Origin of the sequence: Sphingomonas sp. (assembly GCF_013816785.1) — a bacterium.
GTDB lineage: Bacteria > Pseudomonadota > Alphaproteobacteria > Sphingomonadales > Sphingomonadaceae > Sphingomicrobium.
The window spans coordinates 18,020-74,310 of the sequence record NZ_JACDDV010000006.1 but is presented as its reverse complement, the minus strand read 5'-3'; the positions used below and the strand labels follow the sequence as shown (position 1 = coordinate 74,310).

General features: G+C 63.1%; 61 protein-coding genes, 1 tRNA gene and 1 pseudogene (1 of these 63 cut by a window edge). 37 read left to right on the top strand and 26 right to left on the bottom strand.

Annotated elements, in window-relative coordinates; genetic code table 11:
• Positions 1–372, bottom strand: partial view of a phosphoenolpyruvate--protein phosphotransferase gene (gene ptsP / locus H0W65_RS02950; protein ID WP_294003641.1) — the start only. It extends 1,896 nt beyond the left edge of the window; only the first 372 of its 2,268 coding nucleotides appear in the window; its start codon is at positions 370–372; the stop codon falls past the left edge of the window.
• Positions 373–500: 128 nt separating this feature from the next.
• On the opposite strand from ptsP, the gene H0W65_RS02945 reads away from it, so the two are divergent.
• Entirely contained in the window at positions 501–941 is a 441-nt protein-coding gene (locus tag H0W65_RS02945; protein ID WP_294003640.1) for a hemerythrin domain-containing protein, read from the top strand.
• On the opposite strand, the gene H0W65_RS02940 is transcribed toward H0W65_RS02945, so the two are convergent.
• A complete protein-coding gene (locus tag H0W65_RS02940) occupies positions 938–1,942 on the bottom strand; it encodes a nitronate monooxygenase (RefSeq protein WP_294003639.1) in 1,005 nt (334 codons plus the stop codon). The genes H0W65_RS02945 and H0W65_RS02940 overlap by 4 nt on opposite strands.
• Before the next feature lie 50 nt (positions 1,943–1,992).
• Entirely contained in the window at positions 1,993–3,225 is a 1,233-nt protein-coding gene (locus tag H0W65_RS02935; RefSeq protein WP_294003638.1) for an aspartate kinase, read from the bottom strand.
• A 44-nt stretch (positions 3,226–3,269) separates the two neighbouring features.
• Here H0W65_RS02935 and ubiG point away from each other — a divergent pair, with 44 nt between their 5' ends.
• On the top strand, positions 3,270–3,989 hold the full coding sequence (ubiG, locus tag H0W65_RS02930; RefSeq protein ID WP_294003637.1) for a bifunctional 2-polyprenyl-6-hydroxyphenol methylase/3-demethylubiquinol 3-O-methyltransferase UbiG: 720 nt from the start codon (positions 3,270–3,272) through the stop codon (positions 3,987–3,989).
• Between the two features lie 531 nt (positions 3,990–4,520).
• Here the strand turns inward: ubiG and H0W65_RS02925 are convergent.
• The 4 genes from H0W65_RS02925 to H0W65_RS02910 form a co-directional block, all read right to left on the bottom strand.
• Positions 4,521–5,192: a glutathione S-transferase family protein gene (locus H0W65_RS02925; protein WP_294003636.1), complete on the bottom strand. Its 672-nt coding sequence runs from the start codon at positions 5,190–5,192 to the stop codon at positions 4,521–4,523.
• Positions 5,193–5,322: 130 nt separating this feature from the next.
• Positions 5,323–5,769, bottom strand: a complete 447-nt coding sequence (locus tag H0W65_RS02920) for a hypothetical protein (RefSeq protein ID WP_294003634.1) — start codon at positions 5,767–5,769, stop codon at positions 5,323–5,325.
• 69 nt (positions 5,770–5,838) lie between these two features.
• On the bottom strand, positions 5,839–6,660 hold the full coding sequence (locus H0W65_RS02915; protein WP_294003632.1) for an undecaprenyl-diphosphate phosphatase: 822 nt from the start codon (positions 6,658–6,660) through the stop codon (positions 5,839–5,841).
• Positions 6,660–7,607 (bottom strand): complex I NDUFA9 subunit family protein, encoded by a 948-nt coding sequence (locus H0W65_RS02910; RefSeq protein WP_294003630.1) that lies wholly within the window; start codon positions 7,605–7,607, stop codon positions 6,660–6,662. Before H0W65_RS02910 ends, H0W65_RS02915 begins: the two co-directional genes overlap by 1 nt.
• Before the next feature lie 92 nt (positions 7,608–7,699).
• Between H0W65_RS02910 and H0W65_RS02905 the strand changes: the two genes are divergently transcribed.
• A tRNA-Leu gene (locus tag H0W65_RS02905) sits at positions 7,700–7,786 on the top strand.
• A 172-nt stretch (positions 7,787–7,958) separates the two neighbouring features.
• Here H0W65_RS02905 and H0W65_RS02900 read toward each other — a convergent pair.
• The 3 genes from H0W65_RS02900 to H0W65_RS02890 all read right to left on the bottom strand — a co-directional run bounded on the left by H0W65_RS02900 (position 7,959) and on the right by H0W65_RS02890 (position 9,685).
• The gene (locus tag H0W65_RS02900; RefSeq protein WP_294003628.1) at positions 7,959–8,501 is read right to left on the bottom strand and encodes a DinB family protein; all 543 of its coding nucleotides are present in this window, start codon (positions 8,499–8,501) and stop codon (positions 7,959–7,961) included.
• Between the two features lie 253 nt (positions 8,502–8,754).
• Complete coding sequence (locus tag H0W65_RS02895) at positions 8,755–9,150, bottom strand: nuclear transport factor 2 family protein (protein WP_294003626.1); 396 nt, start codon at positions 9,148–9,150, stop codon at positions 8,755–8,757.
• Positions 9,151–9,307: 157 nt separating this feature from the next.
• Complete coding sequence (locus tag H0W65_RS02890) at positions 9,308–9,685, bottom strand: hypothetical protein (protein ID WP_294003624.1); 378 nt, start codon at positions 9,683–9,685, stop codon at positions 9,308–9,310.
• A gap of 56 nt (positions 9,686–9,741) precedes the next feature.
• On the opposite strand from H0W65_RS02890, the gene H0W65_RS12170 reads away from it, so the two are divergent.
• From H0W65_RS12170 to H0W65_RS02830, 13 genes are all read left to right on the top strand, one after another.
• Positions 9,742–10,422, top strand: a complete 681-nt coding sequence (locus H0W65_RS12170; protein ID WP_367120113.1) for a CGNR zinc finger domain-containing protein — start codon at positions 9,742–9,744, stop codon at positions 10,420–10,422.
• 16 nt (positions 10,423–10,438) lie between these two features.
• On the top strand, positions 10,439–10,630 hold the full coding sequence (locus H0W65_RS02885) for a hypothetical protein (RefSeq protein ID WP_294003622.1): 192 nt from the start codon (positions 10,439–10,441) through the stop codon (positions 10,628–10,630).
• Positions 10,631–10,694: 64 nt separating this feature from the next.
• Positions 10,695–11,243: a DUF1579 domain-containing protein gene (locus H0W65_RS02880; RefSeq protein ID WP_294003620.1), complete on the top strand. Its 549-nt coding sequence runs from the start codon at positions 10,695–10,697 to the stop codon at positions 11,241–11,243.
• Positions 11,244–11,323: 80 nt separating this feature from the next.
• Positions 11,324–11,734 carry a DUF1579 domain-containing protein gene (locus H0W65_RS02875; RefSeq protein WP_294003618.1) on the top strand — a complete coding sequence of 137 codons (411 nt, stop codon included), beginning with the start codon at positions 11,324–11,326 and terminating at the stop codon, positions 11,732–11,734.
• Positions 11,701–12,558: an NIPSNAP family protein gene (locus H0W65_RS02870; RefSeq protein WP_294003616.1), complete on the top strand. Its 858-nt coding sequence runs from the start codon at positions 11,701–11,703 to the stop codon at positions 12,556–12,558. Before H0W65_RS02875 ends, H0W65_RS02870 begins: the two co-directional genes overlap by 34 nt.
• Before the next feature lie 150 nt (positions 12,559–12,708).
• Positions 12,709–13,419, top strand: coding sequence for a dienelactone hydrolase family protein (locus H0W65_RS02865; RefSeq protein ID WP_294003645.1), 711 nt, complete (start codon positions 12,709–12,711; stop codon positions 13,417–13,419).
• A 20-nt stretch (positions 13,420–13,439) separates the two neighbouring features.
• A complete protein-coding gene (locus tag H0W65_RS02860; RefSeq protein ID WP_294003614.1) occupies positions 13,440–14,615 on the top strand; it encodes a heparan-alpha-glucosaminide N-acetyltransferase domain-containing protein in 1,176 nt (391 codons plus the stop codon).
• Positions 14,616–14,762: 147 nt separating this feature from the next.
• The gene (locus tag H0W65_RS02855) at positions 14,763–15,653 is read left to right on the top strand and encodes a PhzF family phenazine biosynthesis protein (protein WP_294003612.1); all 891 of its coding nucleotides are present in this window, start codon (positions 14,763–14,765) and stop codon (positions 15,651–15,653) included.
• A 28-nt stretch (positions 15,654–15,681) separates the two neighbouring features.
• Positions 15,682–16,083, top strand: coding sequence for a RidA family protein (locus tag H0W65_RS02850; RefSeq protein ID WP_294003610.1), 402 nt, complete (start codon positions 15,682–15,684; stop codon positions 16,081–16,083).
• Between the two features lie 19 nt (positions 16,084–16,102).
• On the top strand, positions 16,103–16,696 hold the full coding sequence (locus H0W65_RS02845; RefSeq protein WP_294003608.1) for a DJ-1/PfpI family protein: 594 nt from the start codon (positions 16,103–16,105) through the stop codon (positions 16,694–16,696).
• A 185-nt stretch (positions 16,697–16,881) separates the two neighbouring features.
• A complete protein-coding gene (locus H0W65_RS02840) occupies positions 16,882–17,223 on the top strand; it encodes a helix-turn-helix transcriptional regulator (protein ID WP_294003606.1) in 342 nt (113 codons plus the stop codon).
• Positions 17,224–17,727: an SRPBCC domain-containing protein gene (locus H0W65_RS02835; protein ID WP_294003604.1), complete on the top strand. Its 504-nt coding sequence runs from the start codon at positions 17,224–17,226 to the stop codon at positions 17,725–17,727.
• Between the two features lie 103 nt (positions 17,728–17,830).
• Entirely contained in the window at positions 17,831–18,511 is a 681-nt protein-coding gene (locus H0W65_RS02830) for a glutathione S-transferase family protein (RefSeq protein ID WP_294003602.1), read from the top strand.
• Between the two features lie 84 nt (positions 18,512–18,595).
• Here the strand turns inward: H0W65_RS02830 and H0W65_RS02825 are convergent, their stop codons facing one another.
• Positions 18,596–20,050 carry a PLP-dependent aminotransferase family protein gene (locus tag H0W65_RS02825; protein ID WP_294003600.1) on the bottom strand — a complete coding sequence of 485 codons (1,455 nt, stop codon included), beginning with the start codon at positions 20,048–20,050 and terminating at the stop codon, positions 18,596–18,598.
• 103 nt (positions 20,051–20,153) lie between these two features.
• On the opposite strand from H0W65_RS02825, the gene H0W65_RS02820 reads away from it, so the two are divergent.
• From H0W65_RS02820 to H0W65_RS02805, 4 genes are all read left to right on the top strand, one after another.
• Positions 20,154–20,762, top strand: a complete 609-nt coding sequence (locus H0W65_RS02820; RefSeq protein WP_294003598.1) for a hypothetical protein — start codon at positions 20,154–20,156, stop codon at positions 20,760–20,762.
• Between the two features lie 39 nt (positions 20,763–20,801).
• Positions 20,802–21,656, top strand: a complete 855-nt coding sequence (locus H0W65_RS02815; protein WP_294003596.1) for a LytTR family DNA-binding domain-containing protein — start codon at positions 20,802–20,804, stop codon at positions 21,654–21,656.
• Between the two features lie 157 nt (positions 21,657–21,813).
• On the top strand, positions 21,814–22,224 hold the full coding sequence (locus H0W65_RS02810; protein ID WP_294003594.1) for a VOC family protein: 411 nt from the start codon (positions 21,814–21,816) through the stop codon (positions 22,222–22,224).
• A gap of 576 nt (positions 22,225–22,800) precedes the next feature.
• Positions 22,801–23,442, top strand: a complete 642-nt coding sequence (locus H0W65_RS02805) for an FMN-binding negative transcriptional regulator (RefSeq protein WP_294003592.1) — start codon at positions 22,801–22,803, stop codon at positions 23,440–23,442.
• Between the two features lie 137 nt (positions 23,443–23,579).
• Here H0W65_RS02805 and cueR read toward each other — a convergent pair whose 3' ends face one another.
• The 4 genes from cueR to copC all read right to left on the bottom strand — a co-directional run bounded on the left by cueR (position 23,580) and on the right by copC (position 27,725).
• A complete protein-coding gene (cueR, locus tag H0W65_RS02800) occupies positions 23,580–23,978 on the bottom strand; it encodes a Cu(I)-responsive transcriptional regulator (protein ID WP_294003590.1) in 399 nt (132 codons plus the stop codon).
• Positions 23,975–26,338 (bottom strand): heavy metal translocating P-type ATPase, encoded by a 2,364-nt coding sequence (locus H0W65_RS02795; protein ID WP_367120112.1) that lies wholly within the window; start codon positions 26,336–26,338, stop codon positions 23,975–23,977. Before H0W65_RS02795 ends, cueR begins: the two co-directional genes overlap by 4 nt.
• Positions 26,339–26,422: 84 nt before the next feature.
• A complete protein-coding gene (gene copD / locus H0W65_RS02790; protein ID WP_294003586.1) occupies positions 26,423–27,325 on the bottom strand; it encodes a copper homeostasis membrane protein CopD in 903 nt (300 codons plus the stop codon).
• A gap of 4 nt (positions 27,326–27,329) precedes the next feature.
• Positions 27,330–27,725 (bottom strand): copper homeostasis periplasmic binding protein CopC, encoded by a 396-nt coding sequence (copC, locus tag H0W65_RS02785; protein WP_294003584.1) that lies wholly within the window; start codon positions 27,723–27,725, stop codon positions 27,330–27,332.
• Positions 27,726–27,848: 123 nt separating this feature from the next.
• On the opposite strand from copC, the gene H0W65_RS02780 reads away from it, so the two are divergent.
• The 14 genes from H0W65_RS02780 to H0W65_RS02715 all read left to right on the top strand — a co-directional run bounded on the left by H0W65_RS02780 (position 27,849) and on the right by H0W65_RS02715 (position 43,629).
• On the top strand, positions 27,849–28,133 hold the full coding sequence (locus H0W65_RS02780) for a hypothetical protein (protein ID WP_294003582.1): 285 nt from the start codon (positions 27,849–27,851) through the stop codon (positions 28,131–28,133).
• 3 nt (positions 28,134–28,136) lie between these two features.
• The gene (locus H0W65_RS02775) at positions 28,137–28,568 is read left to right on the top strand and encodes a periplasmic heavy metal sensor (RefSeq protein ID WP_294003580.1); all 432 of its coding nucleotides are present in this window, start codon (positions 28,137–28,139) and stop codon (positions 28,566–28,568) included.
• Positions 28,565–29,131 carry an RNA polymerase sigma factor gene (locus H0W65_RS02770; RefSeq protein ID WP_294003578.1) on the top strand — a complete coding sequence of 189 codons (567 nt, stop codon included), beginning with the start codon at positions 28,565–28,567 and terminating at the stop codon, positions 29,129–29,131. The genes H0W65_RS02775 and H0W65_RS02770 overlap by 4 nt, the downstream gene beginning before the upstream one ends.
• Positions 29,132–29,272: 141 nt before the next feature.
• The gene (locus H0W65_RS02765) at positions 29,273–31,372 is read left to right on the top strand and encodes a copper resistance system multicopper oxidase (protein WP_294003576.1); all 2,100 of its coding nucleotides are present in this window, start codon (positions 29,273–29,275) and stop codon (positions 31,370–31,372) included.
• On the top strand, positions 31,359–32,558 hold the full coding sequence (locus H0W65_RS02760; protein WP_294003574.1) for a copper resistance protein B: 1,200 nt from the start codon (positions 31,359–31,361) through the stop codon (positions 32,556–32,558). Before H0W65_RS02765 ends, H0W65_RS02760 begins: the two co-directional genes overlap by 14 nt.
• 24 nt (positions 32,559–32,582) lie before the next feature.
• The gene (locus H0W65_RS02755) at positions 32,583–33,089 is read left to right on the top strand and encodes a nuclear transport factor 2 family protein (protein ID WP_294003572.1); all 507 of its coding nucleotides are present in this window, start codon (positions 32,583–32,585) and stop codon (positions 33,087–33,089) included.
• A gap of 78 nt (positions 33,090–33,167) precedes the next feature.
• The gene (locus tag H0W65_RS02750) at positions 33,168–33,569 is read left to right on the top strand and encodes a hypothetical protein (RefSeq protein WP_294003570.1); all 402 of its coding nucleotides are present in this window, start codon (positions 33,168–33,170) and stop codon (positions 33,567–33,569) included.
• Positions 33,570–33,825: 256 nt separating this feature from the next.
• Positions 33,826–35,268 (top strand): efflux transporter outer membrane subunit, encoded by a 1,443-nt coding sequence (locus H0W65_RS02745; protein ID WP_294003568.1) that lies wholly within the window; start codon positions 33,826–33,828, stop codon positions 35,266–35,268.
• Positions 35,265–36,278, top strand: coding sequence for an HlyD family efflux transporter periplasmic adaptor subunit (locus H0W65_RS02740; protein ID WP_294003566.1), 1,014 nt, complete (start codon positions 35,265–35,267; stop codon positions 36,276–36,278). Before H0W65_RS02745 ends, H0W65_RS02740 begins: the two co-directional genes overlap by 4 nt.
• Position 36,279: 1 nt before the next feature.
• Complete coding sequence (locus H0W65_RS02735; protein WP_294003564.1) at positions 36,280–37,203, top strand: ABC transporter ATP-binding protein; 924 nt, start codon at positions 36,280–36,282, stop codon at positions 37,201–37,203.
• Positions 37,200–38,339 (top strand): ABC transporter permease, encoded by a 1,140-nt coding sequence (locus H0W65_RS02730; protein WP_294003562.1) that lies wholly within the window; start codon positions 37,200–37,202, stop codon positions 38,337–38,339. The genes H0W65_RS02735 and H0W65_RS02730 overlap by 4 nt, the downstream gene beginning before the upstream one ends.
• A gap of 14 nt (positions 38,340–38,353) precedes the next feature.
• The gene (locus H0W65_RS02725) at positions 38,354–38,977 is read left to right on the top strand and encodes a TetR/AcrR family transcriptional regulator (RefSeq protein ID WP_294003560.1); all 624 of its coding nucleotides are present in this window, start codon (positions 38,354–38,356) and stop codon (positions 38,975–38,977) included.
• A 318-nt stretch (positions 38,978–39,295) separates the two neighbouring features.
• Positions 39,296–42,304: an AAA family ATPase gene (locus H0W65_RS02720; protein WP_294003558.1), complete on the top strand. Its 3,009-nt coding sequence runs from the start codon at positions 39,296–39,298 to the stop codon at positions 42,302–42,304.
• Positions 42,305–42,336: 32 nt separating this feature from the next.
• Entirely contained in the window at positions 42,337–43,629 is a 1,293-nt protein-coding gene (locus tag H0W65_RS02715) for a cytochrome P450 (RefSeq protein WP_294003556.1), read from the top strand.
• Between the two features lie 6 nt (positions 43,630–43,635).
• Here H0W65_RS02715 and H0W65_RS02710 read toward each other — a convergent pair whose 3' ends face one another.
• The 4 genes from H0W65_RS02710 to H0W65_RS02695 all read right to left on the bottom strand — a co-directional run bounded on the left by H0W65_RS02710 (position 43,636) and on the right by H0W65_RS02695 (position 47,342).
• On the bottom strand, positions 43,636–45,267 hold the full coding sequence (locus tag H0W65_RS02710) for a Dyp-type peroxidase domain-containing protein (protein WP_294003554.1): 1,632 nt from the start codon (positions 45,265–45,267) through the stop codon (positions 43,636–43,638).
• Positions 45,264–46,226 carry a hypothetical protein gene (locus H0W65_RS02705; RefSeq protein ID WP_294003552.1) on the bottom strand — a complete coding sequence of 321 codons (963 nt, stop codon included), beginning with the start codon at positions 46,224–46,226 and terminating at the stop codon, positions 45,264–45,266. Before H0W65_RS02705 ends, H0W65_RS02710 begins: the two co-directional genes overlap by 4 nt.
• A 28-nt stretch (positions 46,227–46,254) precedes the next feature.
• Positions 46,255–46,914: a hypothetical protein gene (locus tag H0W65_RS02700; protein ID WP_294003550.1), complete on the bottom strand. Its 660-nt coding sequence runs from the start codon at positions 46,912–46,914 to the stop codon at positions 46,255–46,257.
• 98 nt (positions 46,915–47,012) lie between these two features.
• Positions 47,013–47,342: a PilZ domain-containing protein gene (locus H0W65_RS02695; RefSeq protein WP_294003548.1), complete on the bottom strand. Its 330-nt coding sequence runs from the start codon at positions 47,340–47,342 to the stop codon at positions 47,013–47,015.
• A 73-nt stretch (positions 47,343–47,415) separates the two neighbouring features.
• Between H0W65_RS02695 and H0W65_RS02690 the strand changes: the two genes are divergently transcribed.
• From H0W65_RS02690 to H0W65_RS02680, 3 genes and pseudogenes are all read left to right on the top strand, one after another.
• Entirely contained in the window at positions 47,416–47,940 is a 525-nt protein-coding gene (locus H0W65_RS02690) for a gamma carbonic anhydrase family protein (protein ID WP_294003546.1), read from the top strand.
• Positions 47,941–47,977: 37 nt separating this feature from the next.
• Positions 47,978–48,669 (top strand): annotated as a pseudogene (locus H0W65_RS02685) (pirin family protein).
• A 117-nt stretch (positions 48,670–48,786) separates the two neighbouring features.
• Entirely contained in the window at positions 48,787–50,040 is a 1,254-nt protein-coding gene (locus tag H0W65_RS02680) for a hypothetical protein (protein WP_294003544.1), read from the top strand.
• Between the two features lies 1 nt (position 50,041).
• On the opposite strand, the gene H0W65_RS02675 is transcribed toward H0W65_RS02680, so the two are convergent.
• The 7 genes from H0W65_RS02675 to pstC all read right to left on the bottom strand — a co-directional run bounded on the left by H0W65_RS02675 (position 50,042) and on the right by pstC (position 56,288).
• Entirely contained in the window at positions 50,042–50,665 is a 624-nt protein-coding gene (locus tag H0W65_RS02675) for a DNA-3-methyladenine glycosylase 2 family protein (RefSeq protein ID WP_294003542.1), read from the bottom strand.
• Positions 50,665–51,405, bottom strand: a complete 741-nt coding sequence (gene rlmB, locus H0W65_RS02670; RefSeq protein ID WP_294003540.1) for a 23S rRNA (guanosine(2251)-2'-O)-methyltransferase RlmB — start codon at positions 51,403–51,405, stop codon at positions 50,665–50,667. The genes H0W65_RS02675 and rlmB overlap by 1 nt, the downstream gene beginning before the upstream one ends.
• A gap of 30 nt (positions 51,406–51,435) precedes the next feature.
• Positions 51,436–52,125, bottom strand: coding sequence for a phosphate regulon transcriptional regulator PhoB (phoB, locus tag H0W65_RS02665; protein WP_294003538.1), 690 nt, complete (start codon positions 52,123–52,125; stop codon positions 51,436–51,438).
• Between the two features lie 4 nt (positions 52,126–52,129).
• Entirely contained in the window at positions 52,130–52,828 is a 699-nt protein-coding gene (gene phoU, locus H0W65_RS02660; RefSeq protein ID WP_294003536.1) for a phosphate signaling complex protein PhoU, read from the bottom strand.
• A gap of 14 nt (positions 52,829–52,842) precedes the next feature.
• On the bottom strand, positions 52,843–53,589 hold the full coding sequence (gene pstB, locus H0W65_RS02655; protein WP_294003644.1) for a phosphate ABC transporter ATP-binding protein PstB: 747 nt from the start codon (positions 53,587–53,589) through the stop codon (positions 52,843–52,845).
• An 82-nt stretch (positions 53,590–53,671) separates the two neighbouring features.
• The gene (pstA, locus tag H0W65_RS02650; protein WP_294003534.1) at positions 53,672–54,913 is read right to left on the bottom strand and encodes a phosphate ABC transporter permease PstA; all 1,242 of its coding nucleotides are present in this window, start codon (positions 54,911–54,913) and stop codon (positions 53,672–53,674) included.
• Positions 54,906–56,288, bottom strand: coding sequence for a phosphate ABC transporter permease subunit PstC (gene pstC, locus H0W65_RS02645; protein ID WP_294003643.1), 1,383 nt, complete (start codon positions 56,286–56,288; stop codon positions 54,906–54,908). The genes pstA and pstC overlap by 8 nt, the downstream gene beginning before the upstream one ends.
• Between the last annotated feature and the right edge of the window lie 3 nt (positions 56,289–56,291).

Sequence of the window (56,291 nt, the reverse complement as noted above, 5' to 3'; positions counted from 1 at the left end):
GCGGCGAATGATCGGCACGCCGGCGAAACTGTGGAAATGCTCCTCGCCGGTTTCCGGACGATAGACGAATTCGGGATGGTTCGAAGCCTCGGCGAGATTAAGAATGCGGCCCTCCTCGGCGATCGTCCCGACGAGTCCCTCGCCCATCGCCAACCGGGTGACGTGAACCGCTTCCTTGCGCAGACCATGGGTTGCGAACAATTCGAGTGACTGGTCCCGCAGCAGGTAGATCGAGCAGACCTCGCTGGCCATCGCCGCGGCGATCAGGTCGACAACCCGGTCGAGCTTGGCCTGCGCCGAACCGCGCCGCGCCATCACGTCGTGAAGGCCGGTCAATATCTCGCGGGCGGAGGCTACGGCGCTCATGGGCATCGCCGATAGCGCTAGCAGGGAAAGCGGCGGCTTTCCAAGCGCGGTCAATCACGCCGATATGGAGGAGTGCGAAAGAGCGTGGCAAGCAGTCGGGGTTTAAATCGGTCGCCCAACAGGGACTTTGCCGCATGGCCCGTACCGACCCGCTCCGTCATCAACACGGCCTTGCCGCCCAGATCGTGTCGCGCATAATCGATAAGATCGACCATTATTCGGGCCCCGACGATGCTTATCGGATCAGCCTCGATCTTTCCAAGTTGCTCGGCCTGCTACGGACTCATCTGGCCCAGGAGGACGTGCATTTCTATCCGGCAATGATCCAGTCCGGCGATCCGCAAGCAGGAGCGGCGGCGCTCAGCATCGCCATGGAAATGGGCGATCTTGCCGAGCGCTTCGAGCGGTTCGCGGCGCGCTGGTCGTCCTCGGCGGTGATCGCCGCGCGGTTCGACCGGTTCAGATATGACGCGTTGACCATTTTTGCAAAGCTCGAGGCGCGCATCCGGCGCGAGAACGAGGAGCTTTATCCGCTCGCCGACCGATTGGCCGACGCGTTGCGCACCGCAGCCTAGCCGCGCGATCCCAACGCGGTGGCGGCTTCGTCGACCAGTTCGGCCAGAATGTCAGCGACCGGTTCCTCGCGCTTGACCATCCCGACCGATTGCCCGGCCATCATCGACCCGCTTTCAACGTCCCCGTCGATGACCGCACGGCGCAGCGCGCCCGCCCAATAATGCTCGATCTGCAGCTGGGCCTCGGCCATCTCGATCCCGCCCTCGTCGAGCCGCTGCGCAACCTCGCGCTGCTTAGCGGCGAACGCCTCCATCTCGCGGTTCTTGAGCGCGCGCACGGGGATCACCGGCAGGCGCGGGTCGATCTGGACCGAGGGGATCGCGTCGCGCGCCGAGGCGCGGATGAACGCCTTCTTGAAATTGGCGTGAGCAATGCATTCGGTCGCGCAAACGAAGCGGGTCCCGAGTTGGACCCCGACCGCGCCCATTTCGAGATAGGCGGCAATCGCTTCGCCGCGCCCGATCCCGCCGGCCACGAACACCGGGATGTCGTGGGAGACGTGGGGCAGGATTTCCTGCGCAAGCACGCTGGTCGACACCGGGCCGATATGGCCGCCGGCCTCCATCCCCTCGATCACCAGCGCGTCGGCGCCCGATCGCATAAGCTTCATGGCCAGCGCCAGCGCGGGAGTGAAGGCGATTAGCTTGGCGCCATTGCCCTTGATCCGGTCGATCGCCCCGCCCGGCGGAAGGCCGCCCGCAAGCACGACATGGGTAACGCGATGGTTGGCGCAGACATCGATCAGCTCGCTCAACTGCGGGTGCATGGTGATCAGATTGACGCCGAACGTTTTGGTTGTCCGCTTCTTGGTCTCGGCAATTTCGGTGTCGAGCAGTTCCGGTCCCATCGCGCCGCAGGCGATCACGCCGAATCCGCCGGCATTGCTGATCGCCGAGACCAGGTGGCGCTCGGAAATCCAGCTCATCGCCCCGCCGAGGATCGCCCATTCGGCGCCGAGGAATTCGGTGCCGCGATGCATCAATTGCTTGAGGCGCAGCATGCCGGCGTCACCGTGAATCTGCCGCGGCTCCGCAATCATTCCCTCGCCGCTCATACGTCATTCTCCCGTGGTGCATCGAGGCCGAAAGCGGTGTGGAGCACCCGCACGGCGAGCTCCATCTGCTCCTCGGCCACCAACACGCTGACCTTGATCTCGCTCGCGCTGACCGCGAGCAAGTTGATGCCGCGCTCCGCCAGGGTGGCGAACATGGTCGCAGCAAGCTCGGGGTTTGAGCGGATGCCGACCCCGACGATCGAAACCTTGGCGACCGCCGCATCGGTCAGGATCGCGCCGTCGCCCTTCGCTCCGCTGGATTCGATCGCTCTCACCGCCTGGCTCAGGCTGGCGCGCGGGACAGTGAAAGTGAGGTCGCTCGCCCCCGCGTCCGGGGTTGCGGCGTGGACGATCATGTCGACCTGGATGCCCGCCTTGGCGAGCGGCCCCATCACCGCCGCGACCGTGCCCGGAGCGTCGGCGATGCCGGTCAGCGTGATCCGCGCCTCGTTGCGGTCGGCGGCGATGCCGGCAATCGCGTTTCTTTCCATATCATCTCCAAGGTCGGGGACGATCTTGGTCCCCGGCAGGTCTTCGAATGCGCTTAGCACGCGCAACGGCATCTTCTCGCGCATCGCGAGGCCGACCGAGCGGACATTGAGCACTTTCGCGCCGACCCCCGCCAGCTCGAGCATTTCCTCGAAGGTGATTTTTGTCAGCTTGCGGGCGCGCGGGACGATCCGTGGGTCGGTCGTATAGACCCCGTCGACGTCGGTGTAGATGTCGCAGCGGTCGGCCTTGATCCCAGCGGCGATGGCGACGGCGGAAGTGTCCGACCCGCCGCGTCCAAGGGTCGCGACCCGGCCGTCCTCGCTGACTCCTTGAAACCCGGGAATCACCGCGACCGTGCCGCCGCTGAGCGCCTCGCCGAGAAGGGCGCCTTCGACCGCTTCGACCCGGGCGTTGCCGTGAACGCCGGTAGCCCGAAGCAATTGCCAACCCATGAAGCTGCGCGCCTTCACCCCCATATTCTGGAGGGTCATTGCCAGCAGCCCGGCGGTGACCTGCTCGCCCGAGGCGACGACGACGTCATATTCTTGGCGGTCGTGGAGCGCGGCTGCTTCGCGGCATAGCTGGACCAGCCGGTCGGTCTCGCCGGCCATCGCCGATACGACCACCAGCACTTCGTTTCCCGCCTCGGCCTCGCGCTTCACCCGGCTTGCGACCGAGCGAATGCGCTCGATCCCGGCCATCGATGTGCCGCCAAATTTCATCACGATACGGGACAAAGACGATCCTTGGCTGTTGAGGCGCGTCCTGTTAGGGTTGACGCATGGCCAAGACAAGCATCGTAGAGTCCGAGGCCGCTCACTTCGGCGGACTGGCACGCGACTGGTGGGATCCCGACGGCGCATCGGCGATGCTGCACAAGCTGAACCCGGTGCGGCTTGGCTATATCCGCGACATGGTCGACCAGCATTTCGGTCTCGACGAGTGCAGCTTCAGCCCGCTTCAGGGCAAGCGTGCGCTCGACGTCGGCTGCGGCGCCGGGCTGCTCGCCGAGCCGCTGGCGCGGATGGGCGCGGAGGTCACCGCGGTCGACGCGGCGCCGGAACTGATCGCGGCGGCCAAGGCACATGCCGAAGGGCAGGGGATCGCCATCGACTATCGCGCGATCGGCGTCGAGGAATTGGGCGGCGCCTTCGACCTAGTCACCGCAATGGAAGTGATCGAACATGTCGCCGACCCGCAAGCGTTCGTCACCAGCCTCGCCGCCCGCCTCGCACCCGGCGGTCTGTTGATTTTGTCGACGCCGAACCGCACCGCCTGGTCGAAGCTGCTGACCATCACGCTCGCCGAGGGGTTCGGGAAAATCCCCAAGGGCACCCACGATTATGCCAAATTCATCGATCCCGACACGATGCGCGGGCTGCTCACCAAGACGGGGTTGGAAGTGATCGACTTCGAAGGCATCGCGATGAGCCCGACGCGCGGGCTGCATCTAAGCGAGGATGTGCGGCTCAACTATCTTGTCGCGGCGAAGTGGCCGTGACGCACGCTCCTTCTCGGAGGATAATCCTTAGCCTGGTTACGCTGTCAGGAGCGATCATGGGTGGTCTATTGGGACTTGTCGGTTCGACGTGGGGCGGAATCGAAATGATCTTGCCGGTCACAACTGTCTTTTTCGGATGTGGGACATATATTGCGGGACTCATGGCGTTCTTTCTGATCGACACGTACCGACAATAGGAGTTGTTCCGGCGCGATTGAGCCGGGTGCAGCTAACCAGCGGCGCAGGGAAGCCGCGCCAGCGATCCGGTCGCTTTGCGCCGATCGGCTTGCGTCCGCGAAGAAACGGCTGGCAATGTAGGATTTCGTTTGCCAGGCTCGACTCGGCTCCTTCTCAATCATCGATCGCTTCACCCTGACTGCGGCAATGGGGCCGGATCGCCGGACTATCGTTTCAACTTTGCGTCATATCGCTGAGAAAGCTCGGAAAAAGGGGTCTAAAGCCTCGAAGTTGATACGAATAGGATTTCAACGCATCAGCGCATCAACTTCGACGCAAAACTGCGAAATTCGCTCAGAAGTCCACCTTGTCATAATGGGCGGGAGGATTGATCACCTCCATCCGCTCGCCGAGCAAAGGCCTAAAGCACGGCCGCGACTTCATCACCGCGTACCAGTCCTTGGTCTGCTTGTGCCCGCGCCAGTCGAGCGCGCCCAGATAGTCGACCACCGACAAATGCGCCGCGGCGGTGAAGTCGGCGAGGCTTAGGCCCGCGCCGGCGACCCAGCGGCGGTGGTCGAGCAAATAGTCGAGGTAGTCGAGGTGGCCGTTGGCGATGCGCATCGCCTCGCGCAGCACGCGGGTGTCGGGCGATTCCTGCGACACCAGCCGCTTGCGCATTCGTTCGTGCATCAGCGGCTCGACCACTTCGCGGAACAGTTTTTCGTCGAACCAGGCGGTCAGGCGGCGGATTTCGGCGCGAGCAACGGCGTTACCGTGGATCATCGGCATCTTGTCGACCGTTTCGTCGAAATATTCGACGATCGGCTGGCTGCCGATCAGGACGATGCTGGCGGCGGTATCGACCAGCACCGGGGTTTCGCCGGCCGGATTAAGGTCGATAAACTCGTCGCGTCGCTCCCACGGATTTTCACGCACCAGCTCATGGGCGATGCCCTTCTCGCCGAGCACCAGCCGGACTTTCCGCGAGAAAGGACAAAGGGGAAATTGGAACAGCTGCCACATGAAGCGGCAGCTTTAACGCGGTAGGCGAAGGCCACAACCCGTCATTGCGAGCGTAGCGAAGCAATCTACCCGCAAGTCAGAGACGCGACCGTGTAGATTGCCGCGTCGCCTTCAGCTCCTCGCAATGACGTTAGCGGCGTGGGTAGGTAGGACTGGGCATATTGGCGACGGCACGTTCGATCGCGTCCTGCGCCTGTCCGAGGGCGCCCATGATCGCCGGGAGCGACGACATCATCGCCCGGCCGGCGGCCTGCATCGTCCGGCCCGACTGGGCGGCCTCGGCAGCGACTCGTTGCTCGAGATAGGGGTCGCCAACCTCGTCGCGCACCGTGCGGGCGCGGTCGTAGGGGGTCGGCGGCCGTCCTTCGATTGCCGCTTCGATCTCGCCGACTGGCAAGTTCATCAGCGATTTGGTCAGCACGCCGGCGACGCGGCCGATCTGGTCGGCCATCGCTGGATCGTTGAGCGCGCGCTCCATGTCCGGCCCCGGCATCGGCGGCGGCGGCGCATAGCGCGGCGCGGCCAGCGCCGGGGTGGCGGCGGTGAAAACCGACAAAGCGATGATCAGGTGGCGCATAGCTTCGCTCCTCGAATCAGGTATTTAGCTGATCCTATCATGCCAAACTTGCGTGCCGGTGAACAGGGGTCAGCGCATCGCCAGCCACACCAGCGCCGCCGCGCCGGCGATGATGCGGTACCAACCGAACGGGGTGAAGCCGTGGCGCTGGATGAAGGCAACGAACGCTTTCACCACGACGATCGCGACTACGAACGACACTGCCGCACCGATCAATATGTGCCCAGTCATCCCCGCTTCGAGCTGATCGTAATGCTTGGCCAGCTGCAGCGCGGTCGCCCCGGCGAGCGTCGGCACGGCGAGGAAGAAGCTGAAGTCGGCGGCGGTCTTGCGGTCGATGCCGAGCGCCACCGCGCCCATGATCGTCGCGCCCGAGCGGCTGACCCCGGGGACCATCGCGAGGCACTGGGCCAGGCCGATCAGGATCGATTGTTTGAGGCTGACCGCGGCGACCATCTGGTCGGGCCGTTCGACTTTAGGCGAGGGCTTGGGGTGGCCGACGCGCTCGATCAGAATGATCGCGATCCCGCCGACGATCAGCGCCCAGGCGACCACCGTGGCATTTTCGAGCAAGGCATCGATCTGATCGCCGAGCGCGACGCCGAGCACAACCGCGGGGAAAAAGGCGATCAACAGGTTGCGGGTGAAGGTCCACGCGGTGCGGTCACGCCGCCAAAGGCCGACGAGCACGTCGCGGAAGGTGCGCCAATAAAGCACGACGATCGCCAGGATCGCGCCCGGCTGGATCGCCACGTTGAACAGTGCCCAGCGCTCGGCGTCGAAGCCGAGCAGCTCGGTCGCCAGGATCAAATGCCCGGTCGACGACACCGGCAGATATTCGGTCAGGCCCTCGACGATGCCGAGGATGACGATCAGCAGGAGGATTGGCATCAGGCGTTGAGGTCGCGTGACGGGGCGAAGCGGCCCCCACGGCGGAAACGGCCCAGCCATTCGGGCGCGACCGCCGACATCGGCGCCGGGACGATGCCGAAGGCGTCGAAGCCGGGCAGGTCGCCGCTCGCGACATTGTCGCGCTGGAGCATCAGCCACTGATCCTTGCTGAGCGGAGCGCCCGGCAGGAAACCGAGGCTGGCCATTCCGGCAGCAGCGAAATCGGGGACATCGACGAGCGCCGGCGACTGGTCGGCCAACCCGGCGATCTGGGCGTTCATTTCGCGCATCTTCAGCGTTTCGGGTCCGCCCAGCTCGTAGGTCTTGCCGCCGTAGCGATTGGGATCGATCGCCGCTGCGGCGATCGCCCGGGCCAGGTCGCGGACATAAACGGGCTGGAAGCGGGTGCGGGGCGCGATCACCGGCAGGATCGGCAGCCGCGCCATCGAGGCGAAGCGATTGGTCAGCTCGTCTTCCGGCCCGAATACCACGCTTGGGCGGACGATGGTCGCGCCCGGGAAGGCCTTGCGGACGGCTTCCTCGCCGAGCCCTTTGGTACGGCCATACGTCGACGCGGCGTCGGGATCGGCGCCAATCGCGCTGACCTGGACGAAGGCCGATGCGCCCGCCGCCCTGGCTGCCGCCGCTGCCTTGCCCGCACCTTCGACGTGGATTTTGTGGAGGTCGCCCTTGAAGATGCCGACCAGGTTGATGACCGCATCGGCCCCCTCGACCGCGCGCTCGATCGTCGCCGGGCGACCCAGGTCGGCAGCGATCGTCGCGACCTGGCCGATCCCGCCGAGCGGCTGGAGGAAGAAGGCGCGGCGCGGGTCACGCTCGGCGATGCGCACCCGCGCGCCGGTCTTAAGCAGCGCCTCGCAGACGTAGCGGCCGATAAAGCCGCTGCCGCCGAAGATGGTCACGAGCGAGGAATTGCGGTCGATCATGGGGCCGGTCCCTAGCGCCTCGCCAAGCGCATTGACAAGCGGCCAAGCCCCCCTCTAAGCGCGCCGCCTACCCAAGCAGACGATGCACCTGTGCCCAGGTGGCGGAATTGGTAGACGCACCAGCTTCAGGTGCTGGCGCTCGCAAGGGCGTGGAGGTTCGAGTCCTCTCCTGGGCACCACTGGGCTTTCCGGCAATGTCCGGAAACGACATGGGTTATATCTGCCGGATCAATCGCGGCCGTTGATCGAGCCGGCCCTTCGAGCCTCGCCGCCTGCCGACCTATTCTCGATGGTACCCGACCAGCTTGTCTCAAGCGCTGCTGCGGACCAACTGGAGAGGGGCGCGAGAACTCAACCGAACCTCAACGATTCGATCGATGGTAACCCACGCTGAACAAAAACCGTGAAGTCTGTCGGCGGGACATTGAAAGGAATCTGCTGCAACATGTCGCTGACGAAACCCCTGTGATAGGTAGCGTGGTTGACCAGATGCAGGAGAATTTCCGTACGTCGCATCGCACCCCTACCTCCATTCAGGAACTCGAAATTGACCATTTCATCCATGTCGGCCGCCGACAAATCGTCGGTCAGACGGACATAGTAGCGATCGAGATCAGCGATTTTGGCTCGAATTTCCTCGAATGAAGGGCACTCATCGCTGTTTCGGATCAGATATTGATGTTTTCGGCCTTCGAGATGGGCACGAAAGATGTCTTCGACAGCCATGATATGATCGAACGTCCGCGCGATGTTTCCGAATAACGCTTGCCGCGGGCGATATATCTCCTCGTCCGGCAACTCCGCGACCGAAGCCAGCATCGTCTGGTTAGCCCAAGCCATATATTGAACCATGAGCCGCAACTGGTTTGGGGCACCGTTGTTCGGGCTTGTCATCGACTCTGCGCCTCCAACGAGGGGAAAGCGCCCGCAGTAACTGGATTACGGCGGACTCTGGACTTGGCTTGGCTTGGCATTCGGATCATCGCTCCTATGGATGGAGGTACGCGAGGTTGCAATTCCCCGATTGTCGCACCCCAAGGTTCATCGCCTGGCCGCCCGCATCGCACAGCGAATCTCGTCGATCTCGCCGCTGGATCCAGACCGGTCCAGTTGCCACCTGCTCGCAACGATTCATCGCTCAAGTCTGTCAGGGTGCAATCAAGTCGCGCCCGACCGCGGTGTCCGCATAGATCCTCGCGTGAGTGATCATTCCGCCGACGGTGGTGAACAAGATGCAATTCTCCATTTCACCTTGCCTCCCCGATTTCGAACTTGCTTTCGCCCGAACCGGAACGATCACATGGCTTCCGGCATCGAGAATGAAGTGAGCGTCGTAAGTAAAGCTATCGAAGTAGTTTTCAAACAAATTGGTCCAATATTGTTGAAACTCATCCAGTCCTCGATAAGTGCCCCCGTACGGCAATGACGTCGGAAAATCAAAAACTATGTCGGGAGACAGATAGGGTGCGAGTGCTCCGCGATCGTTATTGTCGAAGTCGCTGTAGGCCCGGCGGCACGCTTCCAAGATTTTTTGATTGGTCAAGCGCTTGTTCCTCACTGTTACGACAGTATGCGGCAGGTCGGTTTCCTAGTCGAATTTGCATCAACCGGGATCGTTCGGCGCCCCGCTTCATTCGGAGCAGGCCAGAATTGATCAAAGTTCGGTCGCGAGCTGCATCCGCCGATCGCCGACTTAGGCATCAAGTTCCTATTTCGTGGCCAAGTCGCGTGCGCTGGCCAACCCCCACGGCATCGATGGCTACTTTGTGATGCTCGACCCGCTCGGGCTTTTCGAGCAAGAATTTGTCGTCCTGCGGATAGTAGCGTGCGCGATCGACGTCATCTCCGGCGAATGCACGGATCGACTCCATCGACTCCCACCAACTCAGCGTCGTGACCTCGGTCGAGCCATCTTCCATATCGCGGGTAAGCATCTGACATCCGAGATTGCCCGGTGTGTTCAGGTAATCGACCACGCCGGTGCGCGCGATGTACCGGACATATTCAGCCCGATCGCTGGATCTAATGGTCGATTTCCACCGGCGCTGAATCATGGTGGGATGCAAGAGTATAGTCATGGTTCACATCCTTCGTCACTTGCCTAACCGATTCGACTGGCCTAATAGGTTAGATAATGAATGACAAGCCTAACGCTCGTTTCGGCGGCATCGTATCGGAGGGAGAATTTTTCTTCGAGCTCAGCGGTGGCGCGCTGGCGTTGGATTTCGTGAACACGCGTGACGAACGGCCCGCCGGCGGCATCGAGCGCCTGGTCAGCTACCTGAGGTTGCTGGATTTCTTGCGACAGTCAGGCGCGCTGGAGGCCGAGGCCTTTAGCCGGTTAGGTAGCCTTGCAACGGAACAGCCCGAAGAAGCCGGCAATGTCCTCGCGTCAGCAATCTCATTGCGAGAAGCGATGTTTACAGTGCTGCAGTCAAGCTGCGCGGCCCGGCGGCCCGCCCAGCGACCGTTAAGTGTCCTCAATCGTTGGATACCGTCCGAAACCAAGTTCTTGACTGGGCGAAAGGGCGGGCTATCATGGTCCTCCGTGGCGCCGGGCAACACGCTTTGCTCGGTCCTTCGGCCCCTCGTCGCATCGTTGGCGGACCTGCTGACGACCGACGCGAAACGGCAGCGAGTCAAGCTATGCTCGTCCGCGACGTGCGACTGGTATTTCCTCGATCGGTCGCCCCGAGCCAATAGGCGTTGGTGCGACATGACTGTGTGCGGCAATCGGGCGAAAGCGCGCCGTCACTATGCGCGAATTCGCTCGTCTCTAGGCGCGTCTACGGGCCAAGAGCTTGCGGGAGGGTGAAGCCCCCGCGCCAGAAATGGCAACGTCGGTCAATCGAGTTAGTCGTTCCGCGCCGATGATGACGATGCGCGAACTCCGTATGGCTGATGCGGCGTCGATCTGGGTGATCAGCGGTCCGTCGACTTCGTATTCCCAAGCAGCTGGTATTGGTCTGAGCAGACGTTTTGCCATCATGGCGAACGCCCGCAATCCATCATTCCCCGATTGACACGATTGATCAAACAGGACAACCGGCCTGTTTAACGAATGCGGGCGGAAAAGAGTCGGAATCGATGATTGAACGCGACGAACAGGAGTTCGGAGGGAATATAGAGGTCGGGAAAAAGGCGCGCAGCGAACTCAGCGCGCCGGCCGCCGGGAACTTCGATTTCTTATTTGGCCGCTGGAGCGTGCAGCATCGCAAGCTTCGCGAGCGACTGGCCGGGTGCGCTGAATGGTTTGCCTTTCCCGGAACTCTGGAAGTTGGGCCGATCCTCGGAGGGCTGGGGAACTTCGATTATAACGGCCTTGCCGACCCGGAGGGCTCCTACTCGGCCCATTCGCTAAGACTCTATTCTTCAGCTTCGCGGGAGTGGTCCATCTGGTGGCTCGACTCCAGAGACACCTCTGCGGGGTTGGGACCTGCGGTCGTGGGGCGCTTCGAAGGTCTCAAGATTACGCTCTTTGGTGAGGATATGTTCAGGGGGAAGCCGATCAGGGTGCGAACCAGCTACGAACCTTTGGGCGCGAACGACGCTCAATGGACGCAGGCGTTCTGGCGCGACGAGGAAAGCAATTGGGAGGTGAACTGGATCATGGACTTCTCAAGACGCCCCCAATGACAGCTTTGGCAGTAAGTCCCCCTAGTGGTTCACGCGACTTCGACTTTATCCACGGGTCTTGGACAGTCCACCACCGCAAGTTGCGCAAGCGCCTCGTTGGCGACGATGTTTGGGACGAGTTCGACGGCACTATGAACGCCCGCGCCATCCTCGCCGGTGGCGGTAACTTCGACGAAAACGTCCTGAACGACCCTCAAGGCACCTATCGCGCTTGCACGGTAAGAATGTTCGATCCTTCGTCGGCACTTTGGATGATTTATTGGATCGACGGGCGCCATCCGCGACCTGACCCTCCTGTGGTCGGAAGCTTCATGAGCGGACGTGGTGTTTTCGTCGGCAACGACGTGATCGACGAGCGCAAGATCCTAATTCGATTTATCTGGTCTGAGATCGCCGGGAACGCGGCACGTTGGGAGCAAGCCTTTTCCATCGACGAGGGCAATATGTGGGAAACAAATTGGATCATGAATTTTGCGAGGCAGCAAGCGTGAAAATTATTGGAGAAACCATTATGTCGAGACGCACGGTTATCGCGGGATCGGTTGCGGCGGTTGCAACGGCAGCAGTGGGTAAGACTGCCTCCGGCGCGGCCGTCGTGCCCGCTGTTGCGGATCCGGTAATCGAGCTTCGCCAGTACAAGCTCAATACGGGAAGACGAGACGCATTCATCACGCTTTTCGACCGCGAGTTCGTCGATTCCCAGGAGAAGCTAGGCATGCGACTCCTTGGACAATTCCGCGATATGGACGATCCGAACAGGTTTACCTGGATTCGTGAATTCCCCACCATGGCCGGCCGAGCTGCGTCGCTTACCGAATTTTACACCGGCCCTTTGTGGCTGGCGCATCGCAACGAGGCGAATTCGATGATCGACGATAACGATAACGTCTTGCTCCTGAAGCCATCGGCCGAAGGGCTGGGGTTTAGGCCGGTCGAACGGCGGCTCGGTCAACCGGCAAAATCCGGGTTCATGGTGGCGACCGTTCACTATCTCTGGAAAGCGCCGAAGGAAGGCTTTTCTCCGTTCTTCGAGACTAGCGGACGATCCGCCCTAGAACGCGCGGGTGCGCGCGTTCTAGGGAGCTACATCGGTGAAAACCGCCCCAACGAATTCCCGCGCCTGCCGGTTCGCCAAGGTGAAAAAGTATTTGTATGGTTCACACACGTTGACAGCATGGCTGATTACGAACGCGCGATGTCGGCGCTGCGCGGGCGTGCCGCCGTCAAGCGCGGATCGCAGATGCTGATGCCCGATCTCGAGGAGCGGCCCGCTCAGGTTCTCCGTCTCAAATCGACTCCGCGCTCACGACTTTAGTGGGGTTCGGGCAAGCGTCCGGAGAATTCGGCGATGGAGCGTAACGGCATCGAGCAGGGAGACGCGGCGGCGCCCTGCGATCCCAGGCAAAGCCCCTACCATGAACAGATTGCCATTCGGACGGGCGACGGCCTCTGTCCTGCCCACGTGATGATTCCGAACGATGTCGGGCCATGGCCGGGCGTCATCTTCTACATGGACGGGTTGGCGATCCGCCCCGCGCTACTTGCCATGGCTAAACGTCTGGCATGTTGCGGTTACGTCGTCCTTCTACCGGATCTATTCTACCGTGCCGGATCATACGACACCCCCGACGCAGCCCGGATCTCCGCGGATGACGGAGCGCGCGCCGATTTCAGGAAGCTGATGTCGGTGACAGACAACCGTCTCGCCTCGCAAGACACCGAAGCGTACCTAGCCTACCTGGATTCAAGGTCGGACGTGTCGGGTCCCGCCGTCGGAGTCGTTGGCTACTGCCTCGGTGGCGGCGTCGCGCTCACCGTCGCCGGCGATTTCGCCGACCGGATCGCCGTCGCCGCCAGCTTCCACGGCGGTCATCTCGCGACGGACTTGCCCACCAGCCCGCACCTCTCGGTGCACAAGATCCGTGGCCGCGTGCTGGTGGCCAGTGCTGATGGAGACCCATCCTATCCGCCGGAGATGGCCGAGCGGCTGGAGACCGAATTTCGCGACGCGGGTGTAGATCACCGCTGCGAGACGTTCCTGGGCGCAAAGCACGGCTGGACGATGGCAGACCTACCCGCCTTCGACGCCCCCGCCGCCGAGCGCCACTGGCGCGAACTGACCGCGCTCTTCGCTGGCGCGCTACCCGCTCACGGTGCGAATGAAAGGATCCAGTAGAGATGGATGGCGGCGAACCGATGAGGACGACGCAGCAGGCAGCCCCGTCGGCGCCGCTCGGGCGCATCGAGGCCATAGACTTGCTGCGCGGTTTAATGGTGGCACTGATGGTGTTGGACCACGTCCGCGAATACTTCAGCGCCGCTGCGCTCCAGTTCGAACCTACCGTCATGCTGCAAACGACACCCGCGCTGTTCGCCACGCGCTGGGTCACGCATCTATGCGCGCCGACCTTTGTGTTCCTTTCGGGCATGTCGGTGTACCTGCAGCGAGCCAATGGGCGGGTCGGCGCCGCGCTCCGCAAGAGATTGTTAGCGCGCGGCATGTGGTTGATCCTGCTGGAGGTCACACTCGTTGGGTTCGCGTTCAATTTCGCCGAGCCCTTCATCTTTCTCCAGGTGATTTGGGCGATCGGCTTCGGGATGATCCTGCTCGCCTTGCTCATCGAGGCTCCGTCGATCGCAATCGCGGCGGTCGGTTTTATTCTCTTGATGTTTGATTACGTGCTTGGAGCTGCGGTGGCCCCGTACTTGCCCAAAGCATTGTGGCACATGCTCTTCTCACCAGGCCCACTGGCGCGCTTGCCCGGCGTCGTCGCCTATCCGGCACTTCCGTGGGCGGGAATACTGCTGCTCGGATACGGCCTGGCAACGACAATCGTTGGCGAAGGAGTGATAAGGAGGCGGCGAGTGCTGGTCGCCGGGGCGGTCATGCTGGTATGTTTCGTTATCCTTCGTGTTTCGGGGATCGGCGATCCTCGTTCATTCGGCATCGGACCGACGATCCTGTTGCGCGCGCTATCCTTTTTCAACGTTACCAAATATCCGCCGACGCCCCAGTATGTGCTGCTAACGCTCGGTGTGTCGGCGCTGCTGCTCGCAGCGCTGTCGCCGGTGGGCCCGCGCCGACTGCCCATGCTCCGCGCGTTTGGGCGCGCCCCGTTTTTCACCTACGTCCTGCATATCTACTTGATCCACACCGCGGCACTGCTGATCGGCATGGCGTTGGGCCTGCCAGCCTCGAGCTTCGCCGGCTTCATCGAAAGTTCGGCGCCCTTGAAGGAAGCGGGTTGGGGATTTGGCCTTGGCTGGGTCTATGCAATTTGGATTGCGACGCTATTGATCCTGCGGCCGATCGCCATCTGGTTCGCCAATATTAAGTCCAAACGGTCTCAATGGTGGCTGAGTTACCTCTGAGTTCCGCGCGATCCGAAGTGAGTGTCGGCGTGGCGAGAATTCATCCGTCATTGACCGAAGCGTCGGCCCGGAGAAAGGCCGTGCGCGGGCCTGCGGCGGCTTCGGCTGCGCCGGAGTAGACGAACGACCGCTGTTGGGGGAGAGAGAATGGATTACGCATTCGAGACGGTCGACGTCTTTACGGAGAGACGGTTCGGCGGTAACCCTCTGGCGGTGTTCGTCGATGCCCGCGGACTCTCCGATTCACAGATGCAGTCGCTCGCCGCCGAGATGAACCTCAGCGAGACGACCTTCGTGCTGCCACCGACGCAGCCGGGAAACACCGCGCGGCTGAGAATTTTCAATCGTACGGCTGAGATGGCGTTCGCGGGCCACCCGTGCATCGGGACTGCGTACGTCCTCGCGCGCCGCGCCACTGCAAAGCACTCCAGTATGCGCTTCGAGGTTCCGGCAGGCGTGGTGCACATCGAGATCGAGCGCGTCGCCGATGCGGTCGTTGGCGCACTTCTGACCGCTCCACAGCCTCTTTGGAAGGGCGCGGAATACAGCCCGGAGGAGATCGCGATCTGCGTCGGAATTGCGTCCGGCGATGTGCTCGTGCACGACCACCCGCCCTTGGCGGTGGCGATGGGTAACCCGTACGTTGTCGCCTGCGTTACTCCGACGGCGCTTGGGCAATGCGTGCCCGACCAGCGGGCCTTTCGGGACTTTCGTGCCCGGCACCCCGAACTTGGTGACCGGTTTTCCCTTCATCTGTACGTCCGCAACGGCTCAAATCTGTACGCCCGCATGTTTGCGCCGCTCGCAGGCACGATAGAGGATCCGGCCACGGGGAGCGCCAACGCTCCGCTTGCGGGTCTGCTCCTGTCTCTTGGGGCCGAAGATCGCTTGGAATTGACTGTCCGTCAGGGGGTGGAGATGGGGCGTCCCAGCCTTCTGCGCGTGACTGCCACGCGTACCGGCGACGGAATTAAAGCCACAGTAGCCGGCAGATGCGTACCCGTACTCGCAGGCGCTGCCAGCCTCGAATTGGAGTGAGTGGAACATGAATAACAGGCATTTCAATTTGCCCGGCGCGAACCTGGGTCCCTATTCGGATGGAATCGAGGCGGCGGGGCTCATCTTCCTTTCTGGCCGGGTCGGCTTGGACGATGATGGAGCGCTGGTGCGAGGTGGGATCGGCCCGCAGACGAAACGTGCCATCCGCAACGCAGAAGCGGTTCTGCAATCTCAGGGCCTGTCGCTCGCCGACGTCGTGAAATGCACGGTCTATCTCGCAGCAATGGACGACTTTGCCGCCATGAACGCGGCCTACATCGAAGCGTTCGGCGACCTTCGGCCTGCCAGGACGGCGCTCGCCGCCGCGGGTCTTCCGTTGGGAGCTGTCGTCGAAGTGGACATGATCGCCTGCGCCCGGTCAGAGAAAGGCGAGGCCGCGTCCGTGGGAGGCCCGGAAAGCGATGGATAAGCACTCAGGAGCGCGGAGTATGAACATCGGAATATTTCTCTTCGACGACGTTGAGGAACTGGACGCGGTCGGGCCCTATGAGGTGCTGACATGGGCAGCGGGTGAGCGTGAAGGCTTTGCGGACGTCTTCACGATGGCGGTGACTACAGACCCGGTCCGCTGCGCCAAAGGGATGCGCATTGTTCCCGATTACTCGCTCGAAACCGCGCCCCCACTCGACGTGCTGATCGTGCCGGGTGGCGTGGGCACCCGCGAGCTAGCTCAGAATGCGGCGGTGCTCGACTACGTCCGCGAACAGGCGGCCCGGTGTCGTTGGGTGACGAGCGTCTGCACTGGCGTGCGCGTCCTGCTCGCCGCGGGTCCTGCGGTAGGCAAACGCGTGACGACCCATTGGGGCGCGATCGCCGAGATTCGCTCCAGCGGCTTGGCGCTCGAGGTGCTGGACGACGTGCGGTTCGTGCGCGACGGAAACGTCGTCACCGCCGCTGGAGTGTCAGCAGGAATCGATATGGCACTCTGGTTGGTCGGCGAATTAGGCGACCCCGGATTTGCAAGGGCCGTGCAGAAGGGCATCGAGTATTTTCCTGCGCCACCATATTCGGCCTCGGTCTGACGCGTCGATCCGGGGCTCGCCGTATTGTCGCCCGGGACAGGAGCTCGCGGGCGCAGACGACGTCATAGAGCGCCACCTCCTCCGAAAGGTGATGCGAAAGCACGTCATTCCCAGCATCGAAAATTGCCGAGTTAGCGATTTCTTGTCATTGACACCGCGCCATGAAGTGAATTAAGTGTATATACATGATCGGGCATATAGCATTATTCACCGCGCTAACGGATCCGGCGCGTTTTCGCATCGTCGAGTACCTGCGGAATGGGGAAAGCTCCGTAACCGACGTCGTCCGTGCATCACGGATTCAGCAATCGGGGGTATCGAGACATCTTGGTATTCTACGCGATGCCGGCATCGTTACCGTCCGACGTGACGGGCAGCGTCGCCTCTACTCGCTTCGCCCCGAACCATTTACCGAAGCGGCCTCGTGGATCGACGACGTGCGGGCGACATGGGAGCCGCGACTGGAGCGACTTGAAAACGAACTGACGCGTCGCGCCACCCCCAACTCGGCCACGAAGGAAGACTAAATGCACTTTCGATCCAACGGCGCGGAAAAACCCGACTATCTGACCATTGAACGAATCTTGAAGGCGCCTGTCGATCAGGTGTGGGACCTTTGGACGACGAAGCAGGGCATCGAAGCATGGTGGGGGCCGCAGGGTTTCCGAGTCACGGTGACATCGATGGATCTGAAAGCCGGCGGAGCGCTGCGTTACACGATGACAGCTGATACCGACGAGACGCGTGCCTTCATGCTTCAATCTGGCATGCCGCTAGAGACGGAAACGAGGCTCGTTTTTACCTTGGTGAATCCTCCTCACCAGCTCGAATATACCGACATCGTGGATTTCGTCCCGGGCGTGGCGACGTACGAACTCCAAACCCAGGTCCAGCTGATAGAGGTCGCGCAAGGGACCCGGCTGATATTGTCATTCCATCGGATGCACGACCAGATCTGGACGGAAAGGAAGCGGGCGGGCTGGGAGAGCGAATTGAACAAGCTATCGGCATTGCTGGCCGAGGCCGCCTAGCGTCAACGGGCCAATGCGCGGCCATTCCTCATGGACCGCGCCCGCCCTCCCCTCATTCGACCATAGCAAGCCTGATCCTCGTTCGATCGCTTGGAGAACCACTGTGATACTTCTGAATTCCTTCGTCTCGCCGTTCGCAGCGCGTGTCAGGCTCGGGGTCTACGCCCATGATCTTCCGGTGGAGATAGCGCCCTCAGGGCAATGGTTGCCGAACTACGAGAAGTCGCCGAAATATCTGGCCCTCAATCCGATCGGGCGCGTGCCGACCTTGGTGCTCGACGACGGCAGCGCGTTACCCGAGTCGACCGTAATCGTCGAATATCTGGCCGACGCTTTCCCAGGGTGTGGGCTTCGACCCCTCGCAGCCACAGCCGTCGCGCGGGTACGCCTTATCGCGCACCTGGCTGAAATATACTTGCAGGCTCCGGCCGGCCCGCTGTTCGGACAACTCTTCGCATCTGATCGCGACCAGAGCACTATCGAGCGCTGCGTCATGGCCATGGACCAGGGGCTCTCGCATCTGGACCATTTCATGGAAGAAGACGGAGCCGCGGCGAGTGGCGCCATCACGATCGCCGATTGCGCGCTGGTACCCTACCTCTTCTTCTTCGCGGACCGGATGACCGAGGCTTTGGGCATCTCATCGATTATCGAAAGACATGCGAAGGTCTCAGCTTACTGGAATCGGATCCAGAACGCGCCTGTCGTGGTGAAGGTACTGGACGAGATGCGAACAGCGATAGCTGGTTCCCGATTGAGCATGCTGGTGCCTTCCCGGAATTAAGGTCGGCTCCCGCCTGGAGCATGTGTTCGACCAGTTCGGTGAACGTCGACCGGACCAATAGCCTCGGTGTCGCTTGGGTAGGACCTAAAAACCAGGGGACGCCTCTACGATCCTAGCCAGCCGCTCCACAGCGCTGTCGATCGCACCCTCATCCACGCTCCCAAATCCGAGAACGATGCCGCTAACCTCGGGCTCTTCCAGCCAGCACGTCGACAGCGGGATAACCGAAAGGCCCGCGGCGCTCGCGCGCCGGGCGACGTCGACGTCGTCACATGCGTCGGGCAATAGAAGAGTCAGATGCATCCCGGCCTCGATCCCGACGATACGGACATCGTTGCCGAACTGCGAAGTCACGGAGGCGACCAGACGCTTGCGCCGGCGGTCGTAGAGAATGCGCATGCGGCGAAGGTGGCGCGCGAAGTGCCCCTCGGAGACAAAGTCCGCGAGCGCGGCCTGCGTTAGGGTTGGCGGGAAGATATCCATTGCCTCCCGCATCGCGCGGAATGATGAAATCAAATCTTCAGGGATGACGAGGTACCCGATCCTAAGCGCGGGGAACATCACCTTGCTGAACGTGCCGAGGTAGATCACCCGGGCCGCGGTATCGAGTCCCTGCAGCGACAGCACCGGCCGAGCTCCGTATCTGAATTCGCTGTCGTAATCGTCCTCGATTATCCATGCATCTTCTTCGGTGGCCCACTGGAGTAACTGCAGCCGACGCGTCGCGCTCATCCCCATCCCGAGCGGGTACTGGTGCGACGGGGTCACGTAGGCCGCGCCTGCGCCAGGCGCCCTGCGGCGGCCCTCAGCGACGTCCATTCCGTCGGCATCAACCGGCACTGGAGCCATGCGCAGACCGGCCGACCTGAACGCGGCGTGCGCACCGGGGTACCCAGGCTCCTCCATCAATACCGCGTCACCGTGATCGAGCAGCACACGCGCCGCGATCTGGAGGCCTTGCTGCGATCCTGAGACGATCATGATCTGATCGGCGCCACAGCGCACGCCGCGCGCCGCTCCAAGATAGCCGGAGATAGCCTCTCGAAGCGACGGGTGTCCCATCGAATTGCCGTATCCCAACATCGAATGCGCCGCGCTGCGCCCATAACGCGCGAGCATCGATCCCCAGATCGCGATAGGGAAATGATCCAGGGCAGGAATACTGGCCCGGAACGCTCCAGCATGCGTTAGCCAGGGACCGTCGTCGACGGACAGGCGTGCCGCGCGCCTTGAGACAAAACGTGCCCCGCCGAGAGGCCGAACGAAAGTTTCGTGCCCTTGCCGAGCAGGCGCGAACTGCGCAGGGATGCTGTCCGCTACCCTGGTCCCTGCGCCAATCAAGGCAACGAAATACCCCTCGGCCACGAGTTGCTCGAACGCCGCCAGCACGGGTGCGCGCGACACCTGCAATTCCCTCGCCAGCCCCCTCGTCGAAGGGACGCCCTGGCTCGGGCGCAACTGGCCAGTGACCACGGCAGCTTGATACCAATCGAAAATCTGACGGTGGATCGGGACGCGTGACGAATGGTCGATCGCCATTGGGGCCGGAAAGCGGCCCGAGGCTCTCCTGCCGCGAGAGGTCATATGGATTTAATCCCAAGTGGTCATTGGCCTAAGCCACTTTAGGCGTAACTCTCCCTGCATGACAATTATTTGCCGGACAGCCGCAATCTTGTTTTGCGGCATTCTCGCCGCGTCCGCGCAGGCCGAAACCCGAACAGCCCTCGCTATTCCCGCCGCGCAGGATATTCCAACACGGCCGGCGCCGATCCGGGCGCCTCAGCCGCGCGATGGCAGCCATGACTTCGACTTCGAGTTCGGAACTTGGAAAGCCCATGTTGCACGCCGCCTTCGCCCGCTCACCGGTTCCAGCGAGTGGGTCCAATTCGACGGGATCTCGACGGTGGCCAAGGTGTGGAATGGCGCGGCGAACTTCGGGGAACTTCGTGTCACCGGGCCAACTGGGGAAATCCAGGGCCTGAGCCTACGATTGTACGACCCCGCGAGCCGGGAGTGGAAGATCAGCTGGGCCAACAGCCGGGACGGTGCGCTCACCCCTCCCATGGTCGGCGTGTTCGACGGCAAGGGCGGGGGTGAGTTCTACAACGCCGACACTTTCGGCGGTCGGCAGATTCTCGCCCGCTTCATCTTCAGCGGGACGACTGGGGCCACTTTCCGCATTGAGCAGTCCTTCTCCGCGGACGCCGGCAGAACTTGGGAAGTCAATTGGATCGCGGATTTCAATCGCTGATATTCAAGTCGTGCATCTTTTAACCATGGGCTGAGCGCAGTGACGACAAGTTTACGGGTGCTTGTTTACGATGAAGAGCCGCTTGCGGTTGATCGGCTTTCGGGCATGCTTTCGCGGTGCGCGGGTGTTGAGGTCGTCGCGCGGACACGTAGCGTGGGGGAGGCGCTTTCGCAGATTGTGGCTTTATCGCCCAATTTGCTGTTGCTGGACATTGGGATGCCCGGGCTTCACGGCTTCAATATCGCTAAGCAATTTGGTCAACTCGTAGATGGCAGCCGTGCTCCGCCGCTAGTAGTTTTCGTGAGTGCTTTTCCCGCGTTCGCCGTACACGCATTCGACACCGGCGCGCTTGATTTCCTGGCAAAACCCGTTCGCCGCTCACGCCTTGAAGTCGCACTCACGCGCGCGCGGACTGCGCTTGAAGCACGTGAGTCTGTAATCCGGTTTGGCGAGATCAAGCTTGCTCTCGAAGTCCTTCGCAACCAACACCGGCATCCAGACTTCGAGTCCGACCACCTTTGGATCCCGCGCCGCGGCGAGTTCGTGAGAGTCGATTTCAATCAAATTGATTGGATCCAGGCGGAAGGCGGATATGTGCGCCTTTATACCGGAAATTCAACGCATCTATATCGAGAGATGATCGGCTCGTTTTCAAATAAGCTTAATCCTCAAAAATTTGTAAGGATCCATCGATCGTACATCGTTCGGCAAGACTATGTTACCTCGGTACGCCGCTCGATTCATGGGAGGACGATTGTTCGTTTTGCCAGTGGCGATGAACTTCCGGTTGGTCGTAAATATTCGAGGGCAGCGCGCACAACTTTTTTCCATTCTTCGGAAAGAGGAAGGCAGGAAGCTCAATCTCGTGTCTATAATCCGTCGAACATTAATTGAGTAACATTCGCACGTTCAGAGCTTTTCGCGATATTACGCCCGGCGGACGCAGACAGAAGTCAGTACTGCGCATCACATTAAACTGAAGCCGAACATTAGTTCGGCCAGGCAACAAATTTAAAACAGGTCGTTCTGATCGTTTAACGCGGAGTATATTGTGAAGATTATCTCTAATTTGTATTTCAAGGGTGATTGCGCAGAGGCGTTCGAGCGTTACACGGAAGTTCTTGGCGGCGAAATTAAAGCGATGGTTACGTTCGGAGAAGTACCTGGCGAGGAGAAGCTCGGCCCTGCATTCGAAAAACTTATTATGCATGCGTGGCTGGATGTTGGTGATCAGTCGTTGATGGGTTGCGATGCTCCTACCGAGGACGACGTGAAACTCGGCGGCTTTAGCGTGGCGGTACATGTCGCAGACAAGATGGAGGCGCGGCGAATTTTCGATGCCCTTCTTGTGGGGGGAAGCGCCTCGATGCCGTTCCAGGCAGCTCCATGGTCACCGGGATTCGGAATGCTAACCGACAAATTCGGAGTTCCATGGTTGATCAATACCGAAGCGAAACGGTAGGCACGACTGACCCCAGAGAGAGTTTGGGTCGCGACCCAAGACCGGTGACACAGTGCCTCGTAAAGCAAAGTATTTCGCCCTTACCAGAGGACGGGGGAGCTGACCTGATCGCTTTAGTAGGCGCGCAATTCCGGATAGGGGGCAGCCCGCCGACCGCATTCCGTTGGTCGCGCGCGCTACGAAAAGGCATGAAATGATAGCTAGAAGCTGGTGGACCGAAGTCGATCCGTCTCGTGTTGAGGAGTATGAGGCGTTCGCTCGCGACATCTCGCTCCCGATGTTTCAATCCATCACTGGGTGCGTTGGCGTTCTGATGTTCCGAAATGAGGAACGATGCACCGTCCTGACCCTTTGGCGCTCCGAGCAAGACGTTGCTGCACTGGACAAGTCCTCTATCTACCGCGCGATCGTCGATCAGATTCTGGCTCGGGGATTCCTGCGGGGTTCGCAGAGCACCGAAGTCGGGCACCTGCATTTGACCTGGATCGATCAGAATCCAGGCGATGCCGGACTTGCACATGATTAAGCGCGCCCCATTTCCGCGGGGAAATAAGACCGCCAGAGTTTCGGAGGCCAATGATGTACCGACAGCCCGCCTTTCGCGAAGACTGCCTCGAGGTCATGCACGATCTGATCCGCAGTCATCCGCTGGGTTCATTGGTGACGGCTAGTCCGCATGGCCTGATCGCCAACCTCATCCCCTTTCTGGTCGATGCCCATGCTTCGGAACACGGTACGCTGCGCGCCCATCTGGCAAAGGCGAATGACCATGTTCCGGTGCTCAGGGATGATCCTGAGGCGCTGATCATCTTTCGCGGCCCGCAAGCTTATGTTTCGCCTTCATGGTATCCGGCGAAGGCAATCCACGGGAAAGTGGTCCCCACCTGGCATTATGCCGTCGTGCAGGTGAGGGGAAGGCCGAGAATTATCGACGATCCGTCATGGATTCGCGCGCATGTCGACGCGCTGACCTTAACTCAGGAGCAGGGCCGCGAAAACCCATGGGCCGCCAGCGACGCGCCCGAAAAATTCCTCGCCGGACAATTGAAGGCAATCGTCGGAATCGAGATCGAGATCGCGGCCATCGAAGGCAAGTTCAAGCTGAGCCAGAACTATAGGGAGCCCGACCAGCTCGGCATCGCGAAGGGCATGCGCGACGATGGCGCCGAAGCAGCGGCCCGATTGAATGAGCTGGCAAGCCAGCGCCATTCAAAATGAATTTGCTTCTCGCAGGACGAAAAGTCGAGCCACCGACGCGCTAATGTCGAAGAAAAGGCCTTGAGTCAGATGTGACGCCTGGCGCGGGATATTCAGAGCGGGCACCCCAGCAAACTCAGCCGTCACAAAGCTGTTGGCTACTTCTCGGTGTCGTCCGCCAGCCGCGATATGATTGGACAGTCGGGACGTGCATCGCCGGCGCAGTGATCGGCAAGTTCGAGCAGCACTGTCCGCATCCCCTCCAGCGCCACCGACTTGCGATGGAGTTCATCCGCGCGCGCCAGAGCGAGCGTCTTGACCTCCGCGCTGGACCGGGCGCGGTCGCCCCACAATTCCAGCAACGACCGTATTTCCTCGATCGGAAAGCCGAGGTCGCGGGCATTGGCGATGAATCGCAATCGGTGGAGGTCCGCTTGCCCATAGTCGCGATAGCCGCTCTCGCGCCGGGGCGGCGGCGCGATCAGCCCGATTTTCTCATAATGGCGGATCATCCGCTGCGACACGCCGGTTGCACCCGACGCCTGCCCGATATTCACAGCTTCACCGTGTTGAGGCGCAGCGCGTTGGCGACGACGGTGAACGACGACAGCGCCATCGCGACGCCGGCGAACATCGGCGACATGAGCGTGCCGCTGACCGGGTAAAGCACCCCAGCGGCCACCGGTACGCCAATGCCGTTGAACAGGAACGAAAAGAGCAAATTCTGGCGAATGTTGCGCATCGTTGCGCGGGCCAGGCGCCGCGCACGCACGATAGCAGATAGATCGCCGCGGGTCAGCGTCATTCCAGCGCTTTCGATGGCGACATCGGTGCCGGTGCCCATCGCTAGTCCGACATCGGCCGCAGCAAGCGCTGGGGCATCGTTGATGCCGTCGCCGGCCATCGCCACCTTGGCTCCGCCCGCCTTCAATTCGGTGACGATCCGCGCCTTGTCTTCAGGCAGCAGCCCGGCACGGACGTCTTCCAAGCCGCCCACCGCGCGGGCAACCGCTTGCGCCGTGGTCTGATTGTCACCGGTGAGCATGACGACCCGCAATCCCTCCTTTCGCAAGGCATCGATCGCGTCGCGGGCGGCAGGCCGGACGGGATCGGCGACCGCCAGCAGGCCGGCCAGACGGCCGTCGATCGCGACCAACATGACACCCGCACCTTCGGTCCGGCGGGCCTCGGCCGCTGCTTCGATCGATGAGGTGTCGACGCCGATCCGCTGCATCTGGGCGGCGTTGCCGAGGACGACATCGCGACCCTCGATCATTGCGCTGACTCCGAGTCCCGTCTGCGAGGCGAAGTCGTCGACTGGAGGGACCGACAGCCCGCGCTCTTTTGCGGCGGTAACGATGGCGTGGGCGAGGGGATGTTCAGATTGCGCTTCGACTGCCGCCGAAAGCCGCAGCAGATCATCGTCCGAGACCTCGCCGACGGTTTCGATCCCGATCAGCTTGGGTTTGCCTTCGGTCAGCGTGCCGGTCTTGTCGATAACCAGCGTGTCGACGGTCTCGAACGCCTGCAGCGCCTCGGCATTCTTGATTAGCACGCCTGCATGCGCCCCACGCCCGGCACCAACCATGATCGACATCGGCGTGGCCAATCCGAGCGCGCAGGGACAGGCGATGATGAGAACCGCGATTGCGTTCAGCAAAGCGTGGCCGAAGCGCGGCTCAGGACCAACGAGATTCCAGACAATGAAGGTTGCAACCGCGACGAGCACCACGGCGGGCACGAACCAGCCCGAGATGCGGTCGGCAACCGTCTGGATGGGAGCCCGGCTGCGCTGCGCTTCGGCGACCATCCGCACGATTCGCCCCAGCATGGTGTCCGCGCCGACCGCGCGTGCCTCAATGAGAAGGCTGCCGGTTCCGTTGACAGTGCCCCCGGTGACAGTTGAATCAATCGCTTTTTCGACCGGAATGGACTCGCCGGTCAGCATCGACTCGTCGACCGGGGAGCTGCCTTCAAGCACGACCCCGTCAACCGGGATGGCCTCGCCCGGCCGGACGCGAAGCCGATCGCCGGCCACCACGTCACTCAGCGAAACCTCTTCCTCGGAACCGTCCGCGCCGACGCGGCGCGCGGTTTTCGGCGCGAGGTCCATGAGTGCGCGGATCGCCTTTCCGGTGGCGGCGCGCGCGCGCAACTCGAGAACCTGGCCGAGCAGGACCAGCGTCACGACGACGCCCGCCGCCTCATAGTAAACAGGCACCACCCCGCCATGCATGCGGAACGTGCTGGGAAAGAGATCTGGGAGCAGCGTTGCCACAAGGCTGTACAGGAACGCCGCGCCGACGCCGATTGCGATCAACGTGAACATGTTCAGGCGCCATGTCCGGATCGATGTCCAGCCGCGCTCGAAGAAGGGCTTTCCCGCCCACAGCACGATCGGCGCGGTGAGCGCCAACTGGACCCAGGGCGATGCCGCGGGACTGACGATGCGCAGCCCGAGCATCTCGGCGATCATCGAAACAATCAACAAGGGCACGGTCAGGGCGCCGGCAACCCAAAGCCGCCGGGTAAAGTCGACCAGTTCGGGATTGGGCGCGCCGTCAAGCGACGGTTCTTCGGGCTCGAGCGCCATTCCACAGATCGGGCAGGTGCCAGGGCCCACCTGCCTGATTTCGGGGTGCATCGGACAGGTCCACATCGCGCCCGGCGTCGCCTCCGGTTCGGGCCGAGTTGAGTCGCCCAGATAGCGGTCCGGATTGGCGACGAACTTCGTACGACAGCCCGCGCTGCAGAAATGATATTCCTCGCCGCCATGATGCGCATGATGCGGTGTCGCGGCGGGATCGACCGTCATGCCGCAGACCGGATCCTTCACAGCTTCTGCGACCAGGCCGCCAGCTTTGTTGCCTCCGCAACACCCGTGCTTCGAACTTGTCTCGTGATCGGCGTGATTCATCGGATTATTCCCTTCACGCTTGCGTCATGAGTCCTGACATCATGTCAAGGTCAAGCGCTCATTTTTGCGTGCCGGGCGTTTCCATCATGCCGCCGCTGGCGGTATCAATGTACCGAACCAAGCGACCAAGGCGAGAATGATCACGGCAGCTGAAATCTCGGCGCCAACGCTGACCCTTACCGCCGTCACCGCGGAACGGATGTCGCCAGCGGCGAGTGCGGTACCTAGTCGCGGCGTCAGAAAATAGCGATTTGCGGATGCAAGCGCGAGCATCGCGACGAACAGCACCAGCTTCGCAATCAGGAGTTGCCCGTAGAGGGAATCCGGCAAGGCCGCGACATTATCCGGGCCGACCAGGATCCAGCTGTTGACCAGGCCCGAGATCAAGACCAGCGCGACAATCACCGTGCCGGCGAGCGCGAACCTGTCGAGCGCGGCGTGCGCCTCCTCGACAGCCGTCCGACTGTCGTTGCTCCGGAATACCGCCAAGAGCAGCATCGCTAGCGCGCCCACCCACGCAGCCGCCGAGAGCAAGTGGGCGATGTCGGCGACAAGATGGAGCCAGCCGACCCTTCCTTCACTCATCGCGCCATGTCCCGACCAGGCGAGGGAACTCAACGCAACAGCCGCTGACAGAGCAAAAATGCCGCGGCCGGCGGTTGAGCGGAATCGCATGGCGGCCACCGCCGCGACCGCCAGCGCCGCTAGGCGGCCCAGCGCGGCTGTCCCGGGATTGGTTTCGAACAAGACCATCGACGCCGTGGCAGCGTCGATTTCGGCAAGCGACGTGCCCAACATGTTCGCCGTCATTTGCAGGAAGGCCGCGACGGTCAGCGGCACTCCGGCAAAGGCCAGCCCGACCAGGATCCGACGCGAAGACGGTCGCGCCGGCCATCGCCCGTACAAATTGTAAGCGCCGATTCCGAACAGCAGGGTCAGGTCGATATAAAGGCCAAGCCGCAGCGTTACTAAGGCCCAATCCGGCATCGGCTTATCGCACCGCGAAGACGTGCGTGCCGGTCACGCGGTGCGTATCGACAGAGACAATGTGCCAATTGATGCGATAGGTGCCCGGACTCAGCCGTGCCCTGGGTTTCAGGATCAGCGTCTTGCCATCCTTGCCGACCGCACTTGCCACACCGTTAATTGGCATGGGGGCATGGCCCGCCATCCCAGGCATGCCGGTCATGACGATCGTCCCGCCCGACATTTTCGGCATCAGACGTTCGCTGAACCGAAGTTTGATCGCCGCAGGAGCCGCGACCGTCGATCGGGCGGCCGGACTGGCAATAAGGAGCTTGGGATGCGCCCATGCAGCTGTGGGGATGAGGGCCGAAGCGGCCAGCGCGACGAGGGCGTTTTGAATATACATGGCGATGGTCTCCATATGCAGGGTGTGCGACTGCTAATACGTGTCTCGTCGCGTCATCCCTCAAACTTCCCGTCCGGACGATTGAGGGCTGAGCCGCCGATATGCGTATACTGAGCACGGGCAGGGTCGGAGGACACGATGAACCGAATTGATGAAGCGCTTTCGGGGTTGGCCGGCGCGCCATTGCCGGGCGCATTGGATGGTCTGGAAGCGATGGTGCTGGCGCGCGTCGCGGCGATCGGCCGTGCCCCTATGGGTCGAACGCGGGGTGGCTTTGCAGCGGGTATATTGATGTCGGCACTGATATTGGGCGTGGCCGGCGGCGGGTTTACGGCGAATCCTGCGCGGGCCGCTGGTCAATCCATGCCGTTCGGACTCGACGCGCCTTTGGCACCTTCGACCCTTCTTGTTGGTGCTCGCTAGACCGTGCGCCGCAACCTCCTTACAATTGCCCTGGCGCTGATCGCCGCCATTGCCGGTGTATTTATCGGACGCGAGCTCTTCGACCCGAAACTTCACGCGGATGCCGAACTGCACGACGTGCTTCATCATCGGCTTGAGCTGGATACCCGGCAACAGGTCGCCCTGGCGAACATAGAGGCGCGGTTTGCAGTGCGCCGGCGTGCGCTGGAGCTGGAACTACGCGCGGAAAATGCGCGTCTGGCCGATGCCATTGAGACCGAGCATGGCAACGGACCGCGCGTTCGTGAAGCGGTCGATCGCTGCCATGCGACGATGGGCGAATTTCAAAAAGAGACACTCGCACACATTTTCGCGATGCGTCAGATCCTCCGTCCGGACCAAGCGGCAGAGTTCGACCGCGCGGTGGTCGGAGCGCTCACCGACGACGCGCGGTGAGTTTCGATCCTTCGGCTCTTACCGATGGCGAGCTCGCTGCGCTGAGCCTTGCCGGGCGGGATGCCGCGTTCTCCGAAATCGTGCGCCGCAACAAGGAACCCCTCTTTCGTTTAATCGCCCACAATTTACGCGATGCAGACGAAGCGCTCGACATCCTTCAGGAGACTCTGGTTGCAGCCTATCGATCTCTCACTCAATATGATCAGTCCCGGCCGATGCGCGCCTGGCTGTCGCGCATCGCGATCAACAAATGCCGCGACTGGGCGCGAAGGCGTAAGGTCCGTCGGCTGATCTCGTTTATCCTCCCCGTTGACGAAACCCGCGCCGTCATCGACGACGCGCGCGGAGCAGAGGATATCGCTGCAGACCGGCAGGAACTCGAGCGCGTGAAACGGGCCATAGCAATCCTTCCCACTTCGCTTCGCGAACCACTCATCATGCATGCCATCGAGGGTCTCAGTCAGGCGGAAACAGCCGAGGCGCTTGGGATTAGCGAAAAGGCCGTTGAGACGAGGATACGCCGCGCGCGCGCCGCTCTCTCTTCGGCAATCGAGCGTCAGTAATTGATCCCGCGGAGGCGCGCCCTCCACGGTTCTAACGATCCTCGCCGGTCATGAGGGGTCGGCCCGCGCCCGGCGTATTGGAAAGGAACCACCCGGGCACGCCGGACGCTCGCGATCGATAAAATATTTGCAGAGGATATTATGAGCCCAAGACTTGACCGTCGCCGATTCCTGAGCGGCGCCGCGCTGGCCGGCGGCGGCCTCGCCCTGTCGGCGTACAGGCCGGCTTGGGCGCAGCCCCTTTCGCAGGGACTGGTTCGCCCCCTGGCCACAGTGAGCGGCACTGACATCGCGCTTACCATCGGCAAGGTCGCGGTAAGGGTCGATGGCAAGGTCAGCCGGGCGGTCGGGATCAACGGCACCATTCCAGGGCCGCTCGTCCGCCTGAAGGAAGGTCAGAGGGTCCGCCTGCGGGTCACCAACACCCTCGATGAAGACAGCTCGATCCACTGGCATGGCCTGCTCGTGCCATTCCCGATGGATGGGGTGCCCGGAATCAGTTTCCCGGGCATCAAACCCCATTCGACCTTCGATTATGCGTTCGAGGTCGGCCAATCGGGCACCTACTGGTATCATAGCCATTCGGCGTACCAAGAAGAGGATGGCCTCTACGGCCCGATCGTCATCGATCCGGCCGGGGCCGACCCGGTCGCCTACGATCGCGAGCATGTGCTAGTTCTGTCCGATCACAGCCCCATGAGCGGCGCCGCGATCTACAAGAAATTGAAGCAGATGGGTGGCGGCTACTTCAACATGCAGCGGCTGACACTGTCCGGCCTGCTTGCCGGCCGCGACCTGAGCGCGGCCGAGCGCCGCGAATGGGCGAAGATGCGGATGGACCCCGCCGACATCGCCGACGTCACCGGTTCGACCTACAACTTCACCGTCAATGGGGCGGGTCCGTTCGACAATTGGACCGGCCTGTTCAAGCCCGGCGAACGGGTGAGGCTGCGGATCATCAACGCCGCCGCCCAGACCAATTTCAACGTTCGCATTCCCGATTTGCCGATGACGGTGGTTCAAGCCGACGGGCAGAATGTCCGGCCCGTCACCGTCGACGAGTTCCAGATCGGAGTCGCCGAGACTTACGACGTGATCGTCATGCCAGGCGACCGGGCCTATTCGTTCGTCAGCGAGTCAATCGATCGTTCCGGTCTTGGCCGCGCGACGCTGGCACCGCGCGAGGGCATGTCCGCTCCGGTGCCCCCACTCCGGCCGCGCCCAATCCTTACCATGAAGGACATGGGAATGGGCGCCGGTGGCCATGCGGGTATGGCTGGCATGGATATGCCGAACTCGCCCAATCCGGCGGCGGTGCGCGGCGTCGATCCGTCCGCCGAGCAGAACGCCTCGGGCAATCTGTGGAAACTCACGGGCTGGAACGGACCTACCGACCACGGGAGCGTCAAGGCCGCTGCTGTAGCGGTCTCGGCGGCTTCCGCTGCGGCCTCGATGGCCGGGATGGATCACTCGGCGATGGGGCACGCCGCCACACCGCCCGCCGCTTCTACGCCGTTGGATCCCATGGCAGGAATGGACCATTCCGCGATGGGCCACGGCGCAGCCGCATCTACCCCAGCCAACGCTCCGGCTGCGATGCAGGGAATGGACCACGGTTCGATGGCCGGCACGCCCGGGGCTTCGCCGGCGATGCAGGGCATGGACCATAGCTCGATGAGCATGCGCGATTTAAGCAACGCTCCGCAGGTCAAGGATGGTCCCGGCGTCCAGACCATCTCGCCGAACCCGACCGACCGCACTGGTGAACCACCGGTCGGGCTCGAAGGCCTCGACCATCGCGTGTTGCTCTATCGCGACCTGGTGGCGCTGACACGCAATCCCGACGTCCGCGCGCCGTCGCGCTCGTTCGATATTCACCTGACCGGCAACATGGAACGCTATATGTGGTCGTTCGACGGGGTGAAGATGAGCGAGCCGGCCGAGCCGATCCCATTCCGCCTCAACGAGCGGGTGCGGGTGACGCTGATCAACGACACGATGATGCCGCACCCGATCCACCTTCACGGCCATTTCTTCGAGTTGGTGACGGGTCATGGCGCCTATGGCCCGCGCAAGCATACGGTGAATGTCCCGCCCGGCGGCAAGATGACTTTCGACGTCACAGCCGACGCGGCCGGCGACTGGGCTTTCCATTGCCACAATCTCTACCACATGACCGCCGGGATGATGCGGGTCGTGACCATCCGTCCGGCTGGAGAAAATCAAAATGAAGCCGCTTAGCCTGACCCTGTTGGCAGGTGCGGCCGCGTTGGCTCTTGCCCAACCCGCCGTCGCGCAGGACCATAGCATGATGCCCGGCATGAACATGCCGGGGATGAAAATGCCGGCTCCCAAGAAAACCGTGCAGGCCAAGAAGCCGACCGCAAAAAAACCGACGGCGAAGAAGGCCACGTCGAAAACTACGGCGCCTTCGAAGCGATCACCTGCGACGAAGCCCGCGGCGAAGCGTTTCGTGGCTCCGGCAAAGAAAACCGACCTTCATGCCGGTCATGACATGTCGACCATGCCCGGACTGGAGACGCCGACAGGCCACGACATGTCGACGATGCCAGGGATGGATATGCCGGCCGGCCACGACATGAACTCAATGCCCGGAACGGAGATGCCGGCGGGCCATGATATGAGCAGCATGGAAAACATCGCGCCTACCGGCACCGATCTGCCCGCCGGCAACGCGCCACCGCCGCCGGTTCCCGCCGCCCGCGCCGCCGATGCGGTTTATAGCGATGCGGCCATGCACATGGGCGTCCACCATCTCAACGAGTTCCACGGCGGGCAGAAGTTCACCCAGATCATGTTCAACATCGCCGAGGTCCAGTTCCGCAAGGGCCGCGACGGGTTCGAGTGGGATGGCGAGGGCTGGTATGGCGGCGACATCAATCGACTATGGGTCAAGAGCGAGGGCGACGGTGCCTTCGGCCGCTCGATCGACCGGGCCGAGGTCCAGGCGCTCTACAGCCGCGCGGTCGGGCCCTATTTCAATCTGCAGGGCGGGCTTCGATACGATTTCAAACCCAACCCCTCGCGAGTCTATGCCACTGTCGGTTTCGAGGGCCTCGCACCGAGTTTCTTCGATGTTGAAGGCGCGCTGTTCCTGTCCAACAAGGGCGAATTGCTGGCGCGGGCCGAAGGCTATTACGACCAGCGAATTACGCAACGATTGATTCTCCAGCCGCGCGCGGAGTTGAACTTCGCCGCGCAGGACACCCGCGAAACGCTGACCGGTTCGGGATTGAGTGACGCCGAGGTCGGGCTGCGCTTGCGTTACGACATCCGCCGCGAGTTCGCGCCCTATGTCGGCGTCCAATACCGCCGCGCATTCGGCGACACCCGTCGATACCTGCGTGAGGCCGGGGAGGACGCCAATGACTGGAGCTTGCTCACCGGCATTCGCGGCTGGTTTTGAAATTCAATCATGATGGGGACGACAATGAAGATCATTCTTACGATTGCGACCGCAACACTGGCGGCTCAACCCGTAGCGGCACACCCGGGTTCGCCGCACCCTACCGCACCAAAGGCGGCCACCACCAATGCGGCCACCGAGTCCGAAGCGGCCGCGGTCCGGTCGGTTCTGGCTCAATATAAGTCGGCAAACGAGCGGCTCGACGCGACCGGCACCGAACGCCTTTTCACCACGGATTCGGCGATTTTCGAAACCGGCGGCGTCGAAGGGACGTACGGCAACTACCTCGCTCATCACCTCACGCCGGAGCTCGCTGAATTTAAGGTATTCAGATTCTCGGATTACAAGATCGACGTCCGTTTCGAAGGCCCCATCGCACTCGCCGCAGAAAGCTACAAATACCGGATCGAAACGAAGAAGGGTGAGATCGCTGAACGATTGGGAGTCGCGACCAGCGTGCTCATAAAGGTTGGTGGCCGATGGAAAATCGTCTCGATGCATAACAGCGCGCGCAAACCCAAGGGGTCCTGATCCGAAGCCGCGGGAGCAGATCATTAAGAGGGGGATTCCAGATGGCGAAGGGACAAGTTTCTCGATCTGCACCGGCATTTGCCCAGCACCGCATTTATTCTGTTGGGCCTGTTTGGGATTGCAGGCTTCGCCGGAGCGTTCATCTACGCCGGTGTCTACAACATCGGCGCTGATGAACCGCATGCAGAACTGGTTACAATGACCCTCGAGCACGAGCGGGAGCGCCATCACGCAATCACGCGCGAGATATCGTTCCGCTGGCCAATCTCGGCGATCCCAAATGCATCGCCCCCGGCGCGGCTTTTATTCGGAGATGCGCACCGGCTTACACCTCGGCCCCGGGGGTCGAGAAATCCGAGATTAGCCAACGATACTACCGGACGGCCCCTGACCTGGAGCCTCAGCTCTTTGAAGCCGGTCCGGCAAGCCGGGATGCTCAAGATCGATGATCCGGTCGCCGCGGCCCAAATGTTCTTCTAGATGATCGTTGGCCACTTTCATAACCAGATGCTGCTCGGGTTAGCGGTCGCTCTGACGCCAAAGGAAAGAACCCGGCATCTCGGCCGCGCGTTGGGCGCGGCCTCTTAAAAATTGTCAAGTGAAGGCAGGCGCCTCGAGCCGCGCGGCATTACTATTGACCGACCGGTCAGTCAAATGATAAGCCATCGGCCTTGGGAGGCAGCCGATCGTACGACCCTTCAGCTTTGTCCAGTGTGCCCGATTGCGACTGCGCGTTGTGGCGGCCGCAGGCTTGTGCTTGTCCGGATGCGTGGTCGGACCCGATCATGTGCCTGGCACAGTCCAAATGCCGGCTACCTACGAGCACGAGGGCAGGTCCGCCTCGCAACCGTTCGATCTACGGGATTGGTGGACGGGCTGGAACGACCCGTTCCTCAATGACCTGATCCGCCGCGGCCTCACCGACAACCTTGATGTCGCGCAAGCCGCATCGCGGGTCAGGCAAGCGCGTATTCAGGTGACCATTGCGGGGGCGGCGAACAAGCCGCAGATCGATGCTGAGGGCCAGGGATCCTATACCAAGCTCAGCAGCAACGCGCCACTTGGCAGTCTTTCCGGCGGGTCGGCGGGCGACCGTCCAGGCAGGGGGCGGCCCGGCAGCGACTTCACCAGTTTTCGCGCCGGCTTCGATGCGTCGTGGGAGATCGACCTGTTCGGCGGAGGCGCGCGCTCGGTCCAGGCCGCCAAGGCGCGCGCCGACGCCGCCGAATGGAGCCGCCGCGACGCGCAGGTGATGATCGCGGCCGAAATTGCCGACGCCTATTTCCAGTATCTTACGCTGGGCTCGCGCACCGCGCTTGCCGACGCTGACCTTCGCGCCCGCCGCGAACTGCTCGATTTCATCAACGTCCGTATCCGCTCGGGGCTGGTGACGACGCTTGACGCGCGGCGCGAGGAGCGCGAAATTGCTACCGCCGTCGCGAGCCGCGCCGCGCTGCAGGCCGAGCGCGAGGGCCTTCGGCATGCGCTCGGCATCTTAATCGGCACGACGCCAGAAGCACTGCGTGGCCAGTTGGCCGCCGATGCGCCGTTGCCGTCTGCCAACCGCCAGATTCCGGCCGGGCTGCCGTCGGAGCTTTTGCGCCGCCGGCCCGACATTCGGGCCGCTGAGCGCCGGCTCTCTGCCGCCAACGCCGATATCGGGGTGGCCACCGCCGATCTGTTTCCCAAGCTCAATCTGACCGGCGCGCTTGAGCTTGTCTCGACCGCGCTCGCCAGCCCGCTCTCGACCGACAGCATCCAGGCGACCGCGGCAGCGGGGCTGAGCTTGCCGCTGCTCGACGGCGGCCGCCGTCGAGCCACGGTCAAGCTGCGCGAAGAACTCTATCGCGAAAACGAACTGGCCTATCGGGCGACAGTGTTCGGCGCGCTTCGCGACGTCGAGGACGCGCTCAGCCGTTCCGCCGCCGACCGCCTGCGGGCCGCATCGCTCAGGGCCGGAGCCGCCGCCGCCCGCGACGCGCTCGATACGACGCGCGTGCGATATCGCGCGGGCCTCACGCCGTTCCTCGACGTTCTCGACGCCGAATCGGCGAGCATTGCCGCTGCCGACACGCTGGCCAGGGCCGAAACCGACGCGCGCCGCGACATGATCGCGCTCTACAAGGCACTCGGCGGCGGGTGGAGCGAGGAGCCAAAAGCGAAGGAGCAAGACAGGTGAGCGAAGCCGCCAAAGAGCCGACAAGACCGCCCGAGGCGCGATCGTCGGCGCCCGTCAAGCGACGTCCGCCGAGGGCGGTCTTGGCGATCGTCGGCGTGGCGATTGTCGCGTTGATCGCCGGGCTCTTGCTGCGTCCGGACGGAAAAGCCGAGGAGGCATTTACCGGCTATGTCGTCACCGACAATCTCTACCTTTCCTCGCCCGTGGCGGGCAGCGTTCAACAGCTGTGGGTAGCCCGCGGCCAACGCGTCGCCGCCGGCGCGCCGCTATTCCGCATCGATCCGACGTCGCTGAGCGCACGCGCCGACCAGGCCCGAGCTCAGATCGACGAGGCCCAGGCCGGGGTCGCGACCGACCGCGCCAACCTTGCCAAGTCGCGGGCTGCGCTCGGTGAGAACGCCGCCGAGGTTGAGCGCACCAGCGCCGACCTCGCACGTTATCTGGCGGCTCAACGATCCAAGCCCGGCGCGGTTGCGCAGCAGCAGATCGATCAGGCGCGCGCCGCCGCCGTCGCCGCCCAGCGCCAGCGCGACGCGGCTCAGGGTGAACTCGCCGCCGCCGCCGCTCGCATTTCGTCGGCAGAGGCCCAGGTCGGAAGCAAGCGTGCCGGACTGACCGATGCAGAGCGGCAGGTCCAGGATCTCAGTCCGCTCGCACCGGCCGGCGGGCGGATAGAGGACGTTCTCTTCCAGCGCGGGGAATGGGCGGCGGCCAACGCGCCGATCATCAGCTTGATCCCCGACGATCAGATCCGGGTCCGATTCTATGTCCCGCAAGCGCTGATCGCCGCCTATCGACCGGGCACGCGGGTCGCGATCGCCTGCGATGGCTGTTCATCGGGCATGACCGCGACCGTTAACTATGTCGCGTCGCGCCCCGAATATACGCCGCCGGTGATCTACAGCCTCAAAACTCGCGACAAGCTCGTTTTCCTGGTCGAGGCGGCCCCGTCGGCTCCGCATAAGCTGATCCCCGGTCAGCCGATCGATGTCTCGCCGCAGGCCCGCTGACATGGCCCTCGCGATCGACGTTCATAATCTCAACAAATGGTTCGGCGACAAGCATGTCGTACGCGATGTCGCGATCGAGGTCGGGGTAGGGCGGATCACCGGCTTCCTCGGCCCGAACGGGTCCGGCAAGACGACCACGCTACGCATGTTGTGCGGACTGCTGACCCCCAACAGCGGCGAGGGAACCGTCCTCGGCCTCGATTTCCGCCGGGAGAGCGAGGCGATCAAGCGCGAGACGGGCTATATGACCCAGCGCTTCTCGCTTTATGACGACATGACGATCGCCGAGAATCTGCGCTTCTTCGCGCGCGTTTACAGCCTCGACCAGCGTGACCGGCGCGTGAGCGACGCGCTCGGCCGGCTTGGATTGACGGACCGTCGAGATCAGCTCGCCGGCGCGCTTTCGGGCGGGTGGAAACAGCGACTGGCCCTGGCGGCGGCGACCCTTCATGAGCCCAAACTGCTATTGCTCGACGAGCCGACCGCCGGGGTCGATCCCAAGGCGCGGCGAGTATTTTGGGACGAAATCCATGAACTCGCCGCGCGCGGCCTGACCGTGCTCGTCTCGACGCATTATATGGACGAGGCCGAACGCTGCCACGACATCGGCTATATTCTCAACGGTGAGCTGATTGCGCGGGGGACCGCTGAGGAAATCATTGGCCGCTCGGGCTTGATTACTTTCAATGGCAGCGGCCCTGATATCGACCGGGCGGCGCGCGATCTCGCGGACAGTCCAGGCGTAATCAGCGCCTCGGCCTTCGGCGCGGACGTGCATGTCAGCGGGACGGACCGCGCCAAGCTGGAAGCCGCGATCAATCCCTGGCGACGCGACGGCTATCGCTGGGAGGAGGTTCCGCCCTCGCTCGAGGATGTGTTCATCCAGCTGATGGGCCATGACCGCGACCAGCGATACGCGGCATGAACCGCCTTTCGATCCTGCGCATCTATGCGGTGCTCGCCAAGGAGTTCACCCAGCTCCGCCGCGATCGCATCACCTTCGCGATGATCCTCGGCATTCCGATCATGCAACTGCTGCTGTTCGGCTATGCGATTAACAATGACCCGCGCCATTTGCCAGCGGCGGTCGTGTCGCACGACACCAGCGGGATTGCGCGCGCGGTCGTCGCGACGCTCGAGCGTACGCAATATGTCGATGTGCGTTACCTGCCGCGCTCGGAAGCTGAGGCCGATCGCCTGATCCGCCGCGGCAAGGTGATGCTGGTCGTCACGATCCCGCCTGATTTCACCCACCGCGTGCTGAAGCGCGACCGGCCGCAAATCCTGGCCGAGGCCGATGCGTCCGATCCGGTGGCCGCGGCGGGCGCGCTTGCTGCGGTCGCGCAGCTTCCAACGGAAGCGCTGCGCCGCGAATTGGTCGGGGCGGTCGCGCTGCATAGCGCCGATCCGGCGTTCGAGGTGGTCGTTCACCGCCTCTATAATCCCGAGAACATCACCTCTTACAACATCGTGCCCGGCTTGCTCGGCGTGATTCTGTCACTCACGCTGGTGATGATGACGGCGATGGCGGTGACCCGCGAAAGCGAACGGGGAACCCTCGAGAGCCTGCTCGCGACGCCTGCCAGGCCGATCGAAGTGATGATTGGCAAGCTGGTCCCTTATGTCCTTGTCGGGATCATCCAGACCATCGTCGTGCTGACCGCGGCGCGACTGCTGTTTTCGGTTCCCATGGCCGACAGCCTTGCCGGCTGGTTTGCGCTGGTGGTCGGCGTGGTCTTCTTCATCATCGGCAATCTGGCGCTCGGCTATTTCATCTCGACGCTCGCCCGCAGCCAATTGCAGGCGATGCAAATGTCGTTCTTTTACATGCTGCCGTCGATCTTCCTATCGGGCTTTGCTTTCCCGTTCCTCGGCCTGCCGGGGTGGGCACGGGTCATCGGCGAAATCATCCCGGTCACCCATTTCCTGCGAATTGTCCGCGGCGCGTTGCTCAAGCAGCAGGTGATGGCGGACATGGGCGCCGAGTTGCTGGCCCTCATCCTGTTCATGCTGGTCGTCTCGACCGCCGCGATCCTGCGCTCGCGCACGACGCTCGATTAGGGCAGGGGAACTCCGTGGCAAAGCAGCTAACCCCTCACAGTCGCGTGGAACAGGCGAAGGCTCGCAATGACGCGATCCTTGCGGCCGCGCTTGTCGAATTCGTCGCCAACGGATTCGCCGCGACCCGCATCGACGATGTCGCCAAGCGGGCGGGCGTTGCCAAGGGCACGGTGTTTCATCACTTTACCGACAAGGAGCGGTTGTTCGAAAGCATGGCTAGAGCCGTGCTGCAGCCGTGGGTCGATCGGATCGATCAGCTTGTTCCGGCGCCCGACATGCTGATCCGGTCGGTCATCGAGGCGTTTCTCACGCCGTTGGTCGAGGAAATTGCCACGCCACGCGGCGACGTGCTGCGCTTGTTCATCAGCGAAGGGATGCGCTTTCCCCGGCTCGCGGACTTCTACCACGGCGAAATATTGTCGAAACTGTTCGGCCGGCTCCGGCCGCTGCTGCGGATCGCTGCGGCGCGCGGAGAGCTCTGCAATCCCGGCATCGCCGAACTGCCTCAACTGATCGGCGCGCCAATAGTCGTTGGGGTCTTATGGCACGGGCTGTTCCAGCGGATTGAGCCGCTCGATCATTCCGCTCTTCTGAAGGTCCAGCTCGATTGCCTGTTCGTCGGCAAGGATCGCGGATGATTCGCTGAGAGATTCTAATGCGCGGGTGGCGGCATTGCGGTGCCATTTCAGCACAGGTTGAACTCGGCTCAACATTTTGGGGAGGTCACGCGGGGTAATTCCAACTCACCTGGGCGGGGCCATGGGCAACGCCGCGGCGTGGACCAAACTCATGCTGATGCACCTCGCTCCCCCTGACTCGGTGGCGCAAACCGCCAGAATCCGCTTGCAGTTTTAATTCCCCGGTAAGACAACGGGCTTGAGGCCGAAATGTACTGCGAAAAGTGTCGCGTGGAGCAACCGGCGGGCAACCGCTTCTGCGGCCAATGCGGTTCTATCTTGACCCAGGGGGGTGGGGAAGGATCGATTGTCGCGCTGCCCGATCGTGCCCGTCGCGCCGGCGAGCGGCGGCAGATGACGATTATGTTCTACGATCTGGTCGGATCGACCGCGCTTGCCGGCATTTGCGATCCGGAAGATTTCAGCGACGCGGTCGAACATTTCCATCACGCAGTCGAAGGCGCGGCACGGAGCCTTGGTGGCTATGTCGGCAGCCGAGTCGGAGACGGCGCCGTGGTCTATTTCGGTTATCCGACCGCACAGGAGGATGCTGCCGAACGTGCCGTGCTGGCCGGACTTCGCGCGGTCGCGGCAACAAGCGACCTGATTCTCCCAAATGGGGAAGCAGCGAGTATCCGTATCGGCATCGCCACCGGAGAGGGCATCGTCAATCAATTGGGCGACGGCGAAGGCGGCAATGAGGTCGTCGGCACCGTCGCCAATCTCGCTGCCCGGCTTCAATCCTGCGCGGCGCCCCAATCGGTGGTCGTTTCGGATGGTACACGACGTGTGCTCGGCGGGACGTTCGATCTGATCGATATTGGCCTATTCGAGGTCAAGGGGTTTGTCGCCCCGGTCCAGGCCTGGCGCGTTTCCGATTCAACGCTGCATGAGGCGTCCCAGACGGCCAAGCGGTCTATCCTGCTGGTCGGGCGCGATGCCGAACTGGCGACCATGCGGTCGACGCTAGGCGATGCCCTGACCGGGGCCGACCGCGCGCTGCTGCTGATTGGCGAACCGGGTGTCGGTAAATCGCATCTGGCAACCGCTTTCCTGGCTGAAGATCAGGCGGTTCCCGTGCAGCGCATCAACCTATCGTGCGCAGCGCACAGCACGGAAACGCCGCTCTATCCTTTCGTCAGCCATCTCCAGCGATCGTCGCGTGGCGGAGTGGCGGCTTGGGCGCCCGACACCACTCCGGACGACGCCGCAGTGCTCGCCCGGTTCGCTGGTATCCAGGCGACGGCGACGGAGGCGGTTGCCAACCTCACGGCGTCGCAGCGGCTTGATCGGACGATCGATGCGCTTGTGCGGCAATTCGAACTCTTCTCGCACCAGGTTCCGCTATTGGTCTTTTTCGAGGACGCGCACTGGGCCGATCCCACGTCACTGACCGTGCTCGATCGCGCGATCCGTGACGGTCAATTCGGCCAGGCTTTGTTGATCGTCACTGCACGGCCCGAGTTTGAGCCCGGCTGGGCCGATCTTTCGCACGTCAAGCGGCTTCGCCTCCTGCCACTGGAATTGGTCGAGGCCGGCACACTGGTCTTGAGCGTGCCGGGAGCCGAGCGATTGCCGCCGAGCGTCCGCCGGGCGATCCTCCGCCGGGCCGACGGCGTCCCCTTGTTTCTGGAGGAATTGACCCGGTCGACGGTCGAGCTGGCGACCGAAAAGGGCAAGATGCCGATCGACGAGTTCGAACTGCCGATGTCGCTGCAGGACTCGCTCCTTGCCCGGCTCGCCCTGCTCGGCCCGGCCAAGCGCATTGCCCAGATCGCATCTGTAATCGGACGCCGTTTTACACGGGACCTACTGGCGTCGCTGGCCGAGGTTCCAATCGCCGAAATCAATGGCGCGCTCGACCGGCTTACCGAAAGCGGATTGGTGACGACCGACACGTCGCGCGGGCTGGAGCAATTCGTGTTTCGCCACGTGCTCATCCAGGAGGCGGCCTACACGACTTTGCTGCGCGCCGATCGAAGGCGGCTCAACCTGCGATTGCTGGAATTGCTCGAGGCCGATTCGTCGGCGATAGCTCGTGACAAGCCCGAAAGGCTTGCCCATTATGCGGCCGAAGGCGGCAACGCCGGGGCCGCCGCTGGCTATTGGCTGAAGGCGGGGCTGGCGGCGCTGGCCAATTCGGCAATGCCCGAGGCCAAGGCACGGCTGCAACACGGGCTGGCCTGCGTCGCCCAGATGCCCGATGGACCTGAGCGCTCGCAGGACGAGTTGAAGCTTCAGCTTGCGCTGGGCAAGGCGCTGATCGCCACGGTTGGTTACGCCGTCCCCGAAACCGGTGCCGCATTCGAACGGGCGCGTGAACTTTGCGGGGTCACCGGGCATCGCGCGGAACTGCTCGCCGTTCTTCACGGCCTGTGGATCAACGACCTGCTGTGCGGCCGGCTGCACTCGGCGGAAACGCGGGCCGATGAATTGCTGAAGGAAGCCGAAGCGGCCAACGATCCGGTGTGGGTCGTGATTGGTTGCCGCGCGCAAGGCGTGCTCGGCTATCCGCTGGGCAATTTCGCCAGGTCGCTTGCCTTTCTGGAACGCGGACTTGCCGAGTTCGACCCATCGCGGCGGCGCGCCTACGCGGAAATCGTGGTCGACGATCCGCGCGTCGTGATGTTGATGTACGCGGGCTTCGTTCACAGCAGCCTTGGCCATCGCGACCAGGCGTTCGCCGCGGCTGCGGATTCGGTGGCCGAGGCGCGGCTGCTCGGCCAGCCTTATAATCTGGCCCAGGCGCTGACCGGGCAGATTTTGGTCAACCTATTCCACGGCTTGACCGACGGGACTGAAGCGATGGTGAACGAGCTGGCCGACCTGACGCGAGAGCATGAGATCGGATTCCATGCTGCCGTATGCGAGATACTGCGCGGCCGGCTCTTGATGAGCACAGCCCCGATCGAGCAAGCGATTGCGGTGCTGTCGACGGGTATCGACTACTATCGCGGCACCGGCAGTGTTCTCTACGCGCCGACCTTCTTCATGTGGCTTGCCGAAGCGCTAATGGAGGGGGGGCAGTTCGAGGCCGCCAGTCAGGAAATCGCGAAGGCAGAGGCGGTGATGGCCGAAACCGGCATGGCCAACGACAGCGCGGACATCGCTATGGTGCGCGGCGAATTACAGCGGCAACTTGGCGATGTTGAGGGGGCGACGACGGCCATCAGGCGCGCGATCGCGATTGCCGAGCGTCAGGGGGCGGCACTGCATCTGTCGCGCTATCGCGCGGGGCTTGCGTCGCTCGAAGAACAATCGCCGATCGTGGCCAAGATACGCGTCTGACCTGGTTCTTGCGCGGGTAAAGGGGGTATAACATGACCTACGCAGCAGCCACGCTGATAGGCCGAAAGCAGAGCCAGTCCGGAACCGGGTTCCAGCCCGCCCGGGTGGCGGCTAAGAAGCCCGGCATCGGCTCGGCCGTGATCTCCTATCTGCTCGATCATCCCTACGCGATTTACGCCTTTGCGCGCCGATTCTGGCCAATCGTCGTGATTCGGGGGTGGGCGTTTATCAGCCGCTACGAGGATGTCATCGAAGTGTTGAAGCGCCAGGACGTGTTCGCGGTGCCGTTCGGTCCTAAGATCGAATTGCTCAACGGCGGTCCGAATTTCCTCCTCGGCATGGCCGACGGAGCCGATTACCGGGCCCTCCACGAACTTGTCGCCAACACCTTTCCTACCAGTGACAATCGCGCGATCGTCGGGCCCATCGCGGCCGAGGAAGCCGAGGCGCTGGTCATGTCCAGCCGCGGCCGGATCGACGCGATTGAGGATCTGGTGACGCGCGTACCGACCCGGATCTGCGAGCGCTATTATGGGGTCGCGGTCCCGAACGAAACTCGCTTTGCCCATATCACGATCGCGATGAGCACCTTCATGTTCGGCGACCCGTCCAACGATCCGACGGTGCGCGACGAAGCCGTCAAGGCGGGTGCGGAACTCCGCCCGATCATCGACGCGGCGATTGCGGGGGCACGCGCGGCGCCCGCCGGCAGCGACACGATCGCGGCACGGCTAGTATCGGCGAAAGGGGCCGACGGAGCGCCAGTTCCTGACGAAACCATCCGGGCGATCCTGATCGGCATGATCACCGGCTTCGTTCCCACCAACACCATGGCCGGTGGGCATATGCTCGAAATGCTGCTCAGGCGCCCAGACATGATGCGCGCCACGCAGGCCGCTGCGCGGGCCGATGACGACGAATTGCTGAAGCGCTGCCTGTGGGAGGCGTTTCGGTTTCTGCCCCTCAACCCGGGGCCGTTTCGCGAATGCGCCGAGGATGCAATCGTGGCGCAAGGCACGCGCCGCGCCAAGCGCATTCCCAAGGGCACCAAAATGCTAGTCAGCACGCACTCCGCGATGTTCGATCCGCGCCGCATCGAGCGGCCGAAGGCGTTCGATCCCGGTCGCGCGTCACACAACAATCTAACGCTTGGCAGCGGCATTCATTGGTGCATCGGCGCGCCGCTGGCCGAGGCGCAGATAGTCCAGACGCTCAAACCTTTGCTACTCCAGCGCAACCTGCGCCGTGCCGCCGGCCAAGCGGGCCGTCTGGCTCTGGACGGACCGTTCCCGGCGCACTTGGTGGTCGAGTTCGACCCCGCTTGAGCCTGATCAGGTCGGGTCGATGATTCCCAGGCCAAGCATTTGCAACGCGGTCATGCTGGGCACGAAGAAATAGGCGCCACCGCGCGTCTCGACGAATTGCGGCAACGCATCGGCGATGAACGGCAGGCGGCCTTCCGAAGGGTCGCCGGGGATAACGAATTTGGCCTTGTCGCCATGCAGTCCTATCAGCGGGTCGGTGTCGTTGCCTGCACGCGCATCGGCGCCGTAATTGACCCATTGCTGCTGCATGAATTCGAACTGACGCTGCAGGCTGGCACAGAGGATCAGGATGACAATGCCATGCTCGCCTTCGACGGTCGCGTCGGCCGGGCAGACACCGTAGGGAAGGCCGCGGCGCAAGATGCGGCGGCGGTCGGTTAGCACGGTGCCGCTCTTCGACGGGGTGCGCCCATCCGATGGCGCCGGGCCATTGGTGTCGCGCGGATTGGCGCGCCGGACATGGGAGGTTAGCGGACATTTGACGCCGTCCGGATCGTCGAAATAGGCAAAATTGGACAGGCGCCGCCGCTCCTCCACCGTCGCCGTCGCCGAATCCTCAGTCGCGACCCAGGTCGCATAATCGGGAAATAGCGAGATCGGCGCGCCATCCGGCCAGCGTCCGGCGATTTTCGCCATCAGCGTTGCGCGCGCCGCAATCGGGTCGACAATGCCCGAGACCGCGCCGTATCGCGGTGCCGTCTCATCAATCCATTTTCGGAACGCGACGACGTTCTGCTGCAGCTTGCGGTAAGCCATGAAGGTGCCGTTGCGCCCGAAGCTGCGCAGCATTCCTCCCACCGGGATTTCCTGTGCCTCATCGGGGTAGCCGAGCAGGAACTCTCCCGTCGCGAGCGGCACCCATTCACCATTCGACGTCATTTTTCCGTTGCCGCGCGCACGTTCGGCTTCGAGATCCCGCGGGAACTGCCCGCTGAACACGGGATCGCTGATCGCGTCGGTGAAGCCGAAATGCTCCTTGGCCGTCGGTTGAAAGCCGTCCGTGGTCGGTTCGATGATCGCGGAGAGCGCCTGGAAATCGGCGCCGGAAGAATCATGCCCGGCGAGCATTTGAAGCGCGCCTGCGCTATTCACGCAGAACGTGCGGATGGCCGATGTCATCGCTTCAAGTTCGGGCACCGCCTCGCCCGTGGCCGGGTCCATCTGTGCGTTGAGCGTGATGAGGATGTGGCCTTTCGACGCCCCGTCCTGCGATTCCTCATTCTGCCACACAGGATCCCACGGCGGTTTGGCGACGCCGGGCAATATGTCGCCCAGGATAATCCCACGGCGCGCCATGCCCTGGACGAACTCGTCGGGAAAGGTTTCGAGTGTGCGCACCGGCACGCCAAGCGCGACCAGGCCCCAAAATGAGAAGGCGACGTTGAGTGCAACTGTCGGTCGCTCGACACGGGCCTTGCCGAAGCGACCATATTTGCTGGACGGCCAGCGCACGGCGGTGGTGACCATTGGATAGAGCCAACGGACGAGCTCCCGGCCTTTCTCTGCGTTGCTCGAACTGATCAGGAGGTAGCGCGCCTTGGGAAAGCCCTCCTTGCCATAGGCCGAAAGGATATTGCCCTGAATGTCCGCTAGTTCGAGTGCGCCGGGCTTGCCGGGTGGTGCGACGACCGTAGTCATGCGCTGACCACGGCAGGAGGTTGCGACGGTTCAGCCTCGCGCGGTCGATGCTGCTTGAGAAAATCGCCAAACGCCGTGCTCAGCGCGTCGGGCGGGCCGCCTTGGTTCGTGATTGCAAAATCGACGAAATTCTTCTGCAGATAGAGAGCCTTGAGGATGGTCGCCAAATCCGAACCGGGGGCGGTGGCAAACGGCTGGACGGCGCGCCGGCGTATCGCGAACAATATTACGAAGACCAGGACGGCGATCCCCACAAGGAACGCTAGCGACCACTCCAGGTCGGGGCCGATGAAGGATCGAAGGACGCGCGACACGGCGAATCCGGCTGCGCCCGCCAGCGCGATTGCACCTGCGAGGAGCGGCCACATCCGCAAGCTCTTGAACGGCGGCGGGTCGATCCAGTAATCGTTGAAGGGCATGGTCGTTTCGACCTGGCACCGCTTGATGTAGCGGACGAAATCGCCCGCGTTCTGCACCTCGACGAAGCGATAACAATGCCCAAAAATCTGGCGCAGCTCGACCTCCATCGTTTGCCACAGCCTGTCGAGATAGACGTCGGGCTCGGGCGCGCCTTCGCGATTGGGGTCGAACTCCGCTGCGAACAGCAGATAGGGCCGTGACAGATGATCGACCGCTTGCAGCTCGGCCGGGTTGATCCCTTTGAGCGCCTCGAACAGCCCGTCGCCGTTGATCCGGCCATTGTAATTAACGTCCTCGATTACCGCGAACCGGGCGAAGTGGTTAAGCCGGTTGCGTGCGAACGGACTGACGAACTGCCCGACGATTTCCGATCCTGCAAGGGTAGGTTCGGGGCCGCCGCCGGTCGTCGGCATAAGCGCCAGCAGCTTGCGCAACATGTTGCTGGGGCATTCGATCGACCCGTCGGCGGCCAGCTCGTCGCTGAGCAGTAACGGCGCCAGCACCGTCAGAAAATAATGTCCGCCGTCAACATTCGGCATGGGTTCGGCCTTTCCGCGAGGGGTCCGATCAGATTGCTACCGCATATTGCCCTTCGGCGATCCTGAGGAGCTTGTTGGCATCGGCGGTCGCCGTGTCGGTTGACGCCACCGGCGAGGGCCCGTGCGAGCCAAGATCGTTTTGAACTGCGATCAGCGCCGCGCGATAGGCACCGGCGAATTCGGCCGGGCTGAGCCGCGCATGGGCCCGCTCAAGGTCGAGCAGCATTTGCCGCACCCTGAGCGCGCTTTTGATGTCACGTTGCGCGACGCCTGGCGTGGCGTTGTAGTAAAAGTCGGTAAAGAGCTGATTGACGCGAATATATTCCTTGAATGGCGTATTCGGGACCGCCCCGGGGAATCGGACATTGCGATACCATAGGAGGTTGAGCCCGGCGGGCACGCCCGCCGAAAAGGCGTCGATATACTGGTCCCACGTCCCATTGAAGTTGCTGCAGAACAGCAGGCAGTCGTGTCGCAGCCGCTCCGGTCCGTTACCGAGGTTGGGCCATTGGTCGCGCCTGATAATCGCCCAGCGAGCGAAGTGGATAATCGACAGGCCGATCAACGGCCCCAAGGTCGCCGGGAAGCACCGCACCGCGCGAAAGATATAGGAGCACAACCAGGTCAGGCGGGGCGACATCGGTGTCACCACCGTCATGCCATAGGCTTTGCCCGCGATGTTCGACATGCCGCCCCCTTTAATTTACCTTTACCGCAATTCCTCCCCTTCGGAAAAGCGGTAAATAAAAGGGGGAGTGAATGCACAAATGAGCGGGTTTGCCGAGCTCAAGCGTCTCTTTTCATCCGGCGCGCCACCATGTCGAACACGGCCGGGTGCAACGGCCTAGTGAATTCGACGCCCGCGACCCAGTCCTTGACCCACTGAACCCGCGCTTCGAGCGTCTCGATGCCCGGCAGCGAGACCCAGATGATTTCCTGCAAGAGCACACGTTCGGGCAGCTCGATGCGGCACCCCGCTGGCGAGAAGTCGAGGATATTGACGCGATAGCGATGGTCGCCGGCGCGGCGCAAGTCGACGTCGGCACGAAGGGGCATCCGCTCCGCCCGGCGTGGAACGATGCTGTCGCGCAAATCTTGTCCCCTGCCGTAGGCCATTGCGACCGCCGGTACGCGGCTTTCCGGACGCGATACATCGACGTTTCATCCATTTCGGATTAGCCTCCTTGCCATGCCGCTTTACGCGCTCGACCACCATGTTCCCTCGATCGACGCCAGCGCTTGGGTCGCGCCATCGGCCGACCTGATCGGCGATGTCCGCCTGGGGCCGCGCGCGTCGGTGTGGTTCGGGGCGGTAATCCGCGCCGACAACACGCCGATCCTGATTGGCGAAGACAGCAATTTCCAGGATGGCGCGATCGGCCACAGCGACCCCGATGCGCCGCTGACCATCGGCGCGAGGGTTACCATCGGACACCAGGCGATCCTCCATGGCTGCACGGTCCATGACGAGGCGCTGATCGGCATGGGCGCACGCATCTTGAACGGGGCGGTGATCGGCGCGCAGTGCATCGTCGGCGCCGGGGCGCTGGTCAGCGAAGGCAAAATGTTCGAGCCGCGCAGCCTGATCGTCGGCGCCCCGGCGCGGGTGGTGCGTATGCTGGACGAGCAGCAGGTGGCGATGCTGCGCCTGTCGGCCGCCCATTATGCCGAAAAAGCCTCCGCTTACGCCGCCAGACTACGGTTACATGCTTGACACTTGAAGGCTTGGCGCCAGGGGCCATTTTGCGGCCATGATCGACATTCGTCCCTTTGCTTCGCTCGGCCACGCCGACCATGGCTGGCTCGACGCCCGTCACCATTTCAGCTTCGCCGACTATCACGACCCGGCCCGCACAGGCTGGGGCGCGATCCGTGTGTGGAACGACGACCGCATCGCGGCGAAAAGCGGCTTTCCGCCGCATCCGCACCGCGACATGGAAATTATCACCTATGTTCGCACCGGCGCGATCACCCACCAGGATTCGCTCGGCAACAAGGGCCGCACGCCGGCCGGCGACGTCCAGGTGATGAGCGCCGGATCCGGCGTCACCCACGCCGAATATAATTTGGAGGACGAGCCGACGACGCTGTTCCAGATCTGGGTCGAAACCGATCGGCCCGGGGTGGAGCTGCCTGGGGTATGATGCCGTTCCCGAAAGGGGCTCGCGAAGGCAGCTTCCAATTGCTCGCCAGCGGCAATGCCGACGACGGCGCCCTATCGATCAATGCCGACGCGCGGTTACTCGGCGCGACGCTGAAAGCTGGGGCCAGCCTCGCCTACGTTGGCGACCCCCAGCGCCATCTGTATCTAGTGCCGTCGGCCGCCGTGAAGGTAAACGGAATCGAGGCGAGCGGCGGCGATGGGGTCGCCATCACCGGCGAGACCCACATCACAATCGAAGCCGTCTCCGACGCGGAACTGGTGCTGGTCGACGAACACTAAGCATGCAAGCTCTTGTCTTCGCGCGGCTTGCGAGGCAAAAGCGGGCGTGGAGGCGCGTGCGTCGCGGGGGCTGATGCGCGCGCCTTTCTTTTTCTTTAGGGCAGACAGGGCGGGGAAATGACGGCATTGCGCCGCATGACGATGACCAATTTCCGAAGCGCCACCGCCGCATCGATGATCGCGCTCGCGGCCCCGGCCTGGGCACAGAATACCGATGCGCCGATCGACGTCACGGCCGCCCCGCCGCCCTCCGCCGAGACCGTTGGCCCAGCGCAATTGCGCAACTTCACGCTGAACGGAACCGTCACTCGCCGCGCCGACACGCCGTCGACGGCCGCGACCGGCCAGCCTGCGCCCACCGCGCGACCAGTGAGGGCCGCCCCATCGACGGTCTCACCTGGCACCGTGTCGCAGGTCGGCCCAGCGCTGACACGTCCGCCCGCAGCGGCCCAGTCATCGCGCACCCGTGGCAATGCGACGCTTCCCGCGGCGACCCCGGCCTCGCGCCTGCAAGACCTTTCCGGACCCACCCCCGGCGCGGTCACTCAGCCGTCATTCGATGTAACGGCCCCGCCCGCGGACGACGCGCTGCCCGCGTCACCGCCAAGCGGGTTCCCGACCTGGCCGTGGATCATCGCGCTGATCGCGCTGGCCGGCGGTATTTTCTATTTGCTCCGGGATCGACGCGCGCGGCGGGACCGCTACGCCGATTTCGGCCGGCTGGCGTTTGCCGGACCGCAGCCCGACGCCGCTGCGGACTTGCCGCGCAAGGTTCCGCCCGCGCCTGCTCCCATCCCCGCCAATCATCCAATCCCGCCGCGCGCGGTGCCCGTTCCGCCCCCGGCCGGCGACGGTTTGATCACCTCCACCCGGCTCAAACCCGAGCTCAGCGTCCAGTTCACCCCCGACCGGGCGGTGGTCACCGAGCACGAGGTGATGCTTCAATATGACATGCTGATCATCAACGCCGGCTCCGCCCCCGCGCGCGACGTGCTGGTCGAGGCCAAGCTGGTTTCGGCTCATGCCGCACAGGACGAGGAAATCGGCATCTTCTTTCAGCAGCCTGCAGGTCCCGGCGACCGCATGGCGGCAATCCCGCCGCTCGGCCGGGTTAGCCTGAAAAGCGCGGTGCGACTGCCGCTCGATCAGGTCCGCGACTTCGAGGTCGAGGGACGTCGCCTGTTCGTTCCGATGGTGGCCTTCAACGTCCATTTCCGCTCGTCCGCCGGTGAAGGCCAGGCATCGGCCAGCTTCCTCGTTGGGCGCGGCGGCGATGAGGATGAAAAGCTCGCGCCGTTCCGCCTTGACCTCGGCCCGCGCATCTTTCGCGGGCTCAGCACCCGCGCCCACAGCATGGGGCTGTCGCGTTAGGCTAGAGCGCCGTGCCGATGCTGTTATAGCTATGCCAGGCTAGCACGGCTGCAGCGCCGCGATGAGGCCGCCAGGCCTCGGCCAGCTCGCGGAGCTGCTTTTCTGAAGGCCGTTCGTCGAGGCCGAGCAGCCGCCCGATCTCGATCTGCACGGCGAGATCGCCCGCCGGCCAGATGTCGTCGCGCGCTTCGGCGAACAGCAGATAGATTTCCGCCGACCAGCGGCCAATCCCCTTGATTCTGATCAAAAGCGCAATCGCTTCCTCGTCGTCCTCGGGTAAATGCGCGAGGTCGAGCTCGCCCGACAGGACGAGTCCCGCGAGGCTCCTCGTATAGCTCGCCTTCTGCCGCGACAGGCCGGCCTCGCGCAATTGCTCGTCGCTCGCCTCGATGAGCGCGGCGAGATCGACCGGCTGGCCATATTTGGCGATCAACTTGTTCCACATCGACCGCGCGGCGGCGACACTAACCTGTTGGCCGACGATAGTCCGGAGCAGCGTCTCGACGCCCGGCTCGCTAAGGCGAGGCTCGGGCCGGCCGTGGCTTTTCAGCACCCGTTTAAACGCCTTTTCTCGTTTGGCCAACGCATCGAGGCTGGCGTTGAGGCTTTGCGCGGTGCGGACCATTAGGCGACGCTCGCCGCGTAAAGCGCCACCGCGGCGGCGTTGGAAACGTTCAAACTTTCGACCGCGTCCGAAATCGGCAGCCTGGCCAGCGCGTCGGTATGTTCGCGGACATTGTGGCGCATGCCCGGGCCTTCGGCGCCGAGCACAAGCGCGATCCGCGGGGGGCCGAGCGCCTCCTTCAGTTCCATCGGCGCTTCGCCCGCCAGCCCGATCCGCCAAAAACCCGCTTCGGCTATTTCCTCCAGCGCGCGAGCCAAATTGACCACCCGCGCCCACGGCACCCGCTCCAACGCGCCCGACGCCGCTTTTGCCAGCGCCCCGCCTTCGGGCGGCGCGTGGCGGTCCTGTGTGACGATGCCGATCGCCCCGAACGCGGCGGCGGAACGCAGGATGGCGCCGACATTGTGCGGGTCGGTGACCTGGTCGAGCACCAGCAGCACCGCGCGTTCGGGCGCGCCAGCCAGCAGGTCGGCCAGCCAGATATCCTCCAGCGGCTCGACCTCGACCACCACGCCTTGGTGCGGCGTGTCGCCGGGCACCATGCGGCCCAGATCGGCGACGTCCGCAAGGACCACCGGCATTTCCTTGGGAAAGTTCATAAACTCCGCGGCTTCGCGGGTCGACCAAGCTTTGAACACCGTGCGATCGGGATTGTCGAGCGCCGCCGCCACCGCGTGTTTGCCCCAGAATCGGGGTCGATTAGGATTGCCGCCCCCCTTGCCCTTGTTCTTGCGTGCCATGGGGTGGGCTATTGGGGCGAGGAGAGGGGCTTAGGCAACCCCTTCGGCATCCAACGCATAGCCCGCGCTGCGCACAGTTCGCACGATGTCCGGCTCGCCGAGCGCCATGCGCAATCGGCGGATATGGACGTCGACTGTTCTGAGCTCGATGTCCTCGCTGTGCGGCCAAACGGTTTCGAGCAATTGCTGGCGCGAAAAGACACGGCCCGGGTTTTCGAGGAAATGGCGCAACAGTCGATATTCGGTCGGCCCGAGCTGAACCGCACCACCGTCGCGTTTCACCCGATGTGCGACAAGGTCCATGTCGACCCCGGCATAGCTCAACCCCTCGGCCGCAAGCGCGGGGCGGACCCTGCGCAGCACTGCGCCGGCGCGCGCGACCAATTCCTTGGGACTGAACGGCTTGGTCATATAATCGTCGGCGCCCGTTTCCAGCCCGCGAATGCGGTCGTCTTCCTCGCCGCGCGCGGTGAGCATGATGATCGGCACGTTTGCGGTCGCCCCGCGGCGGCGCAGGCGGCGGCACACCTCGATCCCGCTGATTCCCTCGATCATCCAGTCGAGCAGGACCAGGTCGGGCTTGATTTCATCGGCCAGGATCAGCGCTTCCTCGCCGTCGCCGGTGCGGGTGACCGCATAGCCGGCGCGATCGAAATGGAACGCGACCAGTTCGGCCAACGCGCGGTCATCCTCAACCAGCAGGAGGCGTTTGGAAGCCACCGCCCTAGGCCTTGTACAGGTCTTCGCCGCGCGGACGGTCGGCGAGGTGCTGTCCGGTGGCGGCGTAATAGACCATTTCGGCGATGTTGGTGGCGTGATCGCCGACCCGTTCGACATTTTTGGCGATGAACAGCAGATGCGTCGACTGCCCGATGTTGTTGGGGTTTTCCATCATGAAGGTGAGGAGTGTGCGGAAGATGCTGTTGTAGAAATCGTCGACCGCCCGGTCGCGCTCGACCACCCGCACCGCCGCATCGGCATCGCGCTCGACGAAGGCGTTCAAGACATCATGGACCATCTCGGTGGCGATGCGCGCCATTTCGGGCAGCAACGACAATGGCTCGATGTTGCCGACATTCTCGAGCAGCGGGACGCGTTTGGAAATGTTCTTGGCATAGTCGCCGATCCGCTCAACCACGCTCGAAATTTTCATCGCCGCGACGACATCGCGCAAATCGCCGGCCATCGGGGCGCGCAAGGCGATCAGCCGCACGGCGCGCTTCTCGGTCTCGATCTCGAGCGCGTCGAGCTTCTTGTCATTTTCGACCACGCGCTCGGCGCCTTCGAGATCGCGCTGGACGAGGCAGCGCATCGACTCGCGGATGGCATGCTCGGCCAGCCCGCCCATCTGGCTGATGAGCGCGCGCAGCCGGTCGAGATCCTCGTCAAATGCCTTGATCGTATGTCCGCTGGTGGTCGCCATGTCCGTTGCTCCGATCAGCCGTAGCGGCCGGTAATATAATCCTGGGTGCGCTGCTCGCGCGGGTTCGTAAAGATTTCCGAGGTTTTGCCATATTCGACCATCTCGCCGAGATGGAAGAATGCGGTCCGCTGACTGACGCGCGCGGCCTGCTGCATATTGTGCGTCACGATCGTTATCGCATAGCGGCCGCGCAGCTCGTGGATCAGCTCCTCGATTTTCGCGGTGGCGATCGGATCGAGCGCCGAGCAGGGCTCGTCCATCAAAATCACTTCGGGATCAACGGCGATGGCGCGGGCGATGCACAGCCGCTGCTGCTGACCGCCCGACAGCGCCGTGCCGCTTTCCTGCAACCGGTCCTTGGCTTCTTCCCACAGGCCGGCGCGCTTCAGCGATTTCTCGACGATCGCGTCAAGCTCCGCTTTGCCCTGGGCGAGGCCATGAATGCGCGGGCCGTACGCGACATTCTCATAGATGGATTTGGGGAAGGGGTTGGGCTTCTGGAACACCATCCCGACCCGCGCGCGCAGTTGGACGACGTCCATCGCCGAGGAGTTGATGTCCTGCCCATCGAGCTCGATCTGGCCGGTGACGCGCGCGCCGGGAATCGTGTCGTTCATTCGGTTGAGACACCTGAGGAAGGTCGACTTGCCGCAACCCGAGGGGCCGATGAATGCGGTCACCCGGTCGTCGTGAATGTCGATGCCGACGCCCTTCAACGCCTCCTTGCCGCCATAGGATACGCGGACATTGCGCGCCGTCATCTTGGGCGAGCGATCCTCGATCGCCGGTTCGGCAGTGTCGGTGGGGACGGGGACAATAGTGTCGATCATGTCGATTTCCAGCCTACCAGCGGCGTTCGAATTTGTTGCGGAGATAGATGGCGAGCCCGTTCATCAGCAGCATGAAGATGAGCAGCACGATAATCGCCGCCGAAGTTTTCTCGACGAAGCCGCGGTCGACCTCGTCGGACCAGAGGAAAATCTGAACGGGCAGGACGCTTGACGGGTCGGTGATACCCCCGGGCGGCGAAGCGATGAAGGCGCGCATGCCGATCATCAGCAGCGGCGCGGTCTCGCCCAGCGCCCGCGCCATGCCGATGATCGTGCCGGTCAGGATGCCGGGCAGCGCCAACGGCAGGACATGGTGGAACACGACCTGCATCTTTGAGGCGCCGACCCCCAATGCCGCGTCGCGGATCGACGGCGGCACCGAGGTGATCGCGTTACGGCCGGCGATGACGATCACCGGCATGGTCATCAGCGCCAGGGTCAGCCCGCCGACCAGCGGCGCTGAGCGCGGCAGGTGCATGAAATTGAGGAACACCGCGAGGCCCAACAGGCCGAAGATGATCGACGGCACCGCGGCGAGATTGTTGATGCTGACCTCGATCATGTCGGTCCAGCGGTTCCGCGGCGCGAATTCCTCGAGATAAAGCGCGGCCAGCACGCCAATCGGAAAAGCGAGCAGCATCGTCACCATGATCGTCAGGAAGGTGCCTTTGAGCGCCCCCCACACGCCGACCACCGAGGCGTCGGTGGCGTCCGATGCGGTCAGGAAATTGAGATTGGCGACGCGACGGGTCTGCGCCCCGGCAACCAGCTTCTCGATCGCCGGATCGCCTTCCTGCTTGGCGGCGACGTCGGCCTTAGACGAGGCCGGCAACCACAGCTCGGCGCGCCTGCCCAGTAGGTCCGGGTCCTTGACCAGTTGCCGCTCCAGAGCGCGGGCGCTCGCTTCGCCGAACAGGTCGCTACCGCCTTGGCCATATTGCTGTGTGGCAGCTTGCTCCAAGACTCCGTCAATCCCCGCCGCGCCGATCGCCTCGGCGGCCTCCGGTCCCTTCAGTGCCGCGGGGTCGAGCATCAGATCGGAGCGCGGGAAGTCGATGGCTAGTTTGATTTCGGTCCGCGTGAATCCGCCCGCGCCCTTCCACACCATGGTGATGAGGAGGAAGGCGAGGAAGGCCACCGACAGGCCGACGGCCGCCAGCCCGAACAGCTTGAAGCGGCGCTCGGCGGCGTAGCGCCTGGCGACGCGCTTCTCCATCGACCCATCAGTCCAGCGGGTAGGCGTGGCGCTATTCATAAGCCTCCCGATATTTGCGCACCACGCGCAGCGCGATGAGGTTGAGGATCAGCGTGATGATGAACAGCGCCAGTCCGAGCGCAAAGGCGGCGAGGGTTTTGGGGCTGTCGAATTCCTGGTCGCCCGTTAGCAGCTGGACGATCTGGGTGGTGACGGTGGTCACGCTGGCGAACGGGTTGGCGGTCAGGTTGGCGGCCAGGCCGGCGGCCATGACGACGATCATTGTCTCGCCGATCGCCCGGCTGACCGCCAGCAGGACGCCGCCGACCACGCCGGGCAAGGCAGCGGGCAGGACGACCTTCTTGATCGTTTCCGACCGGGTTGCGCCAAGGGCCAGGCTGCCATCGCGCATCGCCTGCGGCACCGCGGCGATCGAATCGTCAGCCATCGAGCTGACGAACGGGATGATCATGATGCCCATCACCAGACCCGCCGCGAGCGCGCTCTCGCTGCTGGCGGACTCGATGCCGATCGAAATGCCGAAGTCGCGCACAATTGGTGCGACCGTCAGCGCGGCGAAATAGCCGTAAACCACGGTCGGCACGCCGGCGAGAATCTCGAGCATCGGCTTAAGCCAGGCGCGCAGCTGGTACGGCGCATATTGGGTGAGGAAGATCGCGCTCATCAGGCCGAGCGGAATGGCGACGATCATGGCGATGATCGCGCCGATGAAGGCAGTGCCCCAGAACAGCGGGATTGATCCGAACGCACCCGACGACCCGGCCTGATCGGCGCGCAGCGCGGTCTGTGGGCTCCATTCGGTGCCGAACAGGAATTCGGTCGGGCTGACCAGGTTGAAGAACCGAAGGCTCTCGAACATCAATGACAGGACGATGCCGAGCGTGGTCAATATGGCGATCAGCGAGGCGCCGACCAGCAAGCCATGCACCCAGCGTTCGACCCCGGACCGGGCGCGAAAGTCGGCGCGGACGCGGCGCAGCGCAAATAGCGCCCCTCCGAGCGCGATCAGGATGGCGATGCCGCCGCCGATCGCCGCGAACCTGGCGCTGGCCTCCGCATAGACCGGCGCCAGCGCAGTGGACTCGGGGTTGAATCCGGTTTCGATCGCACCGCTGGCGATATCGCGCGCTTCGCCGAGGATCGTGTCGCGCGCCATGTCGAACGCCGGCAATTTCTGGCCGGCCGGGGAGGCGAGCACCGCCTGGTTGACGAGGTTCGCCTGGACCGGGGTCCAGATGGCGAGAAATAGCAACGCCGGTAGCGCGGTCCACAGCGCAACATAGAAGGCATGGTAATTGGGCAGGCTGTTGAGCCGCTGGCCGCCGCGGCGCAGCCCCTTCGCCCGATTGAGGGCGAAGAGACCGGCAGCGACGGCGATCAGCAGGATCGCGACGAGCGCGACGGTAAGGCTCATGGC

Bases quoted from the DNA above. Each gene is read 5' to 3' on its own strand.
- H0W65_RS02945 (WP_294003640.1), top strand. From the start codon at position 501: ATGGCCCGTACCGACCCGCTCCGTCATCAACACGGCCTTGCCGCCCAG.
- H0W65_RS02940 (WP_294003639.1), bottom strand. From the start codon at position 1,942: ATGCTGCGCCTCAAGCAATTGATGCATCGCGGCACCGAATTCCTCGGC.
- ubiG (WP_294003637.1), top strand. From the start codon at position 3,270: ATGGCCAAGACAAGCATCGTAGAGTCCGAGGCCGCTCACTTCGGCGGA.
- H0W65_RS02925 (WP_294003636.1), bottom strand. From the start codon at position 5,192: ATGTGGCAGCTGTTCCAATTTCCCCTTTGTCCTTTCTCGCGGAAAGTC.
- H0W65_RS02920 (WP_294003634.1), bottom strand. From the start codon at position 5,769: ATGCGCCACCTGATCATCGCTTTGTCGGTTTTCACCGCCGCCACCCCG.
- H0W65_RS02915 (WP_294003632.1), bottom strand. From the start codon at position 6,660: ATGCCAATCCTCCTGCTGATCGTCATCCTCGGCATCGTCGAGGGCCTG.
- H0W65_RS02910 (WP_294003630.1), bottom strand. From the start codon at position 7,607: ATGATCGACCGCAATTCCTCGCTCGTGACCATCTTCGGCGGCAGCGGC.
- H0W65_RS02900 (WP_294003628.1), bottom strand. From the start codon at position 8,501: ATGACAAGCCCGAACAACGGTGCCCCAAACCAGTTGCGGCTCATGGTT.
- H0W65_RS02890 (WP_294003624.1), bottom strand. From the start codon at position 9,685: ATGACTATACTCTTGCATCCCACCATGATTCAGCGCCGGTGGAAATCG.
- H0W65_RS12170 (WP_367120113.1), top strand. From the start codon at position 9,742: ATGAATGACAAGCCTAACGCTCGTTTCGGCGGCATCGTATCGGAGGGA.
- H0W65_RS02885 (WP_294003622.1), top strand. From the start codon at position 10,439: ATGGCAACGTCGGTCAATCGAGTTAGTCGTTCCGCGCCGATGATGACG.
- H0W65_RS02880 (WP_294003620.1), top strand. From the start codon at position 10,695: ATGATTGAACGCGACGAACAGGAGTTCGGAGGGAATATAGAGGTCGGG.
- H0W65_RS02865 (WP_294003645.1), top strand. From the start codon at position 12,709: ATGATTCCGAACGATGTCGGGCCATGGCCGGGCGTCATCTTCTACATG.
- H0W65_RS02860 (WP_294003614.1), top strand. From the start codon at position 13,440: ATGAGGACGACGCAGCAGGCAGCCCCGTCGGCGCCGCTCGGGCGCATC.
- H0W65_RS02855 (WP_294003612.1), top strand. From the start codon at position 14,763: ATGGATTACGCATTCGAGACGGTCGACGTCTTTACGGAGAGACGGTTC.
- H0W65_RS02845 (WP_294003608.1), top strand. From the start codon at position 16,103: ATGAACATCGGAATATTTCTCTTCGACGACGTTGAGGAACTGGACGCG.
- H0W65_RS02840 (WP_294003606.1), top strand. From the start codon at position 16,882: ATGATCGGGCATATAGCATTATTCACCGCGCTAACGGATCCGGCGCGT.
- H0W65_RS02835 (WP_294003604.1), top strand. From the start codon at position 17,224: ATGCACTTTCGATCCAACGGCGCGGAAAAACCCGACTATCTGACCATT.
- H0W65_RS02825 (WP_294003600.1), bottom strand. From the start codon at position 20,050: ATGGCGATCGACCATTCGTCACGCGTCCCGATCCACCGTCAGATTTTC.
- H0W65_RS02820 (WP_294003598.1), top strand. From the start codon at position 20,154: ATGACAATTATTTGCCGGACAGCCGCAATCTTGTTTTGCGGCATTCTC.
- H0W65_RS02805 (WP_294003592.1), top strand. From the start codon at position 22,801: ATGATGTACCGACAGCCCGCCTTTCGCGAAGACTGCCTCGAGGTCATG.
- H0W65_RS02795 (WP_367120112.1), bottom strand. From the start codon at position 26,338: ATGAATCACGCCGATCACGAGACAAGTTCGAAGCACGGGTGTTGCGGA.
- copD (WP_294003586.1), bottom strand. From the start codon at position 27,325: ATGCCGGATTGGGCCTTAGTAACGCTGCGGCTTGGCCTTTATATCGAC.
- copC (WP_294003584.1), bottom strand. From the start codon at position 27,725: ATGGAGACCATCGCCATGTATATTCAAAACGCCCTCGTCGCGCTGGCC.
- H0W65_RS02780 (WP_294003582.1), top strand. From the start codon at position 27,849: ATGAACCGAATTGATGAAGCGCTTTCGGGGTTGGCCGGCGCGCCATTG.
- H0W65_RS02765 (WP_294003576.1), top strand. From the start codon at position 29,273: ATGAGCCCAAGACTTGACCGTCGCCGATTCCTGAGCGGCGCCGCGCTG.
- H0W65_RS02760 (WP_294003574.1), top strand. From the start codon at position 31,359: ATGAAGCCGCTTAGCCTGACCCTGTTGGCAGGTGCGGCCGCGTTGGCT.
- H0W65_RS02755 (WP_294003572.1), top strand. From the start codon at position 32,583: ATGAAGATCATTCTTACGATTGCGACCGCAACACTGGCGGCTCAACCC.
- H0W65_RS02735 (WP_294003564.1), top strand. From the start codon at position 36,280: ATGGCCCTCGCGATCGACGTTCATAATCTCAACAAATGGTTCGGCGAC.
- H0W65_RS02730 (WP_294003562.1), top strand. From the start codon at position 37,200: ATGAACCGCCTTTCGATCCTGCGCATCTATGCGGTGCTCGCCAAGGAG.
- H0W65_RS02715 (WP_294003556.1), top strand. From the start codon at position 42,337: ATGACCTACGCAGCAGCCACGCTGATAGGCCGAAAGCAGAGCCAGTCC.
- H0W65_RS02710 (WP_294003554.1), bottom strand. From the start codon at position 45,267: ATGACTACGGTCGTCGCACCACCCGGCAAGCCCGGCGCACTCGAACTA.
- H0W65_RS02705 (WP_294003552.1), bottom strand. From the start codon at position 46,226: ATGCCGAATGTTGACGGCGGACATTATTTTCTGACGGTGCTGGCGCCG.
- H0W65_RS02700 (WP_294003550.1), bottom strand. From the start codon at position 46,914: ATGTCGAACATCGCGGGCAAAGCCTATGGCATGACGGTGGTGACACCG.
- H0W65_RS02695 (WP_294003548.1), bottom strand. From the start codon at position 47,342: ATGGCCTACGGCAGGGGACAAGATTTGCGCGACAGCATCGTTCCACGC.
- H0W65_RS02690 (WP_294003546.1), top strand. From the start codon at position 47,416: ATGCCGCTTTACGCGCTCGACCACCATGTTCCCTCGATCGACGCCAGC.
- H0W65_RS02680 (WP_294003544.1), top strand. From the start codon at position 48,787: ATGACGGCATTGCGCCGCATGACGATGACCAATTTCCGAAGCGCCACC.
- H0W65_RS02675 (WP_294003542.1), bottom strand. From the start codon at position 50,665: ATGGTCCGCACCGCGCAAAGCCTCAACGCCAGCCTCGATGCGTTGGCC.
- rlmB (WP_294003540.1), bottom strand. From the start codon at position 51,405: ATGGCACGCAAGAACAAGGGCAAGGGGGGCGGCAATCCTAATCGACCC.
- phoU (WP_294003536.1), bottom strand. From the start codon at position 52,828: ATGGCGACCACCAGCGGACATACGATCAAGGCATTTGACGAGGATCTC.
- pstB (WP_294003644.1), bottom strand. From the start codon at position 53,589: ATGACGGCGCGCAATGTCCGCGTATCCTATGGCGGCAAGGAGGCGTTG.
- pstA (WP_294003534.1), bottom strand. From the start codon at position 54,913: ATGAATAGCGCCACGCCTACCCGCTGGACTGATGGGTCGATGGAGAAG.
- pstC (WP_294003643.1), bottom strand. From the start codon at position 56,288: ATGAGCCTTACCGTCGCGCTCGTCGCGATCCTGCTGATCGCCGTCGCT.